Source organism: Rhodanobacter sp. 7MK24, from assembly GCF_014842995.1.
GTDB lineage: Bacteria > Pseudomonadota > Gammaproteobacteria > Xanthomonadales > Rhodanobacteraceae > Rhodanobacter_A.
This window is the reverse complement of record NZ_JACYXL010000015.1, coordinates 1-50,927: the sequence shown is the minus strand read 5'-3', so window position 1 is coordinate 50,927 and position 50,927 is coordinate 1. Positions and strand designations below refer to the sequence as shown.

Genomic DNA, 50,927 nt, shown 5'->3' with positions numbered 1-50,927 from the left:
CCTGTGCACACTGTCAAAGATCTTGTCACCGCGGAGCTTTCCGCTACAGGACATTTCGTCCCGGTGAGCCGCCTACTATACATCGTCTTTTCGGTCCGTCAACACCTTCGTCGAAGTCTCTTCAGCGCGGGTGGTGGGGCACCGTGCCGATGCGGCAGCGGGGCGCGAATAGTAGGCAGCCCCCCTGATATTGGCAAGCGATTTCTTCGAAGAATTTTTACTCTTTCGCGCAAGCCGTTGATCTTGCGCGAAACAAAGCTTCAAAGCAGTGCGTAGCGATCAACCGGAGGTCAATCGCACACGGGCAAAGTTGCGTTTGCCCACCTGCAACACGCCTTCGAATCCTGCCGCGAATACGCGCTGCGCGTCCTCTACCACTTCCGCATCGATGCGTACGGCACGTTCCTTGAGCTTGCGGCTCGCTTCGGAGTTGCTGGCAGTGAGCCCCGCCACAGTAAGCAGCGCCGGCAGGCGTAGGCCTTCGACGGGCACCGCAATTTCGCTGAGCGGCAGCAACGAGGTGTCGCCCTCCCCTCGCACCACCGCATGCCAGCCCGCAATGGCCTGTTCGGCGGAAGCCGCGTCGTGGAAGCGTGTGGCCAGCTCACGTGCCAGGCGCAGCTTGGCGTCGCGCGGATTGAGCGCGCCGTTTGCCACGTCGCCCTTCATTTCCGCCAGCTCATCAAGCGAGACGTCGAAGCTGAGCAATTCGAACCAGCGCCACATCAGCGCGTCGTCGATCTTCATGGTCTTGGTGACGATGTCGATCGCCGGCTCGTCGATGCCGATGTAGTTGCCCAGCGACTTGGACATCTTGTTCACGCCGTCCAGGCCTTCGAGCAGCGGCATGGTGAGCACGATCTGCGGCTTCTGTCCGAAGTGCTCCTGCAGGCCTCGACCCATCAACAGGTTGAACTTCTGGTCGGTGCCACCGAGCTCGACGTCGGCCTCGAGCGCCACCGAGTCATAGCCTTGAGTTAGGGGATACATGAACTCGTGGATCGCGATCGGCTGTTGCGCGGCGTAGCGCTTGGCGAAGTCGTCGCGCTCCAGCATGCGCGCCACGGTGTGCTGCGCGGCAAGCTTGATCATGTCGGCCGCACTCATCTTGCTGAACCACTCGGAATTGAAGCGCACCTCGGTGCGCTCGCGGTCGAGCACCTTGTAGACCTGCGCGGCGTAGGTCTCGGCGTTCTTCAGCACATCCTCGCGGGTGAGCGGTTTGCGCGTGACGTTCTTGCCGGTCGGATCGCCGATCATGCCGGTGAAGTCGCCGATCAGGAAAATCACCTGGTGTCCCAGATCCTGGAACTGGCGCATCTTGTTGAGCAGCACGGTGTGACCCAGGTGCAGGTCCGGCGCGGTGGGATCGAAGCCGGCCTTGATGCGCAGTGGGCGCCCACTTTTCAGCCGCTCCAGCAGGTCCTCGCGCTTGATGATTTCGTCGGCACCACGCGCGATCGTGGCCAGCGCCTGCTCAGGTTGGTTCATGCATTCCTCGGAATAGGTGGTTGTCATGACAACCATCCTGGCGATGGCAATCACGTTTCAGCGTTAATTGTGCGTTAACCGAAAACCTGACGCAAATCCTTGATGGAAAAGGGATTGACGCACTCGTCACACGACGTCTATGGTACGTGGAATTGTTACTTTGTACGGCGAGGTTCGCGCAGCATGAGTGGGAAAATCCGGGGGGGGCTCCGAGCGCGCAAGCAGGCCATTTGCCGCAAGGCACAACGTCGTCACATCAGCTTCTACGAGCGCTGCGCGCACTGGTCGTTCGATCGGTCGGAATCCATCACGCCGATCCACTGGCACCGCGAGCGCTGGGTGCTCGCCGGCACTGCATTGATAGCGACCCTGCTCTCCGGCCTCATCATGCCTGCGTGGGCCACAGCAATGAAGCCCGCTCCCACGGTCGAGGCGCACACTCTGCTGCCGTTGGCATTGCCGAAGCCGGATCCGATCCCGCAAGCCGCCGCCGCGGTGGACGACTGGCAAGTGGTACGCGTGCAACCCGGCCAGACGCTGTCCGACATTTTCGGCGGCCGCGGCCTGAGCCTCACCGACCTGCAAAAGGTGATGGACGCCTCCGGCGATGCGAAATCCGCGCTGCACCACATCCGCCCGGGCGACGAATTCGACTTCCTGCTCGGCACTGGTGGCAGCCTGCGCGGTGTCCGCTTCGACAAGGACCAGGCCAACCGTGCCATCGTGCGCCTCGATGGACCGCAACCCACGCTGACACTGCAGCCGCGCGACATGGATGTGCGCGAGGAAGTGGCGCATGGGGTGATCCGCAGCAGCCTGTACGCCGCCGGCGACCAGGCTGGCTTGAGCGCGGCGATGGTGGGTAAGCTTGCCGACCTGTTCAAGTACGACATCGACTTCGTGCAGGATTTGCGCGAAGGCGACAGCTTCACCGTGATCTATGACGACATCTACCGCGATGGTGCCCGCTATGGCGAGGGCGACATCGTTGCCGCGGAGTTCGTGAACCAGGGCAAGCGCTATACCGCCTACCGCTTCAAGAAGGACGACGGCAGCTACGGCTGGTTCAGCGAGGACGGCCGCCCGCTGCAGAAGTCGTTCCTGCGCATTCCCGTGGACTTCACCCGCATCTCCTCCACCTTCAGCGCCGCACGCATGCACCCGATCCTCGGCCTGATGCGCGCGCACAAGGGCGTGGACTACGCAGCACCGACCGGCACGCCGATCCATGCCGCCGGCGACGGCGTGATCAAGTACCGCAGTTGGATGAACGGCTACGGCAACTTCGTGATCATCCAGCACGACAAGGACATCAGCACCGCCTACGGTCACATGTCGCGCTTCGGCAACGAGCGCGTGGGTCAGCACGTGAAGCAGGGCGACATCATCGGCTACGTCGGCATGACCGGACTTGCCACCGGCCCGCACCTGCACTACGAATTCCGCGTGGACGGTGTACAGCGCAATCCGCAGACGGTGACCCTGCCCAAGCCCGAGCCGCTACCCGCGACACAGCTTGCGAAGTTCAAGGCCACCGTGGTGAAACCCGAGATGGCACGACTCGACCAGATCGACCAGCACGTCAAGCTCGCCCGCAGCGACACGCCCGTCAGCAAGACCGACAACTGAGCGCCGCACCAGCGTGAGTGATGTTCCGTCGCTGTATCTAGGCCTGATCTCCGGCACCAGCGCCGACGGCATAGACGCCGCACTGGTGTCGTTCGACGACGGCCAGCCGCGCTTGCACGCCACGCACACGCACCCGTGGCCAACCGCGTTGCGCGAGCAGATCCTCGCCGTGGCGCAAGGCGAAACCGCGATCGACCTGGATGCTTTCGGGCGATTGGACGTAGCACTGGGCCACGGCTTCGCCGAGGCCGCACTCGCGTTGCTCAAGGAAAGCGGCACGCCTGTCACCACCGTGCGTGCAATCGGCTCGCACGGCCAGACCATGCGCCATCGACCCGTCGGCGAGTATGCCTTCACGCTGCAACTGGGCGACCCCGCCACCATCGCCGAACGCTGCGGCATCGATGTGGTGGCGGATTTTCGCCGCGCCGACGTGGCCGCCGGCGGCCAGGGCGCGCCTCTGCTGCCGGCCGTGCACGCGATGCTGCTGGCACATCCCGGCCACGCCCGCGTGGTGCTCAACCTCGGCGGCATCGCCAACATCACCGTGCTTGGCGCTGACGGCAGCGTCATCGGCTTCGACACCGGCCCGGCGAATGGCCTGATGGACGCCTGGTGCCTGCGCCATCGCGGCGAAGCGTTCGACCACGGCGGCGCGTTCGCCGCCAGCGGCAAGATCGACAACGCATTGCTCGATGCCTTGTTGGCCGATCCCTATTTCGCGCTCGCACCACCCAAGAGCACCGGCCGGGAGCACTTCCATCTCGACTGGCTGGCCTCGCATCCACGCTTGGCCACGCTGTCGCCAGCGGACGTGCAGGCTACGCTGCTCGAACTCTCCGCACGCAGCGTGGCCGAGGCCGTCGCACGGCACGCTCCGGATGCGGAAGACGTGCTGGCCTGCGGCGGCGGCGTGCACAACGTCGCACTGATGCAGCGGCTCGCCGAACTGCTCTCGCCACGGACGCTGGCCAGCACCGCCGCGTATGGCGTGGATCCGGATTTCCTCGAAGCGACCGCGTTCGCATGGCTGGCCCGGCAACGCCTGCTCGGGCTGCCGGGCAACCTGCCAGCTGTCACCGGTGCGCGCGGGCCACGTGTGCTCGGCGCGATCCATCCTGCTCCGCGTTGAAACGATTTGCTCGGGCACGCCGGCGCTCAGCCTGAAGTCGCGCGTCACCGGCAAAGGTGGGTGAACTCCGGAAACTCCTGGCGGCGCCATGCAGTCGCCGCACCGTATCGGTCACGGGCACGCAATGGAAGCCCCCGCCATGCGCACCAGTTGCTCGAATTCCTCGACCGACCGAACCATGGAACTTGCGGGCGCACTCGCGATCCCTCGAGAGCGTCGCGCAGACCAGATGGAAGGCATCGCTGGCCCCGTTGAGACGCTCATCAAAGCCCTAGAAGCACGCCGCTGGATCGCCATGCAGAACGTCCGCATGTTTGCACTACACGCGACAACAGCCGAATGTCCTCCGATCGCAAGGAGACCCTTCCACGTTTCCACCGTGGCGCCAGTACTAGCAGGACGCGTGGAGCGGGCAAGCCAACGGAAAGGCCGGGCACAGCAGCATCGCCCTTGATGCTTAGTCGCCGTGACCAGTCCCACCGGATCGCCGCAGCGAGTCGCCCCGCGCGATCGACAACGCGTGCACGGTTTCGCTGAACACAGCTTGCTCGGCTGCGTTCCATTGGCCAATCAGCATGGCAAGTTCGTCGGCATCGACCGAGGTTTCTGCATGCTGGCCATTTTCTGCGACACCGAGGCCACGTCGCAGTGCGTGCAGCAGCACCTCGTTGAGGCTCCACTCGCGTGCCTTGGCAAAGGCACGGATGCGCTCTGCCAGCAGATGATCGACTTGGCGTATCACGAGATCAGGCATGGCACCGCCGCTTCGTTGTCCGGCCCCTATGCCTAAAATCGTCGCCCGCGGCGCTGCAGCCGGCAATGATCAACTTGGCAATCCGTGGTGCAGTTCGCAAAGCGCCTTCAGCTTCCGTTGGCGGAAGGTGCGGCGAGGGGATCGAAGCGTCGCCATAGCGCGACAAACAACAGCATTGCCGGCAATACCGAGAACACAGTGATGATGAAATAGCCTCCGTAGCCTGAAACGGCCACGATGCTTCCTGCAAAGAAGCCGAGCACCTTGCCTGACAAGTTCACCAGCGAACTCAGCAACGCGTATTGCGTGGCTGTGTGCTGGCGGTTCACCAGCAGGGAGAGAAAAGCGACTGTCGGCGGCCCGAGCATACCCTCGAAGAAATTCTGCCCGGAGATCGCCAACGTCAGCATTGTCAGATGGCCGGGATGGGCGATCAGCAAGAGGTACAGCAGGTTGCTGATCGCGCCGAGCACGATGCAGCCGCCCAGCGATCGCCATGCCCCCCAGCGGGCCACCGCCGCGCCGCCGACGAAGGCGCCAGTGATGCCGATCCAGATGCCGTAGATTTTTGTGACTGCGCCGATCTGGGTATTGGAAAAACCCATGTCGCGGTAAAAGGGTCCCATCACGCCGCCGATGATCGCCTGCTCGGGGATCTTGAACAGCAGGATGAACAGCAAGGTCAGCAATGCAAGCCATAGACCATAGCGCCGGAAGAAATCGGCGAATGGCTCGGCCACGCTCTCGCGCATCGCCTGTCGCCATGAAGCCGGTGCGAGACGCAATATCTCCGGCTCCCGCATGCCCAGCGTGACCAGCACGGGCACCGTCATCGCGACGGCCATCAACACGTAGATCTGCGCCCAATGGATGTGGTCGGCGAGGATCAGCGCCAACGCACCGGAAACGATCATGCCGAGACGGTAGCCCAACACATAGGTGGCCACCAATGCGCCCTGCGCCGCAGGCGGGGCGATCTCGATGCGATACGCATCAATGGCAATGTCCTGCGTGGCGCCCATGAAGGCAACGAACAACGTGGCGGCCACGAACAAGGGCAACTGGCTCGGCGTCAGCGCAGCCATTGCCAGCAAGCCCGCCGCAACACCGATTTGCGCAAGCAGCAACCAGCCACGGCGCTGCCCAAGCCGCATGAACAACGGCAGTTTCCAGTGATCCAGCAGCGGCGCCCATGCAAATTTGAACACATAGGTCATGCCCGCGCTGGCGATCATCGTGATGTCCTTCAGCACGATGCCGTCCTGCTTCAGCCAGAACGACAGCGTGTAGGACACCAGCAAAAACGGCAGCCCGGAGGAAAACCCGAGCAGGCACAGCGTCCACGCGGCGGGCTGCGAAAACGCTTGCCAGATCGACAGCCCGCGCCGTGTTGACGCGCCTTCAGTCGACATAGTCGACGGTGTACGGCGCGTGGTCGGAGAAGCGTTCGTCGCGATAGATCGCGCAGCGCTTCAGACGCTGGCCCAATGCCGGCGTCACCAACTGGTAGTCGATGCGCCAACCCACATCGTTCGCGCGCGCATTGCCGCGATTCGACCACCACGTGTAGTCCTCGCCTTCCGGATGCAGAGTGCGGTAGCTGTCCACCCAGCCGCTTTCGACGAGGCCGTCCATCCACGCACGCTCCTCCGGCAGGCAGCCGGAGTTCTTCTGGTTGGACTTCCAGTTCTTGATGTCCTTCGCGCTGCGCACGATGTTCCAGTCGCCGCACAGCACGTAGTCGCGGCCATTCGCCAGCCACTCGTCGAGGACGGGCGAGAGCCATTCCATCGCCTTGAACTTGAATTGCTGGCGCTCCTCGCCGGAGGAACCCGAGGGTACGTACAACGACACCACACTGAGCTTGCCGAAGCGCGCCTCGACGTAGCGGCCTTCGTTGTCGAATTCGTCCCAGCCCAGAACGGTGCGCACTTCGTCCGGTTCGCGCTTGGCGTAGATCGCCACACCGGAATAGCCCTTCTTGCTGGTGGCGTCGCGGTAGAAGCAATGATGGCCGTCGGGCCGGAACATCGGATCGGCAAGCTGCTCTTCCTGCGCCTTGGTTTCCTGCAGGCACACCACGTCGGCGCGCTGCTGGCGCAGCCACTCGAACACGCCTTTGGTTGCGGCGGAACGGATGCCGTTGGCGTTCAGGCTGATGATGCGCATGTGCGACTCCCAAAGCGATGCAGGCATGATAGCAACCATGCCTGCATCGCCCACCCTCCATGTCCGACCCGTCGCCGCTGAATTGCGCGAGGCTGTGTTGCGCCTGCACGTGCGGCCGGACCAGGACGGTTTCGTAAGTCCACCCGCACGCACCCTCGCCGATGCCGAACGATGCCCCGGCAGCCAGCCAATGGCGATACTGCTGGACGACATGGTGGTCGGCTACTACCGCATCGAGCGCAGCGCGCGCAGCCTCGCCGGATACGATGCGGAAGCAGAAGCGCTGGGCCTGCGCTCGTTCCAGCTGGATGCCGCTTGGCAGGGCCGCGGCCTCGGCGCGCGCGCGCTGGACGCGCTGCTGACCGACCTTGCGCAGCGCCATCCGCAGGCGCGCCGTATCGTGCTCACGGTGAACTGCAACAATACCGCGGCACTGGCGCTGTACCGGCGCGCGGGCTTCGCGGACAGCGGCACGCTGTACCATGGCGGCCGCTCCGGACCGCAGCACCTGCTGTGGCGCCATCTGCCCTGACGAGAGTTTCCATGCACGACTATCAGCGCGACTTCATCGAACTCACCTTGCAGCGCGAAGTGCTTCGCTTTGGCGAGTTCACGCTGAAGTCCGGACGGCAGAGCCCGTACTTCTTCAACATGGGGCGCATCGATTCCGGCGCCGCGCTGGGCCAGCTCGGCCGCGCCTATGCCGCCGCGGTGGTGAACGCGGGCATCGAGGTGGACATGCTGTTCGGCCCCGCCTACAAGGGCATCGCGCTGGCTGCCGCCACCGCCATCGCGCTGGCCGACCACCACGGCCGCGACCTGCCTTGGGCGTACAACCGCAAGGAGGCCAAGGACCATGGCGAAGGCGGCATGCTGGTGGGCGCACCGCTGAAGGGTCGCGTGTTGATCGTGGACGACGTGATGACCGCCGGCACCGCGGTGCGCGAATCGCTGACGCTGATCCGCGCGCACGGCGCCGAACCGGCGGGCGTGCTGATTGCGCTGGATCGGCAGGAGCGCGGCCAAGGCGAACTCTCCGCCGCACAGGAAGTCGCGCGCGACCACGGCATCCCGGTGATCGCAATCACCAGCCTCACCGACGTGCTGGCCTACGCAGGCGAGCACCCAAGTCTGGCCGTCGAGCACGCCCGGCTCGTCGCTTATCGTGAACGTTACGGCGCCCACAGCTGAGGACGGTATCGGCATCTATACTGCCGCCCAAGGGGAGGTTCACATGCGCAAACCACGTTCCATCCTGTTCGCCGCCGCGCTGCTCGCCAGCACCACGATCCATGCCCAGCAGAATCCGGGCGACAACGGCCTGCGCTACAAATGGATAGACGGCCAAGGCCAAGCGCATTTCAGCGACAGCCTTACCCAGGATGCGCTCAAATTCGGCTACTCCGTGGTCAACGACCAAGGCATCGTGGTGCAGCGTGTGCAACGCCAGCTCAGTCCGGAGGAACGCGCCGCCGCCCAGAAGCTGGCTACGCAGCAGGCGGCGGCCAAGCGTGCCGCAGACGACCAGGCCCGTGCCGACGAACAGATGATGGACGCCTATCCCGACGAGGCCTCGTATCTGGCTTCGCTGCAGCAAGGGCTGGCGAACATGGATCAGCAGATCCACACCAGCAAGCTCAACCTGCGCAGCCAGGAGCAGGCACTGACCGAGTTGCTGGGTCGTGCCGCCGAGGCCGAGCACAACAAACAGCCGGTACCGAAGTTCCTGCAGGACGGCATCGCCAGGCAGCGCGCCGTGGTGAGCGACCTGCAGGCACTGCTGCAACGCCAGCAGGCGCAACGCGACGAGGCCGAACAGCAGCAAACACAGCAACTCGCGCATTACCGCGCCTTGCGTGACCAACAGCAACAAGGGCACTGAGATGCGCAGAGCGGCCGCAGCCGCTCTTGCCAGGCCGTTGCCGCCCGGTCAGAACGGCATCTTCAGCCGGTAATCCACCGCGATCAACCGCTTGCGGAACGCCAGCTGGATGCGCTTGAGCGCCTCCGGCGTATCGGCGTCGAAGCGCAGAACCAACACTGGCGTGGTATTCGACGCACGCACGAGGCCCCAGCCATCCGGCCAATCGGCGCGCACGCCGTCGATGGTGATGATCGTGGCGTCTTCGAAATTCGCCTCCGCCTTGAACTTCTCCATGAAGCGGTAGTGCTCGCCCTCGGCCATCTCGATCTTCAACTCGGGCGTGGAGACACCGTGTGGCAGGGTGGCGAAAATCTCTTCCGGCGTGCGCTCCTCCAGGTCGCCGGCGAGGATCTCCATCAGTCGCGCACCGGCATAGATGCCATCGTCGAAGCCGAACCAGCGCTCCTTGAAGAAGAAGTGGCCGCTCATCTCACCGGCCAGCTCAGCGCCGGTTTCGCGCATCTTGCCCTTGATCAGCGAATGTCCGGTGCGCCACATCAACGGGCTGCCGCCGGCCTCGAGGATCTGGCCTTTGAGGTGTCCGGTGCACTTCACGTCGTAGATGATGGTGGCGCCCGGCTGGCGCGACAGCACGTCGCGCGCGAACAGCATCAGCAGGCGATCCGGGAAGATGATCTCGCCTTCCTTGGTCACCACACCGAGGCGATCGCCGTCGCCATCGAAGGCCACGCCGAGATCTGCGCCGGTCTGCTTCACGGCAAGAATGAGATCCTCAAGATTATGCGGATCGGAAGGGTCGGGATGGTGGTTGGGGAAAGTACCATCCACGTCGCAGTACAGCGGCACCACCTCGCAACCGATGCCGGCCAGCACCTGCGGCGCCACCGCCCCGGGGATGCCGTTGCCGCAATCCACCACCACCTTGAGCCGGCGCTCGGCCTGCACGTCTCCAACGATGCGCTCCAGATAGTCCGGCAGGACATCGAGCTGGCGCAGATGGCCGCCGCCCCCGTGTTCCAGCGCATTGCCGGCAATGCGGCGATACAGATCCTGGATCGCGCCCTCGGACAGGGTCTGGCCGCCGACGACGATCTTGAAGCCGTTGTAATCGGGCGGATTGTGGCTGCCGGTGACCGCCACGCCGCAGCCGGTGTTGTAGTGATAGGTGGCGAAATACACCACGGGCGTTGGCACCGCCCCGAGGTCGATCACGTCCACGCCAGCCTCGCGCAGACCGTCGGCCAGCGCACCAGCCAGTTCCGGGCCGGACAGACGACCATCGCGACCCACCACGATCTCGGCGAGTCCCTGCTCGCGCATCAGCGTGCCGATGGACTGGCCCAGCAGGCGCGCCACGTCCGCGTTCAGGGATTTGCCCACCACCCCACGGATGTCGTAGGCGCGGAAGATCGTCGGATCGACGTCCACGCTGGCAGCCGGCTTGGGCTCAGTTACCGGTGAGGGTGTGGCCGCAGCAAGTTTGGGGATCACCGGTACCGGCGGCGCAGCCTTGCGTGCTGCTTCCTCGGCCTGCCTGAATTCCTCGATGTCGATGTCCTGCGCCGGAATCGGCAATCCGCGTCGGCTCTGGCGCAACCACAACAGGTAGAAACCGCCAGCCAGACCGGCCAGCGCCAGCAAGGCTGCCAGCGGCCACGAACGCGGCAGCACGATGAAGGCCACGGGCGTGGCCGCAGCCACGCTGAACGTGCTGCCGGGCACGACCTTGGCGACAGTTTCCGTTTCGGCGCTCGCGCTGCCACGCGAATAGATGCGCATGTCGGTATTGGCGTCGCCCTGGCGCAGATCGAGTCGGCCGCCCGCTGGCGATATGGCGTCGAAAGCCTGTTGCACCGGCGCGAACGGCAGCTCCACCCACAGCCAAACCTGCACCGGCGTGCCCAGCGGCAGCACAATGCTCAGGCGACGATTGCCTAGGCCCTGCACCACGCTCTGGGCCGGCGGCGGCCCATCGGCAGTTTGCGCAGCCATCAGCTGCTCCGCCTTGGCATAGCCGAACTCGCGAAAATTCGCGTGCACCACCTCGTCGAGGTTGCTGCTGTAGGCATCCACTTGCCGGGCTTGCGGCAGCTTGGCCTGCAATGCCGCGACCAACGCGGCATGGTCGCCTTGCAGCAGGGCAGGATCCAACGACATCGCCGCCTTCTGCACCGTGTCGCGCTGCGCAGCGACCACCTGTGCCAGCTTTTGCACCGCTTCGTCGCGTGCCTGCCTTACCTGCGCGGCTGCCTGGCCTTCGTCGGCAATCAGCCAGAATTGCCATGCGCAGAAGGCGCCAAGCAACAGCAGCAGCGTGCCCAAGGCCAGCGGCAACAGGCGTTGCAGATCCAATTGTGCGCGCCAGCGCGATCCGGTTGCGTCACTCATCGCCATCCCCACGACTACCCATTCCTCGGTTCGTTTCCACGACGAGCCGGGTCACTTGATGCCCGTCGAACCGAAACCACCGACACCACGCGCACTGGGCGCGAAGTCGGTCACGATGTTCAGCCGCGCCTGCGCCACTGGTACCAGCAGCAACTGCGCGATGCGGTCGCCGACGCCGATGGTGACCGGCTCGCGACCACGATTCCAGCAGGAAATCATCAGCGGGCCCTGGTAGTCGGCATCGATCACGCCCACCAGATTGCCCATCACCAGACCATGCTTGTGGCCAAGGCCCGAGCGCGGAACGATCAAGGCGCACCAGCCCGGATCGCCGACGTGGATGGCGATGCCGCTGGGTACCAGCGCGCTGTCGCCGGGGGCCAACGTGAGCGGTGCCTCCAGCGCGGCGCGCAGATCCATGCCGGCACTGCCGGCCGTGGCCGCTTCGGGCAGCGGGATCGTATTGCCCACGCGCGGATCGAGAATTTTCAGTTCGACATCCAGCATCGCTACGCTCACCCCCGCACCGCGCGGTAACGTTCCGCCACGCAGGCCACCAGCTGCCGCGCCAGCTCGGTCTTGCCGGCGCGGGCCAGCGCCAGCATGCCATCGGCCCAGTACACATCCAGCGCGTTGTCGGCGGTCTCGAAACCCAGTCCGTCGCCGACCCGGTTGGCGGCGATCATGTCCAGGCCCTTGCGCTGCAACTTGTCCTGGGCATAACGCGCCACGTCATGCGTTTCCGCCGCGAAACCGACAAGGAAGGGGTGCGTGGCCTGCATTGACAGGCTGCCGAGGATGTCCGGGTTCTCGGTCAGTTGCAGCACCAGGTCCGCGCCAGCCTGCTTCTTGAGCTTGCGCTCGGCCACTTCGGATGGCCGGTAGTCGCCCACCGCAGCGGCACCGATGTAGATCTGCGCCTGCGTGCATGCCTCGAGTATCGCGGCATGCATCTGCGCCGTGCTGCGCACGTCGATGCGCCGCGCCACACCCAGCGGCGTGGCCAGGCCTACCGGGCCGGCCACCAGGGTCACTCGCGCGCCCGCCTCCGCAGCAGCCTGCGCCACTGCAAAACCCATCTTGCCGGAGCTGCGGTTGCCGATGAAACGGACAGGATCGATATCTTCAAAGGTCGGGCCGGCGCTGACCACTACGTCCAGGCCAGCCAACGCGCCATTGCCAAACGAGGCAGCCAATGCATCGCGCAGTTCGTGCGGTTCCAGCATGCGGCCCGAACCCACGTCACCGCAGGCCTGCTCGCCGGACGCCGGACCGAGCACCTGCACGCCATGTTGATGCAGCAGGGCGATGTTCGCCTGCACCGCCGGATGCGCCCACATCTGCTGGTTCATCGCCGGCGCCACAGCCAGCGGCGCCGCGCTGGCCAGGCACAACGTGGTAAGTAGGTCATCGGCATGGCCGTGCGCCAGCTTGGCGAGGATATCCGCGCTGGCTGGCGCGACCACGATGCGCTCGGCCCAGCGTGCCAGTTCGATATGGCCCATCGCCGCCTCGGCGTTTTCATCCCACAGCGACGTGCGCACCGGCTGGCCGGACAAGGCCTGGAAGGTGGCCGCCCCCACGAAATGCCCTGCGCCCGCCGTCATCACCACACGCACCTCAGCGCCGGCTTCGCGCAGGCGGCGAACCAGTTCGCAGGACTTGTAGGCGGCGATACCTCCGGACACTCCCAGCAGGATGCGGCGTTGGACAAGACTCATGTAGGCACGGCCTGACTTGCGGGCAGACGGTTAGCTTACCGGAATCGTGCGGCACGACTGCTGCCCGCCTCCCAGGTACGCAGGCACGCTGACGACATGAGCATCCGTCATTGGCCCGAAAGCGAGCGACCCCGCGAAAAGCTGCTGGTGCGCGGCAGCGGAACATTGTCCAACGCAGAACTTCTGGCCGTGCTGCTGGGCAGCGGCGTGCACGGCAAGGATGCAATCGCACTTGGCCGCGAGCTGTTGATGAGCGCCGGCAGCCTCGGCGCCCTGCTCGCCCGCCCCGACCATCTGGCACGAACCGTCGGGCTCGGCCCGGCAAAACGCGCGCGCATCGCCGCGGCACTGGAGCTGGCACGGCGCAGCCTGGCCGAGCAACTGCATACACAGCCGGCGCTGGGCAACCCGCGCGACAGCGGCGACTACCTCAGCGCCCGGCTGCGCCACCTGCCCTACGAAGTGTTTGGCTGCCTGTATCTCGACAACCGCCATCGTGTGCTGGCTTTCGAGGAGCTGTTCCGCGGCACGGTGGACGGCGCCAACGTGCATCCACGCGAAGTAGTGCGAGCCTGCCTCAGCCACAACGCCTGCGCGGTGATCTTCGCCCACAACCATCCCAGCGGCGTGGCCGAACCCAGCGCGGCCGACCGTGCGATCACCCGGGAACTGCGTGACGCCCTGCAATTGGTAGGCGTGCGCGTGCTCGACCATCTGGTGATCGGTCACGGCGCGCCTGTATCGATGGCGGCACGTGGGCTGATCTGACCCTGCCGTGGTGCAAAGCCGCGGGACAAAATCGTCGAGAGCGATTTTCGCGGGTTTTCCTGAAGAGTACGGCCACGGATGGCCGCCCGTCTGATCTTCACGTTCCCCGACGAACGCACAAATGCAGCCAAAAAAAGCGGCGCGGGGATGAGCCGCGCCGCGGGTGCCGATTCGGGGAGAGGAGAGAGCGGCATCTCCAGCGTGCCGGCGGGAGGGGAGTTTCCTCCGGCACCCAGCCAGTGTGGCAGCGCCGCATGACAGACCTATGACGAGCCAGCCCGTCGCTCGCGCTCGCGAAATGCCCCATTGACTTATGCACACATGCCTGCAGCCGGCACTTGCACCCAGCAACGCATGCTCGACTTCAAGCACACACAATAATCAATTGTTTTACTTGATTTTTTTACGAAGAATGCGGCTCTGGCGGGCAATCGTTAGCAAACCTGCCGCGTGCAGCCATACTTTCCCCACAGACTTATCCACAGGTCACGCCTTGCATCGCAACATGCCGTGGCCGCCCGAGAGCCGGCCGCCGCGGCCAGCCTCTCTGCTACGATTGCCGGTTCCATCCCGGAATTGCCGCGCCCGTGAAAGCCCAGCTGCACGAACTGATCCTCGGGGCCATCCACGCCCTGCAAACACAGTCAGCCCTGCCCGCCGAGCTGGCGATCCCGGGTTTCGTGATCGAGCGCACGCGCAGCCGCGAGCACGGCGATTTCGCCTGCAATGCCGCGATGCTGCTGGCCAAGGCCGCCCGGGCCAAGCCGCGCGAACTGGCCGAGAAGCTGGTGGCCGCGCTGCCGCCCAATAGGTTGCTGGCCAAGGTGGAAATCGCCGGCCCAGGCTTCATCAATTTCTTCCTCGCCGCCGACGCCAGCCTGTCGCAGGTGCGCCGCATCCTCGAACAGGGCGCCGGCTACGGCCGCAACGCGCTGGGCGCGGGTCGCACAGTGGGCGTGGAGTTCGTCTCGGCCAATCCGACCGGCCCGCTGCACGTAGGCCACGGGCGCAACGCGGCGCTGGGTGACTGCGTGGCCCGGCTGCTGCAGGCCAGCGGCTGGGACGTGAAGCGCGAGTTCTACTACAACGATGCCGGCGTACAGATCGCCAACCTCACCATCTCGACCCAGGCGCGCGCGCGCGGCCTCGCCCCCGGCGACGCCGGCTGGCCGGAGGACGGCTACCGCGGCGACTACATCGCCGACGTGGCCAAGGCCTACCTGGCCGGCGACAGCGTCACCGTGGAAGGCCACACCGTCACCGGCGCGAAGGATGCGGAGAACCTCGACGCGATCCGTGCGTTTGCCGTAGCGTACCTGCGCCGCGAGCAGGACCTCGACCTCAAGGCCTTCGGCGTCGGCTTCAACGTGTACTTCCTCGAATCGTCGCTGTACGCCGACGGCAAGGTGGAGGAAACCGTGCGCGAGCTGGTCGCCCACGGCCACAGCTACGAGGAAGGTGGCGCACTGTGGCTGAAGACCACCGACTTTGGTGACGACAAGGACCGCGTGATGCGCAAGTCCGACGGCACCTACACCTATTTCGTGCCGGACGTGGCCTACCACCTCAGCAAATGGCAGCGCGGCTACGGCAAGGCGATCACCGTGCTGGGCTCCGACCATCATGGCTCGCTGGCGCGCGTGAAGGCCGGCCTGCAGGCGCTGGACGCCGGCATCCCCAAGGGCTACCCCGACTATCTGCTGTACCAGATGGTCACCGTGATGCGTGGCGGCGAGGAGGTGAAGATCTCCAAGCGCGCCGGCAGCTACGTTACCCTGCGCGACCTGATCGACGAAGTGGGCCGCGACGCCACGCGCTACTTCCTGATCTCGCGCAAAGGCGATTCGCAGCTGGTGTTCGACATCGACCTGGCCCGCTCGCAGACCAACGACAACCCGGTCTACTACATCCAGTACGCACACGCCCGCGTGTGCAGCGTGCTGCGCCAGGCCGGCGAGAAAGGGTTCACGTTCGATCAGGACAATGGACTGGCGCACCTCGCGCGACTGGACAACGAGCACGAGCAGGCGCTGCTCACCGAGCTGTCGCGCTACCCCGAAGTGGTGGACGCCGCGGCCTCGAACCTTGAGCCGCACTTGCTCGCCGTCTGGCTGCGCGAGTTGGCGAACGCGTTCCACACCTACTACAACTCGCACCAGTTCCTGGTCGACGACAAGAACCTGCGCGACGCCCGCCTGGCCCTCGTGGTGGCGACCCGGCAGGTACTGCGCAACGGCCTGGATTTGCTGGGTCTTTCCGCCCCGGAGAGCATGTGATGGCAGCACGCAAAGGCAAGGGCAAGCAGGCGGTACGCAACAACGGTGGTGGCTTCCCCACCTGGGCCGCGATCCTCGTCGGCATCCTGATCGGCGCCGTGGCCTTGGCGGTGCTGATGCGCCATTCGCTGTTGCCGATGGCCCCCAAGGAAGGCCCGCAGGCCAATCCGCAAGCCACCGCTGCGGCACCCAGCGACGCTGGCGCGGTGGCCCCGGGCAACGCCGAGACCGCGCCGAAGAAGCCGCAGTTCGACTTCTATTCCGTGCTGTCGGAGAAGGAAGTGCGCATCCCGGATGCCGAACTCAGCGCACAGGCCAAGGCCGAGCAGCAGAGCCAGCGCACCGCGGTGTCCACGCCGACGCCGGCACCTGCGCCCGCAACGCAGCCGACGGCACCCGTCAACGCCACCGTAGCCACCCAGAACGTGGAAGCCGCACCTGCCTCCGCGGTGCCGCAACCGGCAAGCGGCGGCGGCTATCTGTTGCAGATCGGCGCATTTCCCGACGCGGCGAAAGCCGAGGCCACCAAGGCCCAGCTCGCCATGCAGGGCTTCGTGGCCAACGTGCAGAGCGTCACCATCAACGGTCAGACCTTCCACCGCGTGCGACTGGGGCCGTTCCCCAGCGCCAGTGCGCTGGAGGCGACCAAGCAACGCCTCGCCAGCGCCGGCATCAGCTCGATTGCGCTGAAGGAAGGCAAGTAAGCAACCCTATTCGCCGAGGCATGCCCGCATGAGCACCAAGACCGCCTGGATCACCGGCGCCACCGCCGGCTTCGGCGCCGCCACGGTGGAACGTTTCGTGGCCGGTGGCTGGCGCGTGGTTGCCAGCGGCCGCCGCGCCGACCGACTGCAAAAGCTGGTGGACGCACACGGCGCCGACAAGGTGCATGCCGTCGCCTTCGACATCCGCGACGAGGCCGCGCTGCGCGCTGCCATCGCCGGCCTGCCGGCAGCGTTCGCCGACATCGACCTGCTGGTGAACAACGCAGGCCTCGCGCTGGGCACGGCAACGGCGCAACAGGCCGATCTCGCGCAGTGGAAGCAGATGATCGACACCAACGTCACCGCACTGGCGACGATGACGCACCTGCTGCTGCCCCGACTGATCGAGCGCCGCGGCGCCATCGTCAACATCAGCTCCATCGCGGGCAGCTACCCGTATCGCGGCGGCAACGTGTACGGCGGCACCAAGGCCTTTGTCAGCCAGTTCTCGCAGAACCTGCGGGTGGATCTGCACGGCACCGGCGTGCGCGTCACCTCGATCGAACCGGGCATGGCCGAAACCGAGTTCACCCTGGTGCGCACCGGTGGAGACCAATCCGCCTCGGACACGCTCTACGCCGGCGCCCATCCCATCGTCGCCGGCGACATCGCCGGTACGATCTGGTGGATCGCCAATTTGCCTGCGCACCTCAACATCAACCGTATCGAAGTGATGCCAGTGAACCAGTCGGCGGCAGGCCTGCAGGTGCATCGCGACTGAAGCAAGCCTGATCCGCAAGCGTGCGCACCGGCGGTCCTGACTACAGGACCCGGCGCCCAAGGTTTCGCTCAGGTACGGGAGGCCGATGCTTCCCCGAAGGTGCAGCTTGTGCGCGCGACCGCGATCAGCCGACCTCGCTCACCGGAGCCCCGTACTCTGCGCCCAGCGCGTGATGATGATCCTTGCCCCAGGCCGCCAACGCGTTCAGCGCCGGCCGCAGACTGCGGCCGAATCCGGTCAACTGGTAAGCCATGTGTTGCCTGCCCGTGTCGCGCGCTGCGCGGCATATCAATCCGTCCGCCTCCAGTTGCCGCAATTGCTGGCTGAGCACCTTGTGTGCCACCTGCGGCATCGCCGCCTGAAAATCGCTGAAACGGTGCTGCCGCGCCGACAGCAGCCACAGGATCATCGGCTTCCACTTGCCGTGGATCAGGCTCAGTGTCACGTCGACGGGACAGGCAAAGGTTTTTTTTTGGCGTGCAGCAGCCATGCGACAGCCTCGTAGCGGCGGTTAGGTAACTTTTCGGTGCGTATCTTTCCGTATGCAGACGGCCGGAGAATGCAAGGCGGTTCCCACGACTCATCCGCGAGGACAAAGCATGATCGTCGAGTACATCCGCTACAAGATTCCTCCATCGGACGCCCCGCGGTTCGAACAGGACTATGCGGAAGCAGGGCGCAGCCTGGATGCTTCCGCGCATTGCCGGGGCTACGAGCTGGCCCGATGCCTGGACGAACCGGGCAGCTACATCCTGCGCATCCAGTGGGATTCGGTGGAAGGCCACATGCAAGGCTTCCGCGGCAGCGTTGAATTTCGCGCGTTCTTCGCGGCGATCAAACCCTACGTCGGCATGATCGAGGAGATGCGCCACTACGGTGTGACGGCGGTGCAGCGGACAGAAGCGCCATGAGCGACGGCAAGGTTCCCACCCTTTGCGATTGGGCCGGCGGCCTGTCCGCGTTGGAGCATCTCACCGACATCTTCTACCAGCGGGTGCCGGACGATCCGCTGCTTGCGCCCTTGTTCGCCCGCATGGACGCGCACCATCCACGTTTTGTGGCGCTGTTCCTGGCCGAAGTCTTAGGTGGCGCGCCGCTCTACAGTCAGGAGCGCGGCGGCCACCGCGCCATGCTGATGAAGCATGTGGGGCGGCACCTGGATGAAGCGCAGCGTGCGCGCTGGATGGCGCTGCTGCTGGAATGCGCCGATGCCGCCGGCCTGCCGGACGATCCGGAATTCCGTTCCGCCTTCGTCGGCTATGTGGAATGGGGTACGCGGCTGGCCGTGCTCAACTCTCGTCTCGATCAGGCACCCACCGATCAGGCACCCATGCCGCACTGGGGCTGGGGCGAGACCGGCGGCCCCTACCTGGGCTGATGCACTCATCGGAGAGAGTGCATCTCATGCCTGATGCACGTCGTGCGTCACAAACGGTTGCTCAGGCGACGGCAGGTCCAACCATCCCGGCTGCATCAGGCTGCGGCGCATGTCGTCGATGCCGCCCTGCCAGTGGCTGCGCATGCTGGCGGCGCTGAACTCGTAATCCCGGTAGTGCCCTTCGCAGGGCCTGTCGCGGTAGATCAGGTGGATCAGGTTCACCAGCGCGCCGCGCGCCTCGCGTTCGGCGCGACGATACGCAGGATCATCACGGCGCTCGGGCGGCACGATCGCCATCAATTCCTTCAACAGGCGCTGGCGGCGGCGGTTCTCGCGCATGTATTCCGTCGTCAGCCGGGTGCGGCTGGAATACTGGATCTCCTTGCTGCGTTCGGCCACGCCGGCGAGGTCCCGCGGCAGTTCACCCTGCGCGCTCCACAGATCGACCTGGAACACCAGCATGTCGCGCTGCGGCCGCTCGGTCAGCACTGCGTACAGCGGCGTGTTGGAGACCACGCCGCCGTCCCACCAGAATTCGCCGTCGATCTCTACCGCGGGAAAGCCCGGCGGCAGCGCGCCGGAGGCCATGAAATGCTCGGGCCGCAGGCGTTCCTTCGTGTTGTCGAAGTAGGCGAAGTTGCCGCTGTGCACGTTCACCGCGCCTACCGACACGCGCATCTCGCGTGCATCGTTGATGCGGTCGAAATCGGCCAGCCGCTCCAGCGTGGCGCGCAGCGGTGCGGTGTCATACCAGCTCGCGGTAGCGGGTGTGGCGTGCGCCTGCAGGAACGGCGGCGGCACGCGCGGACGGAAAAAGCCGGGCTGGCCTTCGACCAATGCACGCCACGCGGCGAGCCCGCTCAAGCCGCTCTGCAACGGCAGCGGCCAATGGCTGGCATCCAGCCATGACGATGCAGGCCATGTCGCCGGTTGGCAGATCGCATCCCAGAACGCATGCAGACGCTCGACGCGGCGATCCGGCGGGTTGCCCGCGATGATCGCCGCATTCAGTGCGCCAATGGAGATGCCGGCAATCCAGTCCGGGCGCAGCTGCGCTTCCTCCAGCGCCTCGACCACGCCAGCCTGGTAGGCACCCAGCGCACCACCGCCCTGCAGCACCAGGGCTACACAGCGATAGTCGCGCGCCACTTGCGCGGCAAGCGACTTCGGCGCCACACCCGCAGCGCTGCTCACTGCATGTACCAGCCGTGGCTCACCACGATGCTCTGCCCGGTCAATGCCGCACTCGGGAAGGTAGCGAGGTAGAGCGCCGTGTGCGCGATGTCCTCGACCGTGGTGAACACGCCGTCCACGGTGTCCTTCAGCATCACGTTCCTGATCACATCGGCTTCGCTGATGCCCAGCTCCTTCGCCTGTTCGGGTATCTGCTTCTCCACCAGCGGCGTGCGCACGAAGCCGGGGCAGATCACGTGCGAGCGCACGTTGTGCGCCGCGCCTTCCTTCGCAAGCGTGCGCGCAAGGCCAAGCAGGCCGTGCTTGGCGGCAACATAGGGTGCCTTGAGCTTCGACGCTTCGTGCGAATGCACCGAACCCATGTAGATCACGATGCCGCCACGATCGCCCTTGTACATGTGGCGCAGCGCGGCACGCGTGGTGAGGAAACCGCCGTCGAGGTGGATCGCCAGCATCTTTTTCCAGTCCGCGTAGCTGAACTGGTCGATGGAATTGATGATCTGCACGCCGGCGTTGGAAATAAGGATGTCCAGATGGCCAAACGCCGCGACCACCTTGTCGGTGCCCGTGTCCACCGCGGTTTCGTCGGTGACGTCCATCGCGACGCCGATGGCCTTGCCGCCCGAGGCGTTGATTTCCGCGGCGACGGCATCCGCCGCCTGCTGGTTGATATCGCAGATCGCCACCGCGGCGCCGTTCTTCGCATACAGCTCGGCAATCGCCTTGCCGAGGCCGCTGGCCGCGCCGGTGATGAGGGCGACTTTGCCGTCGAGACTGCTCATTCGGGGACTCCGTGGTGGGGACCCCCGCATTGTAGGCGCAGCGCGCCATGCTGCCATTGGGCCTTGGTATTGCGGCGAGCCGGAGGACATGATCCGGCGAATGGAGGCTCACTCGGTCGCTGCGACGCGCAACCATGGCAAGGCCAGCGCGCTAGCGCCGAACACCAGCGCAAAGGCCAGCGCAATCCGGATGTCCAGGTGCGCCACACCGAACCAGCGTCCGCTGGCCAACGGCAACGCGGCGCCGGCCAGCATGCGCAGGCCTTCCATCCACCATGCCCAGCGCCGGCCTTCCATCAGCGCGCCGAGCACGCACAGCCCGGCCACCAGCCACGCCGCGTAGAGCAGCAGCGTGGCCAGATCCGCGTGCTCCGTGATGCCCAGGAACTGAGTGACCATCCCTAGCAGCAAGGCGAACTGCAGCAGCACGTAGGATTTCAGCGCCACGCCCATCGGCGGGTCGTAGCGCTCGACGGGCATCGCGAAATCCGGCTTGGGGAAGCGCATCGCCACGTCGTTCGGGCGCCAGCCCGGCGGCTTGATCCATACCAGGAGCTTGTCGCGCCAGCGACGTGCGTGCCATGCATCCTGCATGCTGCGCCAGTACACCTCCGCATTCGCCCACAGCGGATTCCAGCTGCGCAGCGGCGAGCGCGTGCCATATGCCGGCGGATCGGCGGCATCTTCTTCCACGAAGGTGCCGAACAAGCGATCCCACAGGATCAGGATGCCACCGTAGTTCTTGTCGAGGTAGCGGTCGTTCACCGCATGGTGCGCGCGGTGATTGGACGGCGAACAGAACACGCGGTCGAACCAGCCCAGCTGACCGATCTGTTCGGTGTGCACCCAGAACTGGTACAGCAGGTCGATCAGTGCCACCACCACGAACACCTGCACCGGCACACCGAGGATCGCCAGCGGCAGGTAGAAGATCCAGCCCAGCAACGGCCCGCTGCCGGTCTGGCGCAACGCGGTGGAAAGGTTGTAGCGCTCGCTCTGGTGGTGCACCACGTGGGCGGCCCACAGGATGTTCACTTCGTGGCCCAGGCGGTGCAGCCAGTAGTAGCAGAAGTCGTAGGCGAGCAAGGCGCCAACCCAGACCAGCACGCTGTCCGCGGGAAGATGGAACAATGCGAAGCGATTCGCGAACCACGCGTAGATGCCGATGGTCAACAGCTTGGTGAACACTGCCACCAGTTGCGAGATCGCGCCGAGGCCGATGCTGTTGATCGCGTCGTTGCTGGCATACGCATCGCGCCCGCGCAGCCTGGCAACTGCCAGCTCGATCCCGATCAGCAGGAAGAACACCGGCGTCGCCCAGGTGATGATGAGTTCCTGCGTGTTCATGCCCTGCCCTCGCGCTCCACGCCCTGCACTGAACGGGCGATCCACCACAGCGCCAGATAGTACGTCGCCAGCACCCACAGGCTGGCCAGCGGCAGCGGGCCGCGGAAGCGGTCCCAGGCCAGCACGCTGTCGCTCAACATGAACACCAGTGCGCCACGCGCCGCCAGCCGCGCCGAGGCATCGCCACGCAAAGCACGCGCCACTGCCTGACCGCCCATGCCGCACAACACCGCCACGTAGACGATCACAGGCACACGCAGCGGCGCGGCAATCGCACTCCACAACAGGACCAGATTCGCCGTGCCATACGCAAGGCAGGCAAGCAGCGGCCACGCCGGCGTGGCGAAGCGGCTGTCGCCAAGCAAGGCCGCCGTGAAACAGACATGCCCGGCGAGGAACGCCAGCAGCCCCGGCACGAACAAGTCGCCCGGCAGCATCAGGAACACGTCGCCCGCCAAGGAACAGGCGATGCCGGCCAGTACGAAGCGCCGGTAACTCACCGACACCATCGGCCGCGCCTGCCACGCCAGCGCGAAGATCAAGGCAGTGGCCGATGGCTTGGCAAACCAGTGCAGCCACATCCAGTCAGGAGAATGCGGGGCCAACAACGCGCCAGCAATCGCGGCGCATGCGGCAAGCAGCGTGGCAGCGGCAAGCCAATGCAAGGCCGACGCGCCACGCGGCTCACTCATACACGTGCAATTGCCGGAAGATCCAGGCGTAGTAGGAAGCCAGCAGCGCCTTGTCCGGACAGTCGTCGAAACGACCCTGGCAGCGCTCCCGCAACGCAGTAGCGGCGGAGAAATAGGGATCGGCCGGCAGACCCGCAGCCTCGAGCACCATGGTCGGCAGGAAGGCGATATCGAGCGCGGGATAGCTCGGCAGTGGCGGCCCGGAGAAATTGCTCTTGACCATGTAATAGGTGAAGAAGTCGCGCTGCGGCACCAGCGCGGGCGGCAACGTGCGCGCGAGCGGGCGAATCAGGCCGTCGAAGGAGGGCTGATGGTCGCCGAAGTGCACCAGCACGGTGGGCTGCTCGCGGGCGAGGAAATCGTGCTCCAGCCCCTGCATCGCCACGTCGGAATCGTGAAGGCGCCACAGGTAGGTGTCGAAATCCAGCGCGCTTTCGTCCTTGCTGCCCAGACCCTGCACCATGTTTCGCCAGGGCAGCGGCAGCTTGTTCATCGGGTTGTCGTCGTGCGGGCCGTGCTGGTTGATCGTGAGGATCATCACGAACACCGGCTGCCCCGGCTTCTTCACCTTGTCGTATACGCGCTTGGCCGCGGCAAACATCTGTGCATCGGTCTCGTCCCACTCGTCGAGTCCCAGCTCCTCCGCGCCGTAGAGGTGGTCAAAGCCGTAGGCGCGGTATGCGTCGCGGCCATTGAGGAAATCGCTGTTGGTGGGATAGATCGCGATGGTGAGGTAGCCCAGCCGACGCAACAGGTCGGGCAGCGTATCGTGCACGTGCGGCGCCAGCACAAAGGGCGCGTACATGCCGCCCTTGCCGAAGATGTCCTGCGGCAGCCCGGCGTGCACGGCGAACTCGCTGACCCAGGTGCCGCCGCCCCAGGTGTGCGTGCGCAGCAGGCCGGTGCCGCGCGTGCGCGCGTCGGGCTGGAACAGCGCGAACCTGCAGCCCGGCACGGCGCAGGCGGTGTAGATCGAGGGATCGAAGGTGCTTTCCTCCAGCACCTGCACGATATCGGGATATGGCGCCGGCCGCGCACTGGGCTTGGCCTGCTTTTCGACGGCATTCGCGGTGGCAGCCCACTCGCGCTGCGCCGTGGCGTCATCGGACATCGCCGGCATCGCCACGCCGCCGTCGTTGATGTTGATGAAGAAGTTGGTGAGCTGGGCGTCGTCGGAAAGCTTGTCCCAGATGTCGCGGTTATGCAGCCCCGCGAACGGCCCTTCCGGCAGCAAGCACGCGCGGAACGCCACCGCGCACAGCAGCACGCCACCGATGCGCCAGGCCAGCCTGCCCCAGCCGCGCCGTTGCGTGGACAACGGACGATCCAGCCGCCACGCCAGCACCAGCAGCAGCGGCACCAGCAGCAGCACCCCCACGCCCAACAGATACAGGTGCGGATAATGACGCAGCGTGGCAATCAGGCTGGAGCGCGCGTAATAGACGAAATCCGCCGGCATCAACGCCGTCTCGAGGTAGTTCTCCTTGAGGCCGGAGATGAAGCGCAGCGCGAAGAACAACCCACCGCCCAGCAGCAGCGAAAAGGCGAGGCGCAAGGTGGCGCACAACAACGCACCGGTGACGAACAGCATCAACACCAGCACGAACAACTTCTGCAGCGCCTGCGGTTCTGGCCACACCGTCGCCCAGGCGCAACCCACGAAAGCCAGCGCGGCAAACACCCGCACCACGCCATTGCGCGTGAAACGCGACGGAAACCGGATCATGTGGCATGCCCCCTGAAGGCAACCCGGCGGATGCCGGGCCGTCATCTTACGGGGATGGGGGCGGTTACGCGCGGGGACGGGGAACAAGCGTTCAGCCGGACGCTCGCGAACACCATTCGTTTCCGCACCCTGGCTCGCCTGCAGCGGGCTTTCGATCGCCTACCGGCGCTCGAGTCACTTCTCTTTGCTGGCCTGCAAGAGAAAAGTGACTCGGGCAGCGGCAGCGGCTCGAAACCGCCCTGAATCTTGCGGTAGCACGCAAAGAGCAGAAGCACCCTTTACCCCAACCTATCTCCCGCAAGCGGGCGAGAGGAATGAAAGGTTGTCGCGAGCACCCGCCCTCACCCCAACCCTCTCCCCCGATGGAGAGAGGGGCAAGCGCGTCAACCTGACACGCGTGCCGGCAACGCACGCCTCATGCGACGCCTTTCGGCGCGCCGCACGCGCCAAGCCTTGAAGCGCGCCCCAAGGCAGGAGAACACCACGTACAACGCCGGCGTGCTGAGCAGGGTCAAGCTCTGCGAAATCAGCAGGCCGCCGATCAGCGCGATGCCCAGCGGACGACGCAGCTCGCTGCCTTCGCCCAAGCCGACCGCGATGGGCACCGCGGCGAGGATGGCCACCATCGTGGTCATCATGATCGGACGGAAGCGCACCAGGCAGGCTTCATGCGCGGCTTCCAGCGGTGTCTTGCCGTGTTCGCGTTCGGCGACGAGGGCGAAGTCGATCATCATGATCGCGTTCTTCTTCACGATGCCGATCAGCAGCACCAGCGCGATCTGCGCCACTACCGACAGCTCGGTGTCGGTGATCCACAGCGCCATCAGCGCACCCACGCCCGCCGCCGGCAGGGTGGACAGGATGGTCACCGGGTGGATCAGGTTTTCGTACAGCATGCCCAGCACGATGTAGACGGTGAGGATGGCCGCCAGCACCAGCAGGGACATGCCGTTCTGCACCTCGTCGAAACGCCGGAAGTCGCCGCCGAGATTGAGCTTGATGTCACCCGGCATGCGCATGTTCGTCACCGTGGCCTGCACGATGGCCATCGCCTCGCCCATGCTCGCGCCAGGGGCCAGATTGAAGCTCAGATCCATCGTGGTCTGCTGGTTCTCGTGCGAGATCGACGAGGGCGCCAACCCCGGCACCTGCTTGGCCACTGCGGTGATCGGGATCATGGTGCCCGAGCTGGATTTCACGTAGATCTTGTCGAGCGCTTCCGGCGTGGCAGTCTGGTTGGGCAACGCGTTCACCACCACCGAATACTGGTTGATGTCGGAGTAGATGGTGGACACCTGGCGCTGGCCGAAGGCGTCGTACAGCGCGCCGTCGATGGTGCCCAGCGACACGCCCAGCCGCGCCGCAGTGGCGCGGTCGACCACGATGTTCTGGCGCAGGCCCTGCTCGTCCACGTCGCTGCCCACGTCCTGCAGTTTGGGGTTCTTCTTCAGCTCGTTGACCAGCTTGGGCAGCCATGTCTGGAGCTCATCCAGGCTGTCGCTCTGCAGGCCTATCTGGTATTGCGCCCCCTGGCTGGTGCCGCCGCCGCCGGCGCTGGGCAGGTCCTGCAGCGGGCGCAGGCGCAGGTTGAGGTCGGGGTATTTCGTGGCCTTGGCGGTGAGCCGCGCCAGCACCGTGAACATGTCGTCCCTGCGGCCCTGCGCACGGGTCTTGAGGTCGATGTTGAACGAACCGCTGGTGCCTTGGCGACTGCTGCCCAGGCGTGTGCCTACGCTGGCCACGTCGGGGTCGGCCAGGATCATGTCGGTGAAGCGCTGCATGCGATTCACGCTCTGCCCGAAGGACACCGTGGCGCTGGACGTGGCGCGGCCCCAGATCAGGCCGGTGTCCTGCTGCGGGAACAGGCCGGTCTTGACCACGCCGAATAGCAAGAAAGTGAGCACGATCAGCGCCAGCGGCATCAGCGCGAACGCCAGCGCGTGGCGCAGCGAGATGTCCAGCGCACGGCTGTAGATGCGCTGCATGCCGGCGTGGAAGCGATCCAGTGCATGGCCAAGCCGCGACGGCTTTTCCGCCTGGTCGTGTCCGTTGAGGAACAATCCGCACAGCGCGGGCGTGAGCGTGAGCGACACCAGCGCCGACATCACGATGGCCGCCACCAGGGTCACCGCGAAGTCGTGCATGAACATGCCGGTCATACCGCCGGCGAACAGCAGCGGGATGAACACCGCGATCAGCGAGGCGGTAATCGAGACGATGGTGAAGCCGATCTCCTTCGCGCCCGCCAGCGTGGCCTCCATGCGCGTCATGCCGGCGTCGATGTGGCGGATGATGTTCTCGATCACCACGATGGCATCGTCCACCACGAAGCCGATCGCGATCACCAGCGCGAGCAGGGTGAGGTTGTTGAGCGTGAAGCCGAGGATGTACATCACCACGAAGCCGCCGGCCAGCGACAGCGGCACGGTGAGCGCGGCGATCAGGGTGGGCGCCAGCCGGCGCAGGAACAGCGCCATGGTCAGCACCACCATCGCCAGCGAGATCAGCAGCGTGGCCTGCACTTCGTGCAGCGAGGCGCGGATGGTGGCAGTGTCGTCGAAGAATGGCGTCAACTTCGTGCCCGGCTGCAGGTAGTTGCGCAGCAACGGCAGCTGGTCGCGCACCTCGTCCACCGTGGAGATCACGTTGGCGTCGGATTTCTTGAACACGTAGATCAGCAGCGCCGGCTTGCCCTGGAACGAGGCGGACTGGTAGGCGTCCTGCGTGCCCTGGTAGACGTGCGCCACGTCGGACAGACGCACCGGCGTGGAATTCTTCATCGCGATCACCAGGTTCGCGAAGTCGTCCGCGGTGTGCAGTTGGGCGGTGGAGCTGATCGCCATGGTGGTCTTGCCGTTGGACAGGAAGCCCTCCGGCGAGGTGACGTTGGCGGCGGTAAGCGCGTTGCGCAGGTCGTCAGGGGACAGCGCCATCGCGTTCAGCGCGCGCAGGTTCACGTCCACGCGGATCGCCGGCGTGGCGGCGCCGGCGATGTCCACCTCGCTGACACCCTTCAACTGGCGCAGTCGCTGCGCGAGCAGGGTATCGGCGAGGTTGTACAGATCGCCGGCCGATTGCGTCTGCGAAGTCAGCGCGATGGCGATGATGGGGTCGTCGTTCGGGTTGGCCTTCTCGTAGCTGGGCGTCACCCCGGCGGGCAAATCGGGGGTCGCGGCATTGATCGCGGCCTGCACGTCGCGCGCGACGGAATCCAGGTTCACGCCGCCGTCGAACATCATGAAGACGAAGGTACTGCCTTCGGAACTGTGCGAGTTCATCATCTCGATGCCCGGCACCTGGCCGAGGTGCCGCTCCAGCGGCGCAGCCACCGTGGAGGCCATCGTCGTGGCATCCGCACCGGCCTCGCTGGCTTGCACGAAGATCGCGGGAAACTGCATGTCCGGCAGCGCCGACACGCCCAGCAGCATGTAGCAGATCAGGCCGGCGACGAAAACGCCCGCCGCCAACAGCGAGGTGCCGATGGGACGGCGGATGAAGATGCCGGAAATGTTCATGCCCGGCACCGTGTTGGGAAACTTTGGTTCATCGTGTTGCTCAACGTGCGTTCTCTTTGCCCGTCACTCCGGCGAAGGCCGGAGTCCAGTGGCGATACGGTCCGGACAGGCGATGCAGCCACTGGATGACTCGCTACGCTCGCCCCTTCGGGGCCGCCCTGCGTACGTTCTGCGCGCTGCGCGCTTGTCCGCGCCTGCGCCGGAATAAGCGGAAGAACTCACCGCGCACTACCGGCCTGCGCATGCGCCAGCGCACGCCGCTCGCGGCGTGCGCGCAGCCAGTCCTGGAAACGCTCCATGTACAGATAGATCACCGGCGTGGTGTACAGCGTCACCAGCTGCGACAGCAGCAGGCCACCCACGATAGAGACGCCCAGCGGCCGGCGCAGTTCCGCGCCGATGCCATTACCCAGCGCCAGCGGCAGCGCACCAAGCATGGCCGCGGCGGTGGTCATCATGATCGGACGGAAGCGCAACAGGCAGGCGCGGTGGATCGCGGCGCGCGCGTTCATGCCGTTGCGCTGCGCCTCGATCGCGAAGTCGATCATCATGATCGCGTTCTTCTTCACGATGCCGATCAGCAGCACGATGCCGACGATGCCGTCCACGGACAGGTCCATGCCGAACAGGATCAGCGCCAACAACGCGCCGACGCCGGCCGGCGGCAGGGTGGAGATGATCGTCAGCGGGTGGATGTAGCTCTCGTACAGCACGCCCAGCACGATGTAGATCACCACGATGGCGGCGAGCAGCAGCAGCACTTCGTCGCCCAGGCTGTTGGAGAACTCCGCCGCCTTGCCGATGAACTCGCCGCGGAGCGTGGGCGGGAAGTTCAGCTGCGCCTCGACCGCGTGGATCGCGGTCACCGCGTCGGACAGCGAGTAGCCCGGCGCCACGTTGAACGACAGCGTCACCGCCGGCAGCTGCTGCTGGTGGCTGATCACCAGCGGCGCGCTGGTGGCCTGCGCGCTCGCCAGCGCGGACAGCGGGATGGTGCCGCCCGCGCCCACGCTGAAGCCAACGTTGCCGGTGTTGCCGATGCCGGAAGGCGTGGCCGAGTTGCTGGAGGTGAGCTGGCCGAAGCTGGTGGCATTGCTGCCGGTAAGCGCACCGTTGCCGTTGCCACGGACTGTCAACTGATCAAGCAAACCGGTGGTGGAGCGGAACTGCGGCGCCACCTCCAGCACCACGCGGTACTGGTTGAGCTGGGTGAAGATGGTGGAGATCTGGCGCTGGCCGAATGCGTCGTACAGCGTGTCGTCGATGGTCTGCACCGGCACGCCGAGGCGGCTCGCCTTGTCGCGGTCGATGGTGAGCTTGAGCGAGTTGCCCTGGTCGGCCAGGTTGCTGCCCACCTCGGACAGCTCGGGCCGCTGGCGCAACGCCTGGGTCATCGCCGTGGCGTACTTCGCCAGCTCGGCCGATTCGGTATCCGACAATGCGTACTGGTATTCGGTCGCGGACACCGTGCTGTCCAGCGTCACGTCCTGCACCGGCTTGAGGTACAGCGCCACGCCGGGGATGTTGGCCACTTCGTTCTGCAGACGCGGCAGAACCTTGTCCAGCCCGTCGCGCTGGCCGCGATCCTTCAGCACGATGGAGAGCTGTCCCTGGTTGAGCGTGGGATTGATCGTGCCGGCGCCGATGAAGGCGGCCACGCCGCTCACCGCAGGATCCCTGCGCAACGCCTCGGCCACCGCCTGCGTGCGCTGCTCCATCGCCGGGAACGCCACGTTCTGGTCGGCCTCCACCACGCCGGTGATCATGCCGGTGTCCTGCTCGGGCAGCAGGCCTTTGGGAATGGTGATGTAGAGAAACACGGTGACCGCCACCGTGGCCGCCGCCACCAGGATCATCAGCCTCTGGTGGTCGAGCACCCAATCCAGCGACCGCTCGTACACGCCCACGACCCGCGCCCACACGGTGACTTTGCCGGCGGCGAGGTGGCGTTCGTGCGCGTCCTCGCTCTCGGGCAACTGGTCGGGACGCAACAGGTAGGCGCACATCATCGGCGTCAGCGTCAGCGACACCAGCATGGAGATCGCCACCGCGATGGTGAGCACCCAGGCGAACTCGTGGAAAAGGCGGCCGGTGACGCCGGGCATCAGCAGCAGCGGGAGGAATACCGCGATCAGCGACACCGTCAGCGACAGCACGGTGAAGCCGATTTCCTTCGCGCCCAGTTCCGCCGCCTCCTGGCCGCCCTTGCCTTGCTCGATGTAGCGGACGATGTTCTCGATCATCACGATCGCGTCGTCCACCACGAAGCCGGTGGCCACGGTGAGCGCCATCAGCGAGAGGTTGTCCAGCGACATGCTGGTGAAACTCATCACGCCGAACGTGCCGAGCAGCGACAGCGGCACCGCCACGGACGGGATCAGCGTGGCCCACAGCCGGCGCAGGAACACGAAGATCACCGCGACCACGAGGAAGATGGTCAACAGCAAGGTGAACTGCACGTCCTCCACCGAGGCGCGAATGGTGACGGTGCGGTCGGCGAACACGTCGAGATGCACGTCGGCAGGCAGCACCGAGCGCAGTTCAGGGAGGATCGCGCGGATCTGCTTGACCGTCTCGACGATGTTGGCGCCGGGTTGGCGGCGGATGTCCAGCAGCACCGCCGGCTTGCCGTTGGCCCACGCGGCGAGCTGGTCGTCCTCCACGCCATCGACCACGCTGGCCACGTCGGACAGCTTCACCGGCGCGTTGTTCTTGTACGCGATGATGGTGCCCTTGTAGTCGGCGGCATCCGCAAGCTGGTCGTTGGTGCCGATCGAGTAACTCTGGGTCTTGCCGTTCAGGGTGCCCTTGGGCGCGTTGACGTTGGCCTGGGTGAGCGCGCTGCGCACGTCCTCCAGCGTGAGTCCGAGGTTGGCGAGCTGCGCCGGGTTCACCTGGATGCGCACCGCGGGGCGCACGTTGCCGGCGATCGACACCAGGCCTACGCCCGGCACCTGCGACAGCTTCTGCGCGAGGATGGAGTCGGCGAAGTCGTTGACATCGCGCAGCGGCCGGCTGTCCGACTGCAGCGACAGCGTGAGGATCGGCGCGTCGGCCGGGTTCACCCGGTTGTAGATCGGCGGGTACGGCAGGTTGCTGGGCAGCACGCCGCGCGCCTGGTTGATCGCGGACTGCACGTCCTGCGCGGCCACGTCGATGTCGCGGTTCATGGCGAACTGCAGCACGATGGTGGACAGGCCCGCCGACGAGTCCGAACTCATCATGGTGAGGCCGGAGATCTGCCCCAGCTGGCGTTCCAGCGGCGTGGTGACCAGCACCGCCATGGTGCTGGCGCTGGCGCCCGGATATTGCGTGGTCACCACCAGGCTGGGCGCCTCGATCTCGGGCAGCGCCGATACCGGCAGCTGGCGATAGCCAAGGATGCCGAGCAGCAGGATCGCCACCATCAGGAGCGAGGTGGCGATCGGGCGGCGGATGAAGAGCGTCGAGAATCCCATGGGTATCCGTGCTGCTGTCGGGTGGCGTCCTGCTCGCCGGGGCACGCGGCCGCGGGAGGTGGTGCATACGCCCGCCGCGACGGCGGCGGGCGTCTCAGTCAGTCATCAGCGGCCGCCGTGACGGGCACCCTGCTGCTTGGCCTTCTTGAGATCGGCCTCGGTGGGCGCCGGCGGCACTTCGCCCGGCTTGAGCGGATTGACCTTGCTGCCAGGCTTCAGGCGGAACTGGCCCTCGGTAACCACCTGCTCGCCTTCCTTGAGGCCGCTGCCGATCATCACGTGGCTGTCGCCCACTTCGCCGGCGACGACCACCGGCTGCATCTTGACCGTGTTGTCGCCCTGCACCTGGTAGACGTAGTCGCCGTCCGGGCCGCGCTGCACCGCCTCGGCCGGGATCACCAGCGCGCCGTCATCCACGCGCACCTGCAGGCGCACATTGACGAACTGGCCCGGCCACAGCGCGTTGTTCGCATTCGGGAACTGCGACTTCAGGCGGAAGGTGCCGGTGGTGGAATCGATCTGGTTGTCGATCACCTGCAGCATGCCGTCGCTCGCCACCGGGTGCGCATCCACGCGGTCGAGCGCGGCCACCTGCAGCGGCGCGGCCTGCTGCGCCTTGCGCACCAGGTCGAGGTTCTGCTCCGGCAGGGTGAACATCACGTAGATCGGATGCAGCTGGGTCAGGGTGACGATGGTGCTGGTGGTGGTCACCACGTTGCCCGGGTCCACCGCACGGATGCCGGCCACGCCGTCGATGGGCGAGATGATGCGGGTGTAGTCGAGATTCACCTTGGCGCTTTCGGCGGCGGCGCGGTCCTGCACCACGGCAGCCTGCAGCTGGCTCACGTTGTTGCGGTAGGTGTCCATGTCCAGCGCGGCCACGTAGCCGCTGGCAACCAGCGCCTGGTTGCGCTTCAGCGTGCTCTGCGCGGTGGACAGCGAAGCCTCGTCCTGCTTCTGCTTGGCCAGCGCCTGGTCATAAGACGCCTGGAAGGTGCGCGGGTCGATCTCGGCGAGCAAGTCGCCCTTCTTCACCTGCTGGCCTTCGGTGAAATCCAGCTTGATCAGCTGGCCGCCCACCTGCGGGTTGACCGAGATGGTGTTGAGCGCCTGCACCGTACCCAGCGCGGTGAGGTAGACCGGCACGTTCTCCTTCGCCACCGGCACCACGGTGACCGGCACCGGCGCATTGTCCTTGTCCCCGCCCATGCCGCCGGGGCCGCCCGCGCCACCCGGCTTGTGCAGCAGACGCACGGCGACGAGGGCCACGACGACCACCGCGACAACGATCAGCGCGATCTTCCAAAAACGCGACATGCAGAAAACTCCCGAGGTGGATGCGGTGTCGACCAACTGTATGCAGGAACCCGTGCCGACGCGGTCCGCGCCCGGCTGATTGTGGTGAAGCATAGGTGCAGCGCAGCGAAACGGAACAATGCCAGTGGTCAGGGGTAGGGCATGACCGATGGCATGTGGAGATGTAAAGGTAAGTAAATGACAGGGGCCACCGCCCCATCCGCGGGGCTTGGACAAACGGCCGCAGCCGCGGTTCCAAACTTGCCGGTGGCTTCGTCTATACTCCGTGAGATGCACTTGCGCGCCGCATTACTGCCGTGCAGGTGCGGGCGCATGGCTGCCTTTGGCATGCCGCGTGCCACAGGGGCCTTCCGCACGATCATCGACTTGGAGTACCTACGTGAGCGGTTCCATGAACGATTCCGACCGTGGTTTCATGCACCAGTTCGCCAAAATGATCAGCGGACTGCTGGCACTGACCGTGGTGCTGATCCTGGTCGCGCTGGCCATCTACGACCACGAACCCAAGGAAACCGACCCGGGCGTGCAGGCGCAGGTCGAAGCGCGCATCGCGCCCGCCGGCGCGGTATACGCCGGCAATACCGGCCGCGCCGCCATGCAGGCCGCGGCCGAAGCCGCAGCCAAGGCTGCCGCCTCGCAGGTCGCCTATGGCGGCACCACCGACGGCAAGACCATCTTCGACAACCTGTGCACCAGCTGCCACACCGCCGGCGTCGCCGGCGCACCCAAGGTGGGCAACAAGGCGATGTGGGCACCGCGCATCGCCGAGGGCCTGGACACCCTGATCAAGCATGCCACCGAGGGTTACCACGGCCCCGACGGCAACTTCATGCCGGCCAAGGGCGGCAACCCGGCGCTCACCGATGCGCAGGTGAAGGCCGCGGTGACCTGGATCGTCGACCAGGCCAAGTAAGGTCCTGCTCAAATCAGGACAGAGCAAACGCCGCCCCCTGGGCGGCGTTTTCATTTGCCCCCTCCCCTCCGGAGAGTGCACGAGGAGCCGCCGTGGAAGGTACCGGCTTTGAGGAGCGCGGAAAGTCGGGATGAGGGGCGAACCCAGCGATACGGCTGCTTCAGTCCCTCGCATTGGCCCCGATCCACGCCTGCGCGAACTCCCGCAACTGCGGAAAGAACGCCTCGAAATGCGCCCGCAGCGGCGCATCCAGCGCCACCAGCAGCGGCAACATGCTGCCCAGCGGGTTGTCCCTCCGCAGCCGCGCGCTGACACCTTCCAGGGTGCGCCCGATCTCCTCGCTCCGTGCATAGGCCGCCGGCAGGTCGTGTGCATCCATGTAGGCGCGGAAACGGCGCAGGGCCGGCGGCAAGTACGCATCGTGGCGCCACAGCAACGCCCGTGCGGTATCCGAGAAGGTCGCCAGCGGCACCGCGCTCCAATGCACGAAGTCGCGCGCCAGGCAGTGGTCGAACCACAGATCCAGCGCGATGCCGGCATAACGGCGGTAAGGCGGCGCGAATCGCGCCCGCGCCGCCGCCACTTCCGGATGGCGATCGGTATGGGTGTCGATGGCTCGGTGCAACCTGATGCCTAGCGCCACGCGCGGCGGCAGCGCCGGATCGGGCGCGCCGTGCACGAAATCACCGAGCAGGCCGCCCAGGCGCAGCGCCTCGTCGTCGCCGGCCAGCAGCAGGTGCGCCAGGTGGTTCATCGGCGCCTGCCCGTGCATCGTCGGGAGCGGTCGACCACGTCGGCGGCTATCATCCTCTGCATGAATCCCAGCGCATTTCCAGACGATCCCGCCAGCTTCCCCGATCAGGCCGCCAGCTTCGCGCTCACCGGGCCGGCCGGCAAGCTCGAGACCCTCACCGACCTGGCCGAACGCCCCGGCGCTCGCGCCGGCACGGCGGTGGTCTGCCACCCCAACCCCGTGCAGGGCGGCACCATGCACAACAAGGTGGTGACGATGGTGGAACGCGCACTGCGCGAGTCGGGACTGGACACCCTGCGCTTCAATTTCCGCGGCACCGGCGCGTCGGCTGGCAGTTATGACGACGGCATCGGCGAAAGCGCGGATCTCGCCGCCGTGGTGGCGTGGCTGCGCCGCGTGCGTCCGGGCGACGCGCTGTGGCTGGCCGGATTCTCCTTCGGCAGTTACGTCACCATCCGCAGCGCGGTTCGACTGCAGGCCGATGCGCTGGTCAGCATCGCGCCACCCGTGGGTCGCTGGACGATGGGCGATGCATTGCCCGCCTGCCCATGGCTGGTGGTGATGGGCGAAGCCGACGAGGTGGTCGAACCGCAGGCGGTATTCGATTGGATCGCCGCAATGGACAAGCCGCCCGAACTGGTCCGCATGCCCGAGGCCGGCCATTTCTTCCACCGTCGCCTGATGGACCTGCGCGGCGCGGTGAAGCACGCCGTCGCCGACTGGCTGCCGCCGCCGCGCGGATGAGCGTGGCGGCCACGCCCTATAATCCGGCCACTCCCATCCCCGAGGGTAATGTCATGAAACGATGGATCGTATTGGCAGCCGGCTTGTTGCTCAGCCTCCAGGCGCTGGCCGCCGACACCATCCGCTTCGGCTCCAAGGTCATCACGGTCGGGGATTCGGAAGAAAAGGTGACCGCCATCGCGGGCGCCCCCGCCAGCAGAACCGAAGTGCAGAACGTCTACGGCGCCGTGCTCGCCTATCGACTCGACTACGTGCAGGGCGACAAGACCGTGCAGATCTACATCGCCCGCGGCCAGGTGGTCGACATCAAGGAAATTTTCTGAGCGCATCGCGGCGGCACGGGCCGTCGATGCCGGTGACCGTTGCATGAGCGAAACCCTCTCGCCCGCACCCAGCGTGCGCTACCAGGAAGGCGTGGCCGCGCACCGCTGGGAGGCCGACCCCACCCAGCTCGCGGTGCTGCCCGAGTTTGATCGCCTGCATGCCGCGCTGTGCGCCGCCGCGCCGCGCGACGCCGGCCTGTTCGGCCGGCTGAAATCGCTGCTCGCCAACGAACCGGCGCCCGTGCTGCAGGGCTTGTACCTGTGGGGCACGGTGGGTCGCGGCAAGACCTTCCTGATGGATCTGTTCGCCGCCAGCCTGCCGCGCGGCACGGCGCTGCGCCGGCATTTCCACCGCTTCATGCAGGAAGTGCACGAGCGCCTGCGCGAGCTGGGCGAACGGCAGGATCCGCTGGCCGAAGTGGCCGCCGGTCTCGCCGCGCGCTGCCGCGTGCTGTGCCTGGACGAATTCCTGGTCAGCGACATCGGCGACGCGATGATCCTCGCGCGTCTGCTGGAATGCCTGTTCGCACGCGGCGTGGCGCTGATCACCACCTCCAACACCGCGCCGGAAAACCTCTACAAGGACGGCCTGCAGCGCGCGCGCTTCCTGCCCGCCATCGCATTGCTGGAGCAGCATTGCCGCGTGGTCGAGATGGCTTCTTCGCGCGACTGGCGCCTGCGCGCGCTGGCGCAGGCCGCGGTGTATTACACGCCGCCCGGCGCGGAGGCGCAGCGCGCGCTGGAACGTCTCTTCCGCGACCACGCCCAGGGCGAAGCCGTCGAAGGCGGCGTGCTGCCGGTGAACGGCCGCGAGATACCGCTGCGCAAACGCGCCGACAACATCCTGTGGTTCGACTTCGCCGCACTGTGCGAAGGCCCGCGCGCGGTAGCCGACTACATCGCGCTGGCCAAGGCCGGCCCCGCGGTCATCGTTTCCGACGTGCCGCAATTCAATGTTTACAGCGAGGACGCCGCGAAGCGCTTCGTGCAATTGGTCGACGAGTTCTACGATCGCCACGTGAAGCTGATCCTCTCCGCCGCTGCGCCGATCACCGAGCTGTACGACGGCGAGCGCCACCGCGCCGAATTCGGCCGCACCGAATCGCGCCTGATCGAGATGCAGAGCGAGGCCTACCTCGCGTTGCCGCACCGCGTCGATTGAACATTGCCACCCTACCGACGGCGCAGTAGCCTGCGTGGGTGCCCCATGCGGGCGCACATGAGGGGGATGGGACGATGGAAATCTCGCGGGGTTCGCTCCCCGGCGGGCAACCCGACGCCGATCACGCGACGACGGGTTTCGAATCCGAGCATCACGCTCTGCCCGGGTTCGAAGCCGTGGCGCGACTGGCGACCCATGCGTTGGACGTCCCCCTGGTAGCACTGCTGCTGGGCGACGGGAGTGCCTTCTGGTACGCCACGCCCGGCCTGCAGGACGCGCTGCCGTTGGACGACGCGCTGTTGGCCGCCTGCCGCGGGATTGCGCGCCACGGCGTCGCCGAAACCGTGTGCGATGCCCGCGAGGACGCCCGCTTCCTTCCGGCCGGCGCCAACCCTGCGCATGCCACGGTCGGCTTCTTCGCCTGCGAACCGGTGTTTGGCCTGGATGGCCAACGCCTGGGCGCGTTGTTCGTGTTCGATCGGCGCCCGCGCCTCGCCTTGGCCAGCGCTGCGCAAGCCGCCCTGCGCGATGCCGCGGCATTGGCCGGCACCGGTGCGGCGCTGCGCAGCTACCTCAGCCGTATCGATCCTTCCACGCGGCTGCCGCATCGCGGTGCGTTCTTTGCCGATCTCGCCGCGCAACTCGCGCACGGCTCCGGTACCGCATGGCTGGCGACGATCGAAACCGCGCCGGTGGCACGCTTCAACGCCTTCGTGCGCGCGATGGGCCATGCCTACGCCGATGCGCTGGTACGCGCGACGGCCGAACGCGTGCAGGCATGGACGACACCGGGCATGCAGCTCTACATGGTGGCACCGACCCGCCTCGCCGTACTGCTGCCGAGCGCCCACGGCGCGCCGGCGCCCGTGCAACTGGACGCACTGGTCGCCGCTCTGCGCGAGCCCGTGGATTGCCTGGGCGTCGCGCTCAGCCTGCAGCCCGGCGTGGGCCTGCTGGAAGTCGAAGCGCACGAGCTGCGCGGCGGCGATCCGTTGCGACGGGCGATGAATGCCTCGTGGATCGCCATGGGCACCCCCAGCGGCTGGGCCGTATACAACCGCAGCGACGACGAGCGCCAACGGCAGGAATTCTTCCTGGTCACCGAATTGGCAGCCGCGCTGTCCGACGGCACCGAACTGGAACTGCACTATCAGCCGCGCGTGGAGCTGGAAAGCAACCGTTGCGTGGCGCTGGAAGCGCTGGCGCGCTGGCGGCATCCCACGCTGGGTCCGGTATCGCCCAGCACCTTCGTGCCGCTGGCCGAGCAGGCCGGCCTGATCCGCACGCTGACCGACTGGGTGTTCGACCACGGTCTGGCGCAACTGGCGGCCTGGCAGCGCGAAGGGATAGATGTGCGGTTGTCGCTCAACGTCTCCAGCATCGATCTCGATTCCGCGCTGGCATCGCGGCTTGCCGCCGCAGCGGTACGCCATGGCGTACCGCTCAACCGGCTGGAACTGGAGTTCACCGAAGGCACCGCGATTTATCACAACGAACTCACCCGCAGCACGCTGGTCGCCCTGCGCGAAGCAGGCGTAGGCATCGCCATCGACGACTTCGGCATCGGCTACAGCAACCTCGACGCACTGCGCCACATGCCCGCCAGCAGCCTGAAGATCGACCAGTCGCTGGTGCGCGGCCTCGGCACGCGCCGGCACGACGCGGCCATCGTGCGTGCGATGGTGGCGCTGGGCCACGAGCTCGGCTTCCGCGTGGTGATGGAGGGCGTGGAAACCGCCGGCGTGCTCGCCGCCGTGCGCGACATGGAATGCGACGAAGTGCAGGGCTACCACATCGCCATGCCGATGCCGGGTGCGGAGATCGCCGACTGGTTGCGCCAGCAGGCCATCCGTGACGAGGCAAGCTGCTAAGGTTCCGGCAGCCGCCGCCGCAGGAACCACGCACGCCATGTCCACCATCCTTGCCCTCGCCCTGCTGCTGGGCACTTCGCCGGCTGCCGCCGGCAACGGCGATTTCGAATCGCGCGTGCACGCCGCGAAGATGGCCGAGGCCGCCGCCACCGGGCCGGCCTATCAGAAGACGATGTGGGGCCAGATCGAGGGTTCCACCGCAGCGGCCTACAAGGGCTGCCTGGCCGTTTCCAAGAACGACAAGTCGCCGTTCACGCTGGTGCTGGACGTGGACGGGCATGGCAAGCCGCAGCACATCGCGGTGCAGCCGGCTACGCCAGTCGCCAATTGCATGGCCGCGCATTTCGCTGGCCTGACCCTGCCCGCGCCGCCGGCGACGCCTGCACCATACCCGCTGGAGATCGACTTCAGCGTGGCGCCCTGAGCGAGCGCCTGTCCGACCTTTCCAATTCGCCCACCTCCACCGAAGGGCGTTCTGCGCTATCGCAAAGAACAAGGCGGCTTCGGTCGCCTGCCGACGCCCGGATTCCATCTGCTCGCTAGCCCAAGCCAATGCGGAGGCGGTGGTGAACAGCGAACTGGCAAGAAAGAGTGGAGAGCGGGATGTCAGCCAAGAGACGGAACCACGGACATCGGAACGGCTCCCGCCCACGCGATATGCGTGGCGGCCATTCCGCGCCGTCCATGGAAATCGAGGATCTCCGAGGTCGCGATAGCGGCGCAAGCCAGACAGGGTGTGGCGCGCAAAACGTCCGCAGAGCAACCCGAAGGTGGCACAGCGAGCCATCCAACGACTTTGTTTCACGCCTTGCCTGGTGCCGGCGATTGCTCTCTTGCGCGGAAGCAATCCATCAAGAGCCTTGAAAGGCTCTCAGGCAAGCGTCGTCGCGTGGGATTGCTGGTAACGCTTGTGGTGCACCAGCAGGCCGGCGAAATAGACAATGTAATAACCCACCAACAGGCCGATCAGCAGCATCGTCAGCGGACTGGCCTGGTAGCCCATCTGCATGCTCGTACCGGGCGGCGCGCTGGCGGCCAGTGCCTGGGCCTGCTGCATCTGCGGCGTCAACGCCATGAAGCGCCATACCAGCCGGCCCAGCAGCAGCGCGGTGAGTACGGCGCCGATCCACGGGTTCGGCACGTAGCAGTCGCCCTTCACCGGGTCGGTCTCGAAGCGCGTCAGGCGCAGGCCGGCGAAACCCAGCGCCGCGCCGACCACCGCACCCCCGAGCAGGCCTTCGGCCAGACGGATGTCATGCAGACCCGCGAGCATCAACAGGGCGCCGATCACCGCGAAGATCGCGATGCGCGCGATCATGCGTCCGCGCCGGATCGGCTGGCGGCCGAAATTGCGGCTGATGCGGCGCCAGATCATCAGGACCACCAACGGCACGATGATCACGTAGTTCATCAAGTGGGCAGGCATGGGACACTTCCGTGGCTGGAGATGCGTGCAGCCTAACCGCACCACACGCGCCGCGCGACGGACGAAGGGCATACGTCGCGCATGTCCAGACAGATTGGGGGGACATCGCGCCGGGTGGGCCACGCGCGTCGCTCTATACTGCCGACGATCTGGCTGCCCTCCTCGACGATTTCCGCGCCCGACATGGTTAGCCCGATCCAACACCGTCAGCGACTGCTGAACGAGCTCGACCGGCTGGAGCGCCTCATCGCCGAGGGCGACCCGTCCGGCGAGCTGCGCCTCGAACGCGCCGACCTGCTGGCCCGTCTTGGGCGCGACACCGACGCCAAGGAAGCCTATATCGCCCTGCTGGCGGTGATGCCGAGCCATTTCCGCCTGCTCAACAATCTCGGCACCCTGCTCGACGGTCTGGGCTATACCAGCGCGGCGCGCACGCTTTATCGGGAAGCCGTCAAGCATCGTCCCGGCCATCCGACCGGACTGATCAATCTCGGCACCTCTTTGCAGAAGGCGCGGGAATTCGAGGAAGCCCGCACCCATTTCGCTGCCGCTCTGGCTCTGGACCCCGACAGCATCGAGGCCAATCGCGGCATGGCCTACACCCTTGCCGGGCAGGGCGACGAGGCCGCAGCCCGGCCTTATCGCGAGAAGGGATTCCGCCAGCGTCCGACCTTGATTCGTCCCTACCGCGGCGATGCCGTACCCGTCGAATTGCTGGTGCTGAGTTCGAGCGCCGGTGGCGCGGTGCCGATCCTCCAGCACGTAGACGACCGCCTGTTCGCGACCACCGTGCTGTTCGTCGATTTCGCCGATCCGACGGTGCCATTGCCGCCACACCGGCTGATCTTCAACGCCATCGGCGACGCCGATCTCGCCGCGGCGGCGCTACAGGACGCAGCGGCATTGGCAGCGCGCAGCACAGCCCCCGTCATCAACCGGCCCGAGGCGGTACGGGTTACCGGTCGGGCCGACAACGCCGAGCGGCTGGCCGGCATCCCGGGGCTGATCACGCCGAAAATGGCGATGCTGCCGCGCACATCTCTGTCCAATGCCGCCGCAATGCTGGCCGGCCGCGGCATCGCCTTTCCCTGCCTGCTGCGTTCACCGGGCTTCCATACCGGGCACCATTTCGTCCGCGTCGAGCGGCCGGAGGATCTGGCCGCGGCCGCGGCGGAGTTACCGGGCGAGGTGCTGATCGCGATCGAATATCTCGACGCCAGCGGCACCGACGGCAAGATCCGCAAATATCGCGTGATGATGATCGACCATGCGCTCTATCCGCTGCATGCTGCCGTGTCGCATGACTGGAAGGTGCATTATTTCACCGCCGACATGGCCGAGAACGCCGCACATCGGAGCGAGGACGAACGCTTCATCACCGCCATGGAAGAGGTGCTGACCCAAGATCAGCGGCGTACCTTGGCCGACATCGAAAAGGCCCTCGGCCTCGACTATGGCGGCATCGATTTCGGCATCGACCGCGCCGGCAATCTGCTGCTGTTCGAGGCCAATGCGACGATGGTGGTCAATCCGGTCGACAGCGACCCGCGCTGGACCTATCGCCGCGCACCAGTGCAGCAGGTGATGGATGCGATCCATGCCTTGCTGCACGACCGCGCCGCCCAGGGAACCTCCTGATTTTGCCCGTCATCCCAGCGAAGGCTGGACAAAGAAGAACTATGCGAGCGTTGAACAGCCGAAGGCTCGCCCGAAAGGGCGAGCGCAACGAGTCATCCACTGTCTGCGGGCCATTGAATGCAAAGGCGCCGGATTCCTGCCTTCGCAGGAATGACGAGCAAGCATCCGGTTGATCAGACCTCCCCAGGAAGGCTTTACTTGGCCTTGCCCTGGTTGGCGACAGCCGCCATCTTCGCCTCGATCGCCGCGGCGTCGCCAAGGTAGTAGCGCTTCAACGGCTTGAGGTTGTCGTCGAACTCGTACACCAGCGGCACGCCGTTGGGGATGTTCATTTCCACGATGTCGGCGTCGGAAATGCCATCGAGATACTTCACCAGCGCGCGCAGCGAGTTGCCGTGCGCGGCCACCACCACGCGCTGGCCGGCCTTGATCGCTGGTGCCAGCACCTCGTGCCAGTACGGCAGCACGCGGGCCACGGTGTCCTTCAGGCATTCGGTGTCGGGGATCTGCTCGGGCTTCAACGTGGCATAGCGCGGGTCGTGCACCGCTTCGTTCGCACTGCGTTCCAGCGGCAGCGGCGGAATGTCGTAGCTGCGGCGCCAGATCTTCACCTGCTCGTCGCCGTACTTCGCCGCAGTCTCGGCCTTGTTGAGGCCGGTGAGCGCGCCGTAGTGGCGCTCGTTGAGGCGCCAGTCGGTGTGCACCGGCAGCCATGACATGTCCATCGCATCGAGCACGCCCCACAGGGTGTGCACCGCGCGCTTGAGCACCGAGGTGTGCGCCACGTCGAATGCGTAGCCTTCGCGCTTCAGCAGTTCGCCCGCCTCGCGCGCCTCCTCCCCGCCCAGCGCCGTGAGATCCACGTCGGCCCAACCGCTGAAACGGTTGTCGAGGTTCCACTGCGACTGGCCGTGGCGGATCAGGACGAGCTTGTGCATGGCATTTGGCTTCTCGGTGGGGAAGTGCGGCATGGTGCCACCATGCCGAAGGTCACGCCAACCATTTGCGGGTACGCCGCATCCCAAGGTGGTCAATCCCACGAACGGAGTCATGCCATGCGTCGCATCCTGCTTCCCCTCGCCATTTCCTCGGTCATCCTCGCGGCCGTCGCCATGCCGCTGGCGGCCGCCGCTTCGGACAACGACATCAGCAAGGTCAACGGCACCGTGCAGGTGGACGCCGGCCAGCACGCCGGGGACGTCAGCTCGGTGAACGGCAGCGTGCATATCGGCGACGGCGCCGTGGTGCAGGAAGCCAGCACCGTCAACGGCTCGCTGGATCTCGGCGCGCAGGCCCATGCCAGCAAGCTGGGTACGGTCAACGGTGCGATCCGGCTCGCCGATGGCAGCCAGGTCGACGGCACGGTCGAAGCCGTGAACGGCGCGATCAGTCTCGCCCGGGGCGCCCAGGTGAACGGCCACCTGTCCAACGTCAACGGCGGCATCAACCTCGACAACGCCCATGTCGCCGGCGGCCTGGAAACCGTGGCGGGCGACATCACCGTGGGCGCCAACTCGCATGTCGAAGGCGGCATCCTGGTCGATCAGCCGCATAACGGCTGGTTCCACTTCGGCAGCGATCACAAGCCGACGATCGTGATCGGACCGCACGCCGTGGTGCGGGGCACGCTGGAATTCCGCCGCGAGGTGGTGCTCAAGGTCAGCGAAAGCGCGCAGATCGGGCCGGTGAAGGGCGCCACGGTGGAGAAGTTCAGCGGGGCCGCACCGTAAAGCCACGATCGACCTTCATCGCCAGCAACAGGGCGGTTTGCCGGGCAAGCCGCCGCGGCCGGCATGGCCGCACTACCGCTGCGCCTTGCGCCACCCGCTCGGCACGAACCGTCCCGCAGAAGGAGCTGCCATGAACACCCGAACCGCCATCGCGGCCTTCGCCGCCGCGACGCTGGCCGCCTGCGCCAGCACGCCGATGAACCGCGACGCCTTGCGCCGGCATGGCGAGCGCAATTGCCGCGTCCAGGCCGTCGTGTCGCCCGCTTATGCCATCGGCAGCGCGGGCACTGGCATACGAAGCGTCGCTTATGCCCGCTGCCTGCGCTCCGCCGGCTTCGAGGCAGAAACCTGAGGCAGGATGGCCTTACCTGGAAGCATCGGCATGCGAACCGATGCCGGTGTCACGGCGCTTCCGCCACCTGTCCGCCACGGGTGAAGCTCATCTGCAGATCGCTGCTGAAGCCGTCCGGGCGATCGGCAGGCACGGCGAAGCGCCAATGGCGCACGGTGTCCAAGGCATGGGCATCCAGCACGGGATCACCGCTGGATTCGGCCAGCGATGCATCGACGACGCGACCGCCGCCGTCGACGGCGAGATGCAGCAAAACGCGGCCCTGCAGATGGCCTTCCATCTGCGGCCACGACACCGGCGTCTGCGGCATGGATACCGGCATCAGCTCCGGCGGCGTGGCGGCCGGCGCGGCCTGGGCGACTTCCATCACCGGTGGCAGCACCGCGCGATGCGTCGCGGCCACGGCGCGCGGCAGGCCCGGCGCGTGACGGCGCACCGCACGCGCCCCGGGACGATGCGCCGCAGGCATGAAACCCGCCACGCGTTCGCTGGGACCGGCCCAGCCGGTATTGAAGCCGCTCAGCCATTGCGTGCCGGCAATGCCGACCGCGAGGGCGAGCACGCTCAAGGTAGTGGTGGTGCGCAGGCGCAACATGCGGCCTTTATGCCCCAGCGCGGGCGAATCGCGGCTGAAGGGATCGACCGTAGGAGCGCACCCTGTGCGCGAATGCTTTTGGTTCCGGTCGAAGCACCAAGGCATTCGCGCACAGGGTGCGCTCCTGCCAAATCAGCGTTCGAGGATCGCGGTGACGCCCATGCCGCCGGCCGTGCAGATCGAGATCAGGCCGCGGCCCGACCCCTTCTGCTCCAGCATCTTCGCCAGCGTGGCGATGATGCGTGCGCCGGTGGCGGCGAACGGATGGCCGGTGGCGAGGCTGGAGCCGTGCACGTTGAGCTTGGCCGGGTCGATCGCGCCCAGCGGCGCGTCCAGGCCCAGCCGGTTCTTGCAGTAGTCCGCGCTCTCCCACGCGCGCAGCGTGCACAGCACCTGCGCGGCGAAGGCCTCGTGGATTTCGTAGAAATCGAAGTCCTGCAGGGTGAGGCCATTACGCTTGAGCAGGCGCGGCACCGCCACCGTAGGCGCCATCAGCAGGCCTTCGCCGTGCACGAAATCCACGGCGGCCACCTCGGCGTCGCGGAACCAGGCCTGCACCTTGAGGCCGCGCTGCGCGGCCCATTCCTCGCTGGCCAGCAGCACGGCGGCGGCGCCATCGGACAGACCGGTGGAGTTGCCTGCGGTGAGCGTGCCCTGGCCCGAGGTCTTGTCGAACGCGGGCTTGAGCGAGGCGAGCTTTTCGAGCGTGGTGTCCGGGCGCAGGAATCCGTCGCGCTTCAGGCCGCGGAACGGCACGATCAGGCCCTCGAAGAAACCGCTGTCGTAGGTGGCGGCGAGCTTGCGGTGGCTGTCCAGCGCCAGCTGGTCCTGCGCCTCGCGCGCCACCTTCCATTGCTTCGCCATCTGCTCGCAATGGTCGCCCATCGACTTGCCGGTACGCGGCTCGGCCACACCGGGAAAGGAAGGCTTGAGTTCCTTCAGCGAGAAGCGGTGCAGCGCGATCTTCAGCTTGTCCAACGGTGCCTTGGCGCGGTTGATCGCCAGCAGGCGCTTGCGCAGGCGTGTGCCGAAAACGATGGGCACGTCACTGGTGGTGTCCGAACCGGCGGCGATGCCGGCCTCGATCTGGCCCACCGCGATCTTGTTCGCCACGATGATCGCGTTGTCCAGCGACGTGCCGCAGGCGCGCGCGGTGGTGATGCCCGGCGTGGTGGGCGCGAGGCCGGAGGAAAGCAGCGCTTCGCGTGCGAGGTTCCAGTCCGAGGCGTGCTTGATCACCGCACCCAGCGCCACTTCGCCCAGCTCGACGCCATGCAGGCCGTAGCGCTCCACCAGCGCACCCAGGACTTTCACCGACATGCCGAAGTTGCCCACGTCGGCATAGGCCGTGTTGTTGCGGCAGAACGGGATCCGCACGCCACCGATCACACCCACGCGCCGCTGCATCTTTTCCATTCCGGGAAAATCCACCAAAGATTGCCTGCAAGGCTAACCCGCCCCGCCACCGTGCGAAAGCGTGGCAGGCCGCACAAGCCGGAATTCGTTCACAGGCAAGTCGGCCCGCTGCCGGGGCACGGCAGGTCCGCTTGCTAGAATCGCTGCTTTCCCTAGCGAATTCCCTGCCGTGGAAGCCTCCACCCTGATCGCCCTGCCCGTCGTACTCGCGCTGGAACCCGCGGCGGGCACCGCGCCGCGCGCCACCCTGAGCCGCGACGAGGCGGACGAGCTGGCTGGCCTGGTCGCCGCCGATCTGCGCGCTTTGCTGCCGCAAGTGGAACAGGCGCGGCTGGTGCTGGCCGGCGCGCTGTTCGATCCGGTGGAACTGCTGCGCCCTGGCTTCCCGGTATGGGCCACGCTGGACGAACTCGGCCGCCGCGTGCCGCGCGCCGGCGTGGCGCAGGTGGTGGCCTTCGGCAGCCACGAAGGCCACATGCCGGCACAGCCGCTGGAGCCCGCGCCGCACTATGCCGACGGCCCGATGCGCCTGCTGCCGCTGTCGCTGCTGGCGCCCGAGGAGCTCGCCGATGAACTCTCCGCACAGATCGAAGTGCAACTGGTCGGCCGCGGCGAAGCCGGCGCGCACACCGCCGACTGGCTGATGCGCACGCTGGGCGTACGGCTCGAGCATGCGCGCTACCTCAGCCGCAACGACCTGCTGGCGCTCACCTGCGTGCAATACGAGCACGTCAACCTCGCGCCGCTGTGGAGCCTGCTGGAAGCGGCCCTGCTCACGCCGTACCGCGAGGAAAACGTGCTCAGCGCGCGCGGCCTGGCACTGCGCTACGAAAACGGCCGCGTGCTCACGCAATCGCCCGCCGAGTGGCTGGCCGCGCAGGACGGTGACGCCCCGGAACGCGCGCACGACTTCGCCGGCATCGTGTTCGAACTGCGCCAGTATGCCGCCCTGCTCGATGCACACACCCTGCCGTTGCGCCTGCAGTCCACGCCGGACAGCGAAGGCGAAGCCGGCTGGCTGCTTGAGCCCGTGGCGGCAGCCGATCCGCGGCACGAAACGCCGCAGCTTTATGCCCACGAAGCACCCGGCCTCGGCGTCGTGGCGGTCACCGCCGCGCAGCTGGGTGAAGGCAACAAGCCACGCGTGCTCGCACACGGCTACCCGCTGCAGCCACGCGCGCTCGGCCCGCTGCTCGCCGCGCTGGCTGCCCGTTACGGCTGCGCCGCCGAACTGCAGATGCCGGGCCGCATCACGCTGGACGAACATGGCCTGCTTGCCGCGCCTTCCGCATCGCTGCACTGAGACAGGGTCTGCATCACCCCTTTCCCCTTCGGGAGACAAATCGGCAGGAATGCTGGTTTGCACGGCGAAGCCGCCCAAAAGGTGGGGCGCAGGGATGTGCCAAATGAAGGTGGCGCGCAGCGCCAGATGAAGGCGCGTGCGAAGCGTGTGGACGAAGCCTGCGATCGGGTTCAACGACGTGCTTCGCCCATATCCTCACCCCGCACCTCCCGAAGGAAGAAGAGCTTTGGGGAATCTTGAATAACCGCTTTTGTTCGTCATTCCCGCGAAAGCGGAAATCCATTTCGACCTTGCGGAACATTCACTACGGGTTCCCGCTTTCGCGGGAATGACAGCGGCGGGAGTTTTTCGAAGTTCCCCATGCAGCGGCGATACCGGAGCGGCATGCGCCTTCAAAGCACCTGCTCATACATCTCGTAATGGCAACGGTGCATGCCTTGCCGCTCGTAGGTGGCCTGCGCACGACCGTTTTCCGTCTCCACGTACAGGCGCAGACTCGCCGCCCGCGCCGCGCGGGCGCGACGTTCCACCTCCGCATACAGTGCACGGAACGCCCCGTCGCGCCGGGCTTCGGGCACCACGTACACGCTCTGGATCCACCAGTAATCGCCATTGCGCCAGTCGCTCCATTCGAACGTGACCATCAAGCCGCCCACCGCCACGCCGTCCCGCTCGGCCACCAGATAGAAGCCGCGCTGCGGCTGCTCGAACACGCCTCGCACGCCGCATTCCAGCACCTTCGGGTCCAGCTCAAGCCCTTCGGTCTCGAGCGCCATGGCCGCGTTCCAGGCGCACAGCGCGGGTATGTCGGCGGCGGTGGCAGGACGGATCGACAGCGTCATCTCGGCGTTTCCGGCAAGGAGCAAAGCACCATCGTAGCGCGCGCCGCACCACGGACACTCACCGGTCCAGCGGGCTCAATACGCCGTGGCCACCGCGGTTGAGCAGTGCGTGTAGATCTGCGTGGTCGACACATCCTTGTGTCCGAGCAGCTCCTGCACCGTGCGGATGTCGCTGCCCGATTCCAGCAGGTGCGTGGCGAACGAGTGGCGCAACGTGTGCGCGCTCACCGGCTTGGCGATGCCCGCGTCGCGGCATGCCTTCTTCAACGCGCGCGCCAGCATGCCGTCGTCGAAATGGTGCCGGCGTTCGGTGCCGTCGCGCGGATCGACCGCACGCCGGGGCGCGGGAAACACATACTGCCAACCGAACTCCCGCGGCGCCGACGGATACTTGCGCGCCAGTGCAAACGGCAGCCACGTCGCACCGAAACCTTCACGCAAATCGGCCTGGTGCAATTGGCGCGAACGCTCCAGCTCCAGGCGCAGAGGCTCGGCCAGCGCCCGCGGCAGCATGGTTCGACGGTCCTTGCCGCCCTTGCCATCGCGCACGATGATCTCGCCGCGGTCGAAATCCACGTCCTTCACACGCAAGCGCAGCGCTTCCATCAGGCGCAAGCCGGCGCCGTAGAGCAGGCAGGCCAGCAACCGCGGACGGCCGTCCATGTGCGCCAGCAGCCGTGTCACCTCCTCGTGCGACAGCACCGTGGGCACCCGAGTCGGCCGCTTCGCCCGGGTCACGCCTTCCAACCACGGCAACTCGATCCCAAATACTTCGCGATACAGGAATAGCAAAGCGGACAACGCCTGGTTCTGCGTGTTGGCTGCAACCTGGTTGCGCACGGCCAATCGGGAAAGAAAGGCTTCCAATTCCGCGGCGCCCATGTCGCGCGGATGGCGCTTGCCGTTGGCCAGGATGAAGCGGCGAATCCAGCCCACGTAGATCTGCTCCGTGCGCAAGCTGTAGTGCTTCACCCGCAATACCCGCCGCACTTCGTCCAGCAACCGCGGCGCCTTGGCGGGAATACGATGCGTATCGCCGTTTTCGGAGTGATAAGACATACAAGCCTCGTTCTGCGAGATACGCACACGAGCGTGCCCCTGAGTGGAGGCCGAAAGGAACCGGGCAAGTGCATGATTGCTTGTAGGATTTCCTTGCTTGACGAGATGAGTGCAAGCGTGGAGCATCCGTGCGTATGCCCCAATTCGGGGTCTACTAAGCGTTAGGCCGCAAATGAAGCTACTTCCTTCGACTCGATCGCGACTCTTAAGCTGGACGCTTTTTGTGCTCGTTCTTGCCTGTGCGTGGTACACGCTGCGAGGGATGCAGCTTGCTATCGCCGGGCAGTCTAGATGGTTATTTAGTGCGAGCCTCCTTCCGCTTCTCGGCATCGGGTTGTGGTTACGGCAACACATCGCGCGCATTCTGGCGCTCATAATTCTCTGGTTTGTCGCTGTTGTTGTACCTCTCGTCATGTTCAATCCATTTGCCGCCCTAGACGGTGTCTATGGCCCAAGTTCGACCACGCCTGAGCAGATCATTTTGCAACCTCTGCCTTGGGTGGTAGCTTCATTTTTTGCAATCTACATCCTTGGCAAGTACAAACACGAATTCCGGTGGTGGCGCGGCCCGGCTGCCTAACATCTCGTTCAAGGCGGACGGCTACGCCGCCGCTTAACTCCAGCGTTAGGCGGCTATGGACCATCGCACGAATTGGAGCAATGAAGACTTCGATGCGATGTCATGGCATGACGTGCATGTACACGGGTTGCGCATCGTCGAAAACGAAGACGACGACGGCTCTGCTGAGCTACTCCTGGACATCGATTACATCTTGGAATGGATCAAAGGCGAAGAAGGTTTTAGCTTTGTCGTGGCGCAAGCGACGCTGCAATTTCACAAGGTCTTTGGCCTCAAGCTTTCCATCGATTACGCCACACCAAGTGCTGGCATGTGTGCATTTTCTCTCGCTAGCATCGAGCGCGAGCTGGTCACGTATCCAACCGGACACACATCATTCAAGTGGAGCATGGGCATCAATTGGCCTTCCGGGAGCATAGAGTTCGAGGCGCCCGGCTTCACTCAACGTACTTGCGGTCAGCCCGTCACGCAGTCAGGCCAATGGTTGGCGTCAGCTCAACGAAATGCGTCGGGAGCCTCCTAACTATGACGCTCAAGCGGACCGTGCGGGACGAAGTTTCTGGTGCGATCATGCATTGCGGCCCGCACGGCCGCTCAGCTATGCGTTCGCGTCTATGAAATTTAGCCGGCTCTACATTCTCATCGTTTTAACGGCCAAGCCTCTGGCTTCTATGGCATGCGAACCAATGGATCCAAGTGTGGCGTATGCAAGGGAGGCCACCTTTGCTGCCATTGGGCATGAGGCAGGTCAACGCACGCTTAGCCATCCTCATCCACTGCAATTAATCGTTCGCGTTACGGTCAGTGAAACTCTCTTTGGTAAGCCCATTGCACACGTTGACGCGGTATCGCCTTGTGTCTTCCCTATCAGACCCCACGAAGAGGTGGTCGTTGCCCGCATTCATGGCAACCTAGTCGTCTACCCTGCAGACCTCTATGAGCAATCATTTCGGCTCGCGTTTCGCAAGGGCCGCTGAAGCGTCCTCGTTGATTCGAGCCAGTCGGAAGTAGAGTTTCCCCACCAAGGAGCTCTGCATGAAGAAGTCGAAGTTCAGCGAGGAACAGATCGTCCGGATCCTCAAGGAGGTCGAGGCCGGCGCGAAGGTGGCTGA

General features: G+C 65.9%; 45 protein-coding genes and 1 pseudogene. 23 read left to right on the top strand and 23 right to left on the bottom strand.

The annotated features are described in order from the left end of the window. Positions 1-279 precede the first annotated feature (279 nt). Positions 280-1,491, bottom strand: coding sequence for a tyrosine--tRNA ligase (gene tyrS, locus IHE49_RS17605; protein ID WP_192160388.1), 1,212 nt, complete (start codon positions 1,489-1,491; stop codon positions 280-282). A 183-nt stretch (positions 1,492-1,674) separates the two neighbouring features. On the opposite strand from tyrS, the gene IHE49_RS17600 reads away from it, so the two are divergent. Continuing rightward, entirely contained in the window at positions 1,675-3,120 is a 1,446-nt protein-coding gene (locus tag IHE49_RS17600) for a M23 family metallopeptidase (protein WP_192160380.1), read from the top strand. A 13-nt stretch (positions 3,121-3,133) separates the two neighbouring features. Further along, positions 3,134-4,252: an anhydro-N-acetylmuramic acid kinase gene (locus tag IHE49_RS17595; protein ID WP_192160378.1), complete on the top strand. Its 1,119-nt coding sequence runs from the start codon at positions 3,134-3,136 to the stop codon at positions 4,250-4,252. Positions 4,253-4,709: 457 nt separating this feature from the next. Here the strand turns inward: IHE49_RS17595 and IHE49_RS17590 are convergent, their stop codons facing one another. The 3 genes from IHE49_RS17590 to IHE49_RS17580 form a co-directional block, all read right to left on the bottom strand. Beyond that, positions 4,710-5,006: a hypothetical protein gene (locus IHE49_RS17590; protein ID WP_192160376.1), complete on the bottom strand. Its 297-nt coding sequence runs from the start codon at positions 5,004-5,006 to the stop codon at positions 4,710-4,712. Between the two features lie 107 nt (positions 5,007-5,113). Further along, the gene (locus tag IHE49_RS17585) at positions 5,114-6,418 is read right to left on the bottom strand and encodes an MFS transporter (protein ID WP_225578539.1); all 1,305 of its coding nucleotides are present in this window, start codon (positions 6,416-6,418) and stop codon (positions 5,114-5,116) included. Beyond that, complete coding sequence (locus tag IHE49_RS17580; protein WP_192160374.1) at positions 6,408-7,175, bottom strand: exodeoxyribonuclease III; 768 nt, start codon at positions 7,173-7,175, stop codon at positions 6,408-6,410. The genes IHE49_RS17585 and IHE49_RS17580 overlap by 11 nt, the downstream gene beginning before the upstream one ends. Positions 7,176-7,212: 37 nt before the next feature. Here IHE49_RS17580 and IHE49_RS17575 point away from each other — a divergent pair, with 37 nt between their 5' ends. Genes IHE49_RS17575 through IHE49_RS17565 form a run of 3 tightly spaced genes read left to right on the top strand, consistent with a single transcriptional unit; the run spans position 7,213 to position 9,057 of the window. Then, the gene (locus IHE49_RS17575) at positions 7,213-7,707 is read left to right on the top strand and encodes a GNAT family N-acetyltransferase (RefSeq protein WP_192160372.1); all 495 of its coding nucleotides are present in this window, start codon (positions 7,213-7,215) and stop codon (positions 7,705-7,707) included. A gap of 11 nt (positions 7,708-7,718) precedes the next feature. Further along, on the top strand, positions 7,719-8,366 hold the full coding sequence (gene pyrE, locus IHE49_RS17570; RefSeq protein WP_192160370.1) for an orotate phosphoribosyltransferase: 648 nt from the start codon (positions 7,719-7,721) through the stop codon (positions 8,364-8,366). A gap of 43 nt (positions 8,367-8,409) precedes the next feature. Continuing rightward, positions 8,410-9,057, top strand: a complete 648-nt coding sequence (locus tag IHE49_RS17565) for a DUF4124 domain-containing protein (protein ID WP_192160368.1) — start codon at positions 8,410-8,412, stop codon at positions 9,055-9,057. Positions 9,058-9,105: 48 nt separating this feature from the next. Here IHE49_RS17565 and IHE49_RS17560 read toward each other — a convergent pair whose 3' ends face one another. Genes IHE49_RS17560 through coaBC form a run of 3 tightly spaced genes read right to left on the bottom strand, consistent with a single transcriptional unit; the run spans position 9,106 to position 13,169 of the window. Next, entirely contained in the window at positions 9,106-11,454 is a 2,349-nt protein-coding gene (locus IHE49_RS17560) for a phosphomannomutase/phosphoglucomutase (protein ID WP_192160366.1), read from the bottom strand. A 45-nt stretch (positions 11,455-11,499) separates the two neighbouring features. Further along, the gene (gene dut / locus IHE49_RS17555) at positions 11,500-11,955 is read right to left on the bottom strand and encodes a dUTP diphosphatase (protein ID WP_192160384.1); all 456 of its coding nucleotides are present in this window, start codon (positions 11,953-11,955) and stop codon (positions 11,500-11,502) included. Positions 11,956-11,963: 8 nt separating this feature from the next. Continuing rightward, on the bottom strand, positions 11,964-13,169 hold the full coding sequence (gene coaBC / locus IHE49_RS17550; RefSeq protein ID WP_192160364.1) for a bifunctional phosphopantothenoylcysteine decarboxylase/phosphopantothenate--cysteine ligase CoaBC: 1,206 nt from the start codon (positions 13,167-13,169) through the stop codon (positions 11,964-11,966). Positions 13,170-13,265: 96 nt separating this feature from the next. On the opposite strand from coaBC, the gene radC reads away from it, so the two are divergent. From radC to IHE49_RS17530, 4 genes are all read left to right on the top strand, one after another. Continuing rightward, on the top strand, positions 13,266-13,937 hold the full coding sequence (radC, locus tag IHE49_RS17545) for a DNA repair protein RadC (protein ID WP_192160362.1): 672 nt from the start codon (positions 13,266-13,268) through the stop codon (positions 13,935-13,937). 587 nt (positions 13,938-14,524) lie between these two features. After that, complete coding sequence (gene argS, locus IHE49_RS17540; protein WP_192160360.1) at positions 14,525-16,213, top strand: arginine--tRNA ligase; 1,689 nt, start codon at positions 14,525-14,527, stop codon at positions 16,211-16,213. After that, complete coding sequence (locus IHE49_RS17535; protein WP_192160358.1) at positions 16,213-16,917, top strand: SPOR domain-containing protein; 705 nt, start codon at positions 16,213-16,215, stop codon at positions 16,915-16,917. Before argS ends, IHE49_RS17535 begins: the two co-directional genes overlap by 1 nt. Positions 16,918-16,945: 28 nt before the next feature. Further along, on the top strand, positions 16,946-17,698 hold the full coding sequence (locus tag IHE49_RS17530; RefSeq protein WP_192160356.1) for an SDR family NAD(P)-dependent oxidoreductase: 753 nt from the start codon (positions 16,946-16,948) through the stop codon (positions 17,696-17,698). Between the two features lie 124 nt (positions 17,699-17,822). On the opposite strand, the gene IHE49_RS17525 is transcribed toward IHE49_RS17530, so the two are convergent. Continuing rightward, positions 17,823-18,188, bottom strand: a complete 366-nt coding sequence (locus IHE49_RS17525) for a helix-turn-helix domain-containing protein (RefSeq protein WP_192160354.1) — start codon at positions 18,186-18,188, stop codon at positions 17,823-17,825. A 109-nt stretch (positions 18,189-18,297) separates the two neighbouring features. Here IHE49_RS17525 and IHE49_RS17520 point away from each other — a divergent pair, with 109 nt between their 5' ends. Beyond that, on the top strand, positions 18,298-18,609 hold the full coding sequence (locus IHE49_RS17520) for an antibiotic biosynthesis monooxygenase family protein (protein ID WP_192160351.1): 312 nt from the start codon (positions 18,298-18,300) through the stop codon (positions 18,607-18,609). Continuing rightward, a complete protein-coding gene (locus tag IHE49_RS17515) occupies positions 18,606-19,076 on the top strand; it encodes a group II truncated hemoglobin (protein ID WP_192160349.1) in 471 nt (156 codons plus the stop codon). Before IHE49_RS17520 ends, IHE49_RS17515 begins: the two co-directional genes overlap by 4 nt. Positions 19,077-19,100: 24 nt before the next feature. On the opposite strand, the gene IHE49_RS17510 is transcribed toward IHE49_RS17515, so the two are convergent. From IHE49_RS17510 to IHE49_RS17475, 8 genes are all read right to left on the bottom strand, one after another. Then, positions 19,101-20,270, bottom strand: coding sequence for a patatin-like phospholipase family protein (locus IHE49_RS17510; RefSeq protein WP_343227600.1), 1,170 nt, complete (start codon positions 20,268-20,270; stop codon positions 19,101-19,103). Beyond that, positions 20,267-21,052 carry a 3-hydroxybutyrate dehydrogenase gene (locus tag IHE49_RS17505; RefSeq protein ID WP_192160347.1) on the bottom strand — a complete coding sequence of 262 codons (786 nt, stop codon included), beginning with the start codon at positions 21,050-21,052 and terminating at the stop codon, positions 20,267-20,269. Before IHE49_RS17505 ends, IHE49_RS17510 begins: the two co-directional genes overlap by 4 nt. A 108-nt stretch (positions 21,053-21,160) precedes the next feature. Next, positions 21,161-22,399 carry a sterol desaturase family protein gene (locus IHE49_RS17500; protein ID WP_192160345.1) on the bottom strand — a complete coding sequence of 413 codons (1,239 nt, stop codon included), beginning with the start codon at positions 22,397-22,399 and terminating at the stop codon, positions 21,161-21,163. Continuing rightward, entirely contained in the window at positions 22,396-23,091 is a 696-nt protein-coding gene (locus IHE49_RS17495) for a lysoplasmalogenase (RefSeq protein ID WP_192160343.1), read from the bottom strand. Before IHE49_RS17495 ends, IHE49_RS17500 begins: the two co-directional genes overlap by 4 nt. Beyond that, positions 23,084-24,817 carry a sulfatase-like hydrolase/transferase gene (locus IHE49_RS17490; RefSeq protein ID WP_192160341.1) on the bottom strand — a complete coding sequence of 578 codons (1,734 nt, stop codon included), beginning with the start codon at positions 24,815-24,817 and terminating at the stop codon, positions 23,084-23,086. Before IHE49_RS17490 ends, IHE49_RS17495 begins: the two co-directional genes overlap by 8 nt. A 383-nt stretch (positions 24,818-25,200) precedes the next feature. Continuing rightward, positions 25,201-28,332, bottom strand: coding sequence for an efflux RND transporter permease subunit (locus tag IHE49_RS17485; RefSeq protein ID WP_192160339.1), 3,132 nt, complete (start codon positions 28,330-28,332; stop codon positions 25,201-25,203). A 218-nt stretch (positions 28,333-28,550) separates the two neighbouring features. Beyond that, on the bottom strand, positions 28,551-31,790 hold the full coding sequence (locus IHE49_RS17480; protein ID WP_192160336.1) for an efflux RND transporter permease subunit: 3,240 nt from the start codon (positions 31,788-31,790) through the stop codon (positions 28,551-28,553). A gap of 105 nt (positions 31,791-31,895) precedes the next feature. Further along, complete coding sequence (locus IHE49_RS17475) at positions 31,896-33,107, bottom strand: efflux RND transporter periplasmic adaptor subunit (protein ID WP_192160334.1); 1,212 nt, start codon at positions 33,105-33,107, stop codon at positions 31,896-31,898. A gap of 391 nt (positions 33,108-33,498) precedes the next feature. Here IHE49_RS17475 and IHE49_RS17470 point away from each other — a divergent pair, with 391 nt between their 5' ends. Then, complete coding sequence (locus IHE49_RS17470) at positions 33,499-34,020, top strand: c-type cytochrome (protein ID WP_192160332.1); 522 nt, start codon at positions 33,499-33,501, stop codon at positions 34,018-34,020. A gap of 160 nt (positions 34,021-34,180) precedes the next feature. On the opposite strand, the gene IHE49_RS17465 is transcribed toward IHE49_RS17470, so the two are convergent. Further along, entirely contained in the window at positions 34,181-34,774 is a 594-nt protein-coding gene (locus tag IHE49_RS17465) for an ACP phosphodiesterase (RefSeq protein ID WP_192160330.1), read from the bottom strand. Between the two features lie 60 nt (positions 34,775-34,834). On the opposite strand from IHE49_RS17465, the gene IHE49_RS17460 reads away from it, so the two are divergent. From IHE49_RS17460 to IHE49_RS17440, 5 genes are all read left to right on the top strand, one after another. Continuing rightward, positions 34,835-35,518 carry a dienelactone hydrolase family protein gene (locus IHE49_RS17460; RefSeq protein ID WP_192160328.1) on the top strand — a complete coding sequence of 228 codons (684 nt, stop codon included), beginning with the start codon at positions 34,835-34,837 and terminating at the stop codon, positions 35,516-35,518. Positions 35,519-35,571: 53 nt separating this feature from the next. Then, positions 35,572-35,841 (top strand): DUF2845 domain-containing protein, encoded by a 270-nt coding sequence (locus IHE49_RS17455; protein WP_192160326.1) that lies wholly within the window; start codon positions 35,572-35,574, stop codon positions 35,839-35,841. Positions 35,842-35,884: 43 nt separating this feature from the next. Next, positions 35,885-37,003, top strand: coding sequence for a cell division protein ZapE (gene zapE, locus IHE49_RS17450; protein WP_192160324.1), 1,119 nt, complete (start codon positions 35,885-35,887; stop codon positions 37,001-37,003). A 74-nt stretch (positions 37,004-37,077) separates the two neighbouring features. After that, positions 37,078-38,874 carry a sensor domain-containing phosphodiesterase gene (locus IHE49_RS17445; RefSeq protein WP_192160322.1) on the top strand — a complete coding sequence of 599 codons (1,797 nt, stop codon included), beginning with the start codon at positions 37,078-37,080 and terminating at the stop codon, positions 38,872-38,874. A 37-nt stretch (positions 38,875-38,911) separates the two neighbouring features. Continuing rightward, positions 38,912-39,298, top strand: coding sequence for a peptidase C13 (locus tag IHE49_RS17440; RefSeq protein WP_192160320.1), 387 nt, complete (start codon positions 38,912-38,914; stop codon positions 39,296-39,298). A gap of 447 nt (positions 39,299-39,745) precedes the next feature. Here the strand turns inward: IHE49_RS17440 and IHE49_RS17435 are convergent, their stop codons facing one another. After that, the gene (locus tag IHE49_RS17435) at positions 39,746-40,300 is read right to left on the bottom strand and encodes a DUF1453 domain-containing protein (RefSeq protein WP_192160318.1); all 555 of its coding nucleotides are present in this window, start codon (positions 40,298-40,300) and stop codon (positions 39,746-39,748) included. 81 nt (positions 40,301-40,381) lie between these two features. Here IHE49_RS17435 and IHE49_RS17430 point away from each other — a divergent pair, with 81 nt between their 5' ends. Then, on the top strand, positions 40,382-41,938 hold the full coding sequence (locus IHE49_RS17430; protein WP_192160316.1) for a tetratricopeptide repeat protein: 1,557 nt from the start codon (positions 40,382-40,384) through the stop codon (positions 41,936-41,938). A 194-nt stretch (positions 41,939-42,132) separates the two neighbouring features. Here IHE49_RS17430 and gpmA read toward each other — a convergent pair whose 3' ends face one another. Next, positions 42,133-42,876, bottom strand: a complete 744-nt coding sequence (gpmA, locus tag IHE49_RS17425; RefSeq protein WP_192160314.1) for a 2,3-diphosphoglycerate-dependent phosphoglycerate mutase — start codon at positions 42,874-42,876, stop codon at positions 42,133-42,135. Positions 42,877-42,993: 117 nt separating this feature from the next. Here gpmA and IHE49_RS17420 point away from each other — a divergent pair, with 117 nt between their 5' ends. Together IHE49_RS17420 and IHE49_RS17415 are read left to right on the top strand one after the other, a co-directional pair. Further along, positions 42,994-43,668, top strand: a complete 675-nt coding sequence (locus IHE49_RS17420) for a hypothetical protein (protein WP_192160312.1) — start codon at positions 42,994-42,996, stop codon at positions 43,666-43,668. A gap of 130 nt (positions 43,669-43,798) precedes the next feature. After that, complete coding sequence (locus tag IHE49_RS17415; RefSeq protein ID WP_192160310.1) at positions 43,799-44,020, top strand: hypothetical protein; 222 nt, start codon at positions 43,799-43,801, stop codon at positions 44,018-44,020. A gap of 49 nt (positions 44,021-44,069) precedes the next feature. On the opposite strand, the gene IHE49_RS17410 is transcribed toward IHE49_RS17415, so the two are convergent. Together IHE49_RS17410 and IHE49_RS17405 are read right to left on the bottom strand one after the other, a co-directional pair. Continuing rightward, on the bottom strand, positions 44,070-44,615 hold the full coding sequence (locus IHE49_RS17410) for a TonB family protein (protein ID WP_192160308.1): 546 nt from the start codon (positions 44,613-44,615) through the stop codon (positions 44,070-44,072). Positions 44,616-44,747: 132 nt separating this feature from the next. Continuing rightward, positions 44,748-46,031: an acetyl-CoA C-acetyltransferase gene (locus tag IHE49_RS17405; protein WP_192160306.1), complete on the bottom strand. Its 1,284-nt coding sequence runs from the start codon at positions 46,029-46,031 to the stop codon at positions 44,748-44,750. A 169-nt stretch (positions 46,032-46,200) separates the two neighbouring features. Between IHE49_RS17405 and IHE49_RS17400 the strand changes: the two genes are divergently transcribed. Continuing rightward, complete coding sequence (locus IHE49_RS17400) at positions 46,201-47,334, top strand: hypothetical protein (RefSeq protein ID WP_192160304.1); 1,134 nt, start codon at positions 46,201-46,203, stop codon at positions 47,332-47,334. Positions 47,335-47,726: 392 nt separating this feature from the next. Here the strand turns inward: IHE49_RS17400 and IHE49_RS17395 are convergent, their stop codons facing one another. Together IHE49_RS17395 and IHE49_RS17390 are read right to left on the bottom strand one after the other, a co-directional pair. Beyond that, positions 47,727-48,176 carry a GNAT family N-acetyltransferase gene (locus IHE49_RS17395; protein ID WP_192160302.1) on the bottom strand — a complete coding sequence of 150 codons (450 nt, stop codon included), beginning with the start codon at positions 48,174-48,176 and terminating at the stop codon, positions 47,727-47,729. Positions 48,177-48,234: 58 nt separating this feature from the next. Next, positions 48,235-49,235: pseudogene (locus tag IHE49_RS17390) on the bottom strand (integron integrase). Between the two features lie 262 nt (positions 49,236-49,497). Here IHE49_RS17390 and IHE49_RS17385 point away from each other — a divergent pair. Continuing rightward, complete coding sequence (locus tag IHE49_RS17385) at positions 49,498-49,815, top strand: hypothetical protein (protein ID WP_192160298.1); 318 nt, start codon at positions 49,498-49,500, stop codon at positions 49,813-49,815. A 55-nt stretch (positions 49,816-49,870) separates the two neighbouring features. Next, positions 49,871-50,338, top strand: coding sequence for a hypothetical protein (locus tag IHE49_RS17380; RefSeq protein ID WP_192160296.1), 468 nt, complete (start codon positions 49,871-49,873; stop codon positions 50,336-50,338). Positions 50,339-50,927 lie beyond the last annotated feature (589 nt).

Excerpts from the sequence above, each read along its gene's own strand:
- IHE49_RS17575 (WP_192160372.1), top strand. The coding sequence starts at position 7,213 with ATGCCTGCATCGCCCACCCTCCATGTCCGACCCGTCGCCGCTGAATTG.
- IHE49_RS17440 (WP_192160320.1), top strand. The coding sequence starts at position 38,912 with ATGTCCACCATCCTTGCCCTCGCCCTGCTGCTGGGCACTTCGCCGGCT.
- IHE49_RS17500 (WP_192160345.1), bottom strand. The coding sequence starts at position 22,399 with ATGAACACGCAGGAACTCATCATCACCTGGGCGACGCCGGTGTTCTTC.
- IHE49_RS17490 (WP_192160341.1), bottom strand. The coding sequence starts at position 24,817 with ATGATCCGGTTTCCGTCGCGTTTCACGCGCAATGGCGTGGTGCGGGTG.
- IHE49_RS17495 (WP_192160343.1), bottom strand. The coding sequence starts at position 23,091 with ATGAGTGAGCCGCGTGGCGCGTCGGCCTTGCATTGGCTTGCCGCTGCC.
- coaBC (WP_192160364.1), bottom strand. The coding sequence starts at position 13,169 with ATGAGTCTTGTCCAACGCCGCATCCTGCTGGGAGTGTCCGGAGGTATC.
- IHE49_RS17395 (WP_192160302.1), bottom strand. The coding sequence starts at position 48,176 with ATGACGCTGTCGATCCGTCCTGCCACCGCCGCCGACATACCCGCGCTG.
- IHE49_RS17455 (WP_192160326.1), top strand. The coding sequence starts at position 35,572 with ATGAAACGATGGATCGTATTGGCAGCCGGCTTGTTGCTCAGCCTCCAG.
- IHE49_RS17520 (WP_192160351.1), top strand. The coding sequence starts at position 18,298 with ATGATCGTCGAGTACATCCGCTACAAGATTCCTCCATCGGACGCCCCG.
- IHE49_RS17525 (WP_192160354.1), bottom strand. The coding sequence starts at position 18,188 with ATGGCTGCTGCACGCCAAAAAAAAACCTTTGCCTGTCCCGTCGACGTG.
- IHE49_RS17405 (WP_192160306.1), bottom strand. The coding sequence starts at position 46,031 with ATGGAAAAGATGCAGCGGCGCGTGGGTGTGATCGGTGGCGTGCGGATC.
- IHE49_RS17380 (WP_192160296.1), top strand. The coding sequence starts at position 49,871 with ATGGACCATCGCACGAATTGGAGCAATGAAGACTTCGATGCGATGTCA.
- dut (WP_192160384.1), bottom strand. The coding sequence starts at position 11,955 with ATGCTGGATGTCGAACTGAAAATTCTCGATCCGCGCGTGGGCAATACG.
- tyrS (WP_192160388.1), bottom strand. The coding sequence starts at position 1,491 with ATGAACCAACCTGAGCAGGCGCTGGCCACGATCGCGCGTGGTGCCGAC.
- IHE49_RS17445 (WP_192160322.1), top strand. The coding sequence starts at position 37,078 with ATGGAAATCTCGCGGGGTTCGCTCCCCGGCGGGCAACCCGACGCCGAT.
- pyrE (WP_192160370.1), top strand. The coding sequence starts at position 7,719 with ATGCACGACTATCAGCGCGACTTCATCGAACTCACCTTGCAGCGCGAA.
- IHE49_RS17410 (WP_192160308.1), bottom strand. The coding sequence starts at position 44,615 with ATGTTGCGCCTGCGCACCACCACTACCTTGAGCGTGCTCGCCCTCGCG.
- IHE49_RS17480 (WP_192160336.1), bottom strand. The coding sequence starts at position 31,790 with ATGGGATTCTCGACGCTCTTCATCCGCCGCCCGATCGCCACCTCGCTC.
- IHE49_RS17560 (WP_192160366.1), bottom strand. The coding sequence starts at position 11,454 with ATGGCGATGAGTGACGCAACCGGATCGCGCTGGCGCGCACAATTGGAT.
- IHE49_RS17475 (WP_192160334.1), bottom strand. The coding sequence starts at position 33,107 with ATGTCGCGTTTTTGGAAGATCGCGCTGATCGTTGTCGCGGTGGTCGTC.
- IHE49_RS17535 (WP_192160358.1), top strand. The coding sequence starts at position 16,213 with ATGGCAGCACGCAAAGGCAAGGGCAAGCAGGCGGTACGCAACAACGGT.
- IHE49_RS17430 (WP_192160316.1), top strand. The coding sequence starts at position 40,382 with ATGTCCAGACAGATTGGGGGGACATCGCGCCGGGTGGGCCACGCGCGT.
- IHE49_RS17470 (WP_192160332.1), top strand. The coding sequence starts at position 33,499 with ATGAACGATTCCGACCGTGGTTTCATGCACCAGTTCGCCAAAATGATC.
- IHE49_RS17515 (WP_192160349.1), top strand. The coding sequence starts at position 18,606 with ATGAGCGACGGCAAGGTTCCCACCCTTTGCGATTGGGCCGGCGGCCTG.
- IHE49_RS17420 (WP_192160312.1), top strand. The coding sequence starts at position 42,994 with ATGCGTCGCATCCTGCTTCCCCTCGCCATTTCCTCGGTCATCCTCGCG.
- IHE49_RS17580 (WP_192160374.1), bottom strand. The coding sequence starts at position 7,175 with ATGCGCATCATCAGCCTGAACGCCAACGGCATCCGTTCCGCCGCAACC.
- radC (WP_192160362.1), top strand. The coding sequence starts at position 13,266 with ATGAGCATCCGTCATTGGCCCGAAAGCGAGCGACCCCGCGAAAAGCTG.
- IHE49_RS17415 (WP_192160310.1), top strand. The coding sequence starts at position 43,799 with ATGAACACCCGAACCGCCATCGCGGCCTTCGCCGCCGCGACGCTGGCC.
- IHE49_RS17530 (WP_192160356.1), top strand. The coding sequence starts at position 16,946 with ATGAGCACCAAGACCGCCTGGATCACCGGCGCCACCGCCGGCTTCGGC.
- IHE49_RS17485 (WP_192160339.1), bottom strand. The coding sequence starts at position 28,332 with ATGAACATTTCCGGCATCTTCATCCGCCGTCCCATCGGCACCTCGCTG.
- gpmA (WP_192160314.1), bottom strand. The coding sequence starts at position 42,876 with ATGCACAAGCTCGTCCTGATCCGCCACGGCCAGTCGCAGTGGAACCTC.
- IHE49_RS17385 (WP_192160298.1), top strand. The coding sequence starts at position 49,498 with ATGCAGCTTGCTATCGCCGGGCAGTCTAGATGGTTATTTAGTGCGAGC.
- IHE49_RS17565 (WP_192160368.1), top strand. The coding sequence starts at position 8,410 with ATGCGCAAACCACGTTCCATCCTGTTCGCCGCCGCGCTGCTCGCCAGC.
- IHE49_RS17585 (WP_225578539.1), bottom strand. The coding sequence starts at position 6,418 with ATGTCGACTGAAGGCGCGTCAACACGGCGCGGGCTGTCGATCTGGCAA.
- IHE49_RS17600 (WP_192160380.1), top strand. The coding sequence starts at position 1,675 with ATGAGTGGGAAAATCCGGGGGGGGCTCCGAGCGCGCAAGCAGGCCATT.
- IHE49_RS17505 (WP_192160347.1), bottom strand. The coding sequence starts at position 21,052 with ATGAGCAGTCTCGACGGCAAAGTCGCCCTCATCACCGGCGCGGCCAGC.
- IHE49_RS17435 (WP_192160318.1), bottom strand. The coding sequence starts at position 40,300 with ATGCCTGCCCACTTGATGAACTACGTGATCATCGTGCCGTTGGTGGTC.
- IHE49_RS17465 (WP_192160330.1), bottom strand. The coding sequence starts at position 34,774 with ATGAACCACCTGGCGCACCTGCTGCTGGCCGGCGACGACGAGGCGCTG.
- zapE (WP_192160324.1), top strand. The coding sequence starts at position 35,885 with ATGAGCGAAACCCTCTCGCCCGCACCCAGCGTGCGCTACCAGGAAGGC.
- IHE49_RS17590 (WP_192160376.1), bottom strand. The coding sequence starts at position 5,006 with ATGCCTGATCTCGTGATACGCCAAGTCGATCATCTGCTGGCAGAGCGC.
- IHE49_RS17460 (WP_192160328.1), top strand. The coding sequence starts at position 34,835 with ATGAATCCCAGCGCATTTCCAGACGATCCCGCCAGCTTCCCCGATCAG.